Origin of the sequence: Variovorax sp. CF079, from assembly GCF_900101545.1 — a bacterium.
In the GTDB taxonomy this organism is placed as follows: Bacteria; Pseudomonadota; Gammaproteobacteria; order Burkholderiales; family Burkholderiaceae_C; genus Variovorax.
In genome coordinates, this window is the sequence record NZ_FMZU01000020.1 from 1 (window position 1) to 54301 (window position 54301).

General features: G+C 66.9%; 57 protein-coding genes, 1 tRNA gene, 3 pseudogenes and 1 riboswitch (1 of these 62 cut by a window edge). Of the genes and pseudogenes, 35 read left to right on the forward strand and 26 right to left on the reverse strand.

The features are described 5' to 3' along the window. Both BLS74_RS33985 and BLS74_RS24435 read left to right on the forward strand, forming a co-directional pair. Positions 1–161 (forward strand): annotated as a pseudogene (locus tag BLS74_RS33985) (integrase core domain-containing protein); the annotation flags it as partial. 388 nt (positions 162–549) lie between these two features. Next, positions 550–1689: a hypothetical protein gene (locus tag BLS74_RS24435; protein ID WP_093109751.1), complete on the forward strand. Its 1140-nt coding sequence runs from the start codon at positions 550–552 to the stop codon at positions 1687–1689. A gap of 274 nt (positions 1690–1963) precedes the next feature. Here BLS74_RS24435 and BLS74_RS24440 read toward each other — a convergent pair. The 8 genes from BLS74_RS24440 to infC all read right to left on the reverse strand — a co-directional run bounded on the left by BLS74_RS24440 (position 1964) and on the right by infC (position 7878). Beyond that, positions 1964–2040 (reverse strand) — tRNA-Pro (locus tag BLS74_RS24440). Positions 2041–2066: 26 nt separating this feature from the next. Continuing rightward, positions 2067–2528, reverse strand: coding sequence for a MerR family transcriptional regulator (locus BLS74_RS24445; protein ID WP_093109752.1), 462 nt, complete (start codon positions 2526–2528; stop codon positions 2067–2069). 63 nt (positions 2529–2591) lie between these two features. Continuing rightward, positions 2592–2963 carry an integration host factor subunit alpha gene (locus BLS74_RS24450; RefSeq protein WP_093109753.1) on the reverse strand — a complete coding sequence of 124 codons (372 nt, stop codon included), beginning with the start codon at positions 2961–2963 and terminating at the stop codon, positions 2592–2594. Next, positions 2960–5398 carry a phenylalanine--tRNA ligase subunit beta gene (pheT, locus tag BLS74_RS24455; protein WP_093109754.1) on the reverse strand — a complete coding sequence of 813 codons (2439 nt, stop codon included), beginning with the start codon at positions 5396–5398 and terminating at the stop codon, positions 2960–2962. Before pheT ends, BLS74_RS24450 begins: the two co-directional genes overlap by 4 nt. Positions 5399–5419: 21 nt before the next feature. Continuing rightward, a complete protein-coding gene (gene pheS / locus BLS74_RS24460) occupies positions 5420–6496 on the reverse strand; it encodes a phenylalanine--tRNA ligase subunit alpha (RefSeq protein WP_093109755.1) in 1077 nt (358 codons plus the stop codon). Between the two features lie 110 nt (positions 6497–6606). Beyond that, the gene (gene rplT, locus BLS74_RS24465; RefSeq protein WP_028253492.1) at positions 6607–6966 is read right to left on the reverse strand and encodes a 50S ribosomal protein L20; all 360 of its coding nucleotides are present in this window, start codon (positions 6964–6966) and stop codon (positions 6607–6609) included. A 24-nt stretch (positions 6967–6990) separates the two neighbouring features. Next, the gene (rpmI, locus tag BLS74_RS24470; RefSeq protein WP_028253491.1) at positions 6991–7194 is read right to left on the reverse strand and encodes a 50S ribosomal protein L35; all 204 of its coding nucleotides are present in this window, start codon (positions 7192–7194) and stop codon (positions 6991–6993) included. 147 nt (positions 7195–7341) lie between these two features. Further along, complete coding sequence (infC, locus tag BLS74_RS24475; protein ID WP_244503985.1) at positions 7342–7878, reverse strand: translation initiation factor IF-3; 537 nt, start codon at positions 7876–7878, stop codon at positions 7342–7344. Here infC and BLS74_RS35180 point away from each other — a divergent pair. Further along, positions 7789–7983: a hypothetical protein gene (locus BLS74_RS35180; RefSeq protein ID WP_244503993.1), complete on the forward strand. Its 195-nt coding sequence runs from the start codon at positions 7789–7791 to the stop codon at positions 7981–7983. The two genes, infC and BLS74_RS35180, sit on opposite strands and share 90 nt — an antisense overlap. A gap of 69 nt (positions 7984–8052) precedes the next feature. Here BLS74_RS35180 and thrS read toward each other — a convergent pair whose 3' ends face one another. Continuing rightward, positions 8053–9960: a threonine--tRNA ligase gene (thrS, locus tag BLS74_RS24480; protein ID WP_093109757.1), complete on the reverse strand. Its 1908-nt coding sequence runs from the start codon at positions 9958–9960 to the stop codon at positions 8053–8055. A 221-nt stretch (positions 9961–10181) separates the two neighbouring features. After that, a complete protein-coding gene (locus BLS74_RS24485) occupies positions 10182–10493 on the reverse strand; it encodes a putative quinol monooxygenase (protein ID WP_093109758.1) in 312 nt (103 codons plus the stop codon). Positions 10494–10607: 114 nt separating this feature from the next. Between BLS74_RS24485 and BLS74_RS24490 the strand changes: the two genes are divergently transcribed. After that, positions 10608–11570: a GlxA family transcriptional regulator gene (locus BLS74_RS24490; RefSeq protein WP_093109759.1), complete on the forward strand. Its 963-nt coding sequence runs from the start codon at positions 10608–10610 to the stop codon at positions 11568–11570. A 64-nt stretch (positions 11571–11634) separates the two neighbouring features. Here the strand turns inward: BLS74_RS24490 and aceA are convergent, their stop codons facing one another. Both aceA and BLS74_RS24500 read right to left on the reverse strand, forming a co-directional pair. Then, positions 11635–12954 carry an isocitrate lyase gene (gene aceA / locus BLS74_RS24495; RefSeq protein ID WP_093109760.1) on the reverse strand — a complete coding sequence of 440 codons (1320 nt, stop codon included), beginning with the start codon at positions 12952–12954 and terminating at the stop codon, positions 11635–11637. A 216-nt stretch (positions 12955–13170) separates the two neighbouring features. Next, positions 13171–13587: a gamma-glutamylcyclotransferase family protein gene (locus BLS74_RS24500; RefSeq protein ID WP_093109899.1), complete on the reverse strand. Its 417-nt coding sequence runs from the start codon at positions 13585–13587 to the stop codon at positions 13171–13173. Positions 13588–13622: 35 nt separating this feature from the next. On the opposite strand from BLS74_RS24500, the gene BLS74_RS24505 reads away from it, so the two are divergent. Next, positions 13623–14549 carry a DMT family transporter gene (locus BLS74_RS24505; RefSeq protein WP_093109761.1) on the forward strand — a complete coding sequence of 309 codons (927 nt, stop codon included), beginning with the start codon at positions 13623–13625 and terminating at the stop codon, positions 14547–14549. 183 nt (positions 14550–14732) lie between these two features. Next, complete coding sequence (locus BLS74_RS24510; RefSeq protein WP_093109762.1) at positions 14733–15149, forward strand: SWIB/MDM2 domain-containing protein; 417 nt, start codon at positions 14733–14735, stop codon at positions 15147–15149. Positions 15150–15210: 61 nt separating this feature from the next. On the opposite strand, the gene BLS74_RS24515 is transcribed toward BLS74_RS24510, so the two are convergent. Further along, the gene (locus tag BLS74_RS24515; protein ID WP_093109763.1) at positions 15211–16935 is read right to left on the reverse strand and encodes a thiamine pyrophosphate-binding protein; all 1725 of its coding nucleotides are present in this window, start codon (positions 16933–16935) and stop codon (positions 15211–15213) included. A 93-nt stretch (positions 16936–17028) separates the two neighbouring features. Here BLS74_RS24515 and BLS74_RS24520 point away from each other — a divergent pair, with 93 nt between their 5' ends. The 16 genes and pseudogenes from BLS74_RS24520 to BLS74_RS24595 form a co-directional block, all read left to right on the forward strand. Next, positions 17029–17676, forward strand: a complete 648-nt coding sequence (locus BLS74_RS24520; protein WP_093109764.1) for a TetR/AcrR family transcriptional regulator — start codon at positions 17029–17031, stop codon at positions 17674–17676. Positions 17677–17774: 98 nt separating this feature from the next. Further along, positions 17775–18752: a tripartite tricarboxylate transporter substrate binding protein gene (locus BLS74_RS24525; protein WP_093109765.1), complete on the forward strand. Its 978-nt coding sequence runs from the start codon at positions 17775–17777 to the stop codon at positions 18750–18752. Between the two features lie 24 nt (positions 18753–18776). Continuing rightward, positions 18777–19940 carry a Gfo/Idh/MocA family protein gene (locus BLS74_RS24530; RefSeq protein WP_093109766.1) on the forward strand — a complete coding sequence of 388 codons (1164 nt, stop codon included), beginning with the start codon at positions 18777–18779 and terminating at the stop codon, positions 19938–19940. Positions 19941–19948: 8 nt separating this feature from the next. Continuing rightward, entirely contained in the window at positions 19949–21136 is a 1188-nt protein-coding gene (locus tag BLS74_RS24535; RefSeq protein WP_093109767.1) for a dihydrodipicolinate synthase family protein, read from the forward strand. Positions 21137–21162: 26 nt separating this feature from the next. Continuing rightward, on the forward strand, positions 21163–22185 hold the full coding sequence (locus BLS74_RS24540; protein ID WP_093109768.1) for an NAD-dependent epimerase/dehydratase family protein: 1023 nt from the start codon (positions 21163–21165) through the stop codon (positions 22183–22185). 2 nt (positions 22186–22187) lie between these two features. Beyond that, positions 22188–23255 carry a dihydrodipicolinate synthase family protein gene (locus BLS74_RS24545; protein ID WP_093109769.1) on the forward strand — a complete coding sequence of 356 codons (1068 nt, stop codon included), beginning with the start codon at positions 22188–22190 and terminating at the stop codon, positions 23253–23255. Between the two features lie 67 nt (positions 23256–23322). Next, complete coding sequence (locus BLS74_RS24550) at positions 23323–24333, forward strand: Bug family tripartite tricarboxylate transporter substrate binding protein (protein ID WP_093109770.1); 1011 nt, start codon at positions 23323–23325, stop codon at positions 24331–24333. Then, complete coding sequence (locus BLS74_RS24555) at positions 24330–24902, forward strand: tripartite tricarboxylate transporter TctB family protein (RefSeq protein WP_093109771.1); 573 nt, start codon at positions 24330–24332, stop codon at positions 24900–24902. Before BLS74_RS24550 ends, BLS74_RS24555 begins: the two co-directional genes overlap by 4 nt. 21 nt (positions 24903–24923) lie before the next feature. Beyond that, on the forward strand, positions 24924–26450 hold the full coding sequence (locus BLS74_RS24560) for a tripartite tricarboxylate transporter permease (RefSeq protein ID WP_093109772.1): 1527 nt from the start codon (positions 24924–24926) through the stop codon (positions 26448–26450). 16 nt (positions 26451–26466) lie between these two features. Then, positions 26467–27321 carry a sugar phosphate isomerase/epimerase family protein gene (locus BLS74_RS24565; protein WP_093109773.1) on the forward strand — a complete coding sequence of 285 codons (855 nt, stop codon included), beginning with the start codon at positions 26467–26469 and terminating at the stop codon, positions 27319–27321. Continuing rightward, positions 27314–28738, forward strand: coding sequence for an enolase C-terminal domain-like protein (locus tag BLS74_RS24570; protein WP_093109774.1), 1425 nt, complete (start codon positions 27314–27316; stop codon positions 28736–28738). Before BLS74_RS24565 ends, BLS74_RS24570 begins: the two co-directional genes overlap by 8 nt. A 34-nt stretch (positions 28739–28772) precedes the next feature. Then, entirely contained in the window at positions 28773–29651 is an 879-nt protein-coding gene (locus BLS74_RS24575) for a sugar phosphate isomerase/epimerase family protein (RefSeq protein WP_093109775.1), read from the forward strand. A gap of 42 nt (positions 29652–29693) precedes the next feature. After that, positions 29694–29943: pseudogene (locus BLS74_RS24580) on the forward strand (crosslink repair DNA glycosylase YcaQ family protein); the annotation flags it as partial. Between the two features lie 211 nt (positions 29944–30154). After that, positions 30155–30760 (forward strand): type IV toxin-antitoxin system AbiEi family antitoxin domain-containing protein, encoded by a 606-nt coding sequence (locus tag BLS74_RS24585; protein WP_093109776.1) that lies wholly within the window; start codon positions 30155–30157, stop codon positions 30758–30760. Next, positions 30757–31665, forward strand: coding sequence for a nucleotidyl transferase AbiEii/AbiGii toxin family protein (locus tag BLS74_RS24590; protein ID WP_093109777.1), 909 nt, complete (start codon positions 30757–30759; stop codon positions 31663–31665). Before BLS74_RS24585 ends, BLS74_RS24590 begins: the two co-directional genes overlap by 4 nt. Before the next feature lie 220 nt (positions 31666–31885). After that, positions 31886–32125 (forward strand): annotated as a pseudogene (locus BLS74_RS24595) (hypothetical protein); the annotation flags it as partial. On the opposite strand, the gene BLS74_RS24600 reads toward BLS74_RS24595, so the two are convergent. Beyond that, positions 32094–32450, reverse strand: coding sequence for an ArsR/SmtB family transcription factor (locus BLS74_RS24600; protein ID WP_093109778.1), 357 nt, complete (start codon positions 32448–32450; stop codon positions 32094–32096). The pseudogene BLS74_RS24595 and the gene BLS74_RS24600 overlap by 32 nt on opposite strands. Then, on the reverse strand, positions 32434–32895 hold the full coding sequence (locus tag BLS74_RS24605) for an SRPBCC family protein (protein WP_093109779.1): 462 nt from the start codon (positions 32893–32895) through the stop codon (positions 32434–32436). The genes BLS74_RS24600 and BLS74_RS24605 overlap by 17 nt, the downstream gene beginning before the upstream one ends. Positions 32896–33061: 166 nt before the next feature. After that, a riboswitch (FMN riboswitch) is annotated at positions 33062–33218 on the forward strand. An 89-nt stretch (positions 33219–33307) separates the two neighbouring features. Here BLS74_RS24605 and BLS74_RS24610 point away from each other — a divergent pair. The 3 genes from BLS74_RS24610 to BLS74_RS24620 all read left to right on the forward strand — a co-directional run bounded on the left by BLS74_RS24610 (position 33308) and on the right by BLS74_RS24620 (position 35080). Continuing rightward, a complete protein-coding gene (locus tag BLS74_RS24610; RefSeq protein WP_093109780.1) occupies positions 33308–33820 on the forward strand; it encodes a 6,7-dimethyl-8-ribityllumazine synthase in 513 nt (170 codons plus the stop codon). Between the two features lie 16 nt (positions 33821–33836). After that, entirely contained in the window at positions 33837–34511 is a 675-nt protein-coding gene (locus BLS74_RS24615; protein WP_093109781.1) for a glutathione S-transferase family protein, read from the forward strand. A 110-nt stretch (positions 34512–34621) separates the two neighbouring features. Beyond that, on the forward strand, positions 34622–35080 hold the full coding sequence (locus BLS74_RS24620; RefSeq protein WP_093109782.1) for a hypothetical protein: 459 nt from the start codon (positions 34622–34624) through the stop codon (positions 35078–35080). Between the two features lie 21 nt (positions 35081–35101). On the opposite strand, the gene BLS74_RS24625 is transcribed toward BLS74_RS24620, so the two are convergent. Both BLS74_RS24625 and BLS74_RS24630 read right to left on the reverse strand, forming a co-directional pair. Beyond that, entirely contained in the window at positions 35102–35854 is a 753-nt protein-coding gene (locus tag BLS74_RS24625; protein ID WP_244503986.1) for a sulfite exporter TauE/SafE family protein, read from the reverse strand. An 88-nt stretch (positions 35855–35942) separates the two neighbouring features. After that, positions 35943–37184, reverse strand: coding sequence for an MFS transporter (locus BLS74_RS24630; protein ID WP_093109784.1), 1242 nt, complete (start codon positions 37182–37184; stop codon positions 35943–35945). Between the two features lie 89 nt (positions 37185–37273). On the opposite strand from BLS74_RS24630, the gene BLS74_RS24635 reads away from it, so the two are divergent. The 3 genes from BLS74_RS24635 to BLS74_RS24645 all read left to right on the forward strand — a co-directional run bounded on the left by BLS74_RS24635 (position 37274) and on the right by BLS74_RS24645 (position 40640). Further along, positions 37274–38095 (forward strand): AraC family transcriptional regulator, encoded by an 822-nt coding sequence (locus tag BLS74_RS24635; protein WP_093109900.1) that lies wholly within the window; start codon positions 37274–37276, stop codon positions 38093–38095. 74 nt (positions 38096–38169) lie between these two features. Further along, the gene (locus tag BLS74_RS24640; RefSeq protein WP_093109785.1) at positions 38170–39861 is read left to right on the forward strand and encodes a SulP family inorganic anion transporter; all 1692 of its coding nucleotides are present in this window, start codon (positions 38170–38172) and stop codon (positions 39859–39861) included. Further along, complete coding sequence (locus BLS74_RS24645; RefSeq protein WP_093109786.1) at positions 39858–40640, forward strand: metallophosphoesterase; 783 nt, start codon at positions 39858–39860, stop codon at positions 40638–40640. The genes BLS74_RS24640 and BLS74_RS24645 overlap by 4 nt, the downstream gene beginning before the upstream one ends. A 7-nt stretch (positions 40641–40647) precedes the next feature. On the opposite strand, the gene BLS74_RS24650 is transcribed toward BLS74_RS24645, so the two are convergent. Genes BLS74_RS24650 through BLS74_RS24675 form a run of 6 tightly spaced genes read right to left on the reverse strand, consistent with a single transcriptional unit; the run spans position 40648 to position 46217 of the window. Beyond that, entirely contained in the window at positions 40648–40911 is a 264-nt protein-coding gene (locus tag BLS74_RS24650; RefSeq protein WP_093109787.1) for an FmdB family zinc ribbon protein, read from the reverse strand. A 6-nt stretch (positions 40912–40917) separates the two neighbouring features. Continuing rightward, positions 40918–42330: a dihydropyrimidinase gene (gene hydA / locus BLS74_RS24655; protein ID WP_093109788.1), complete on the reverse strand. Its 1413-nt coding sequence runs from the start codon at positions 42328–42330 to the stop codon at positions 40918–40920. A 26-nt stretch (positions 42331–42356) separates the two neighbouring features. After that, a complete protein-coding gene (locus BLS74_RS24660) occupies positions 42357–43292 on the reverse strand; it encodes a dihydrodipicolinate synthase family protein (RefSeq protein ID WP_093109789.1) in 936 nt (311 codons plus the stop codon). A 12-nt stretch (positions 43293–43304) separates the two neighbouring features. Continuing rightward, the gene (locus BLS74_RS24665) at positions 43305–44453 is read right to left on the reverse strand and encodes an NAD(P)/FAD-dependent oxidoreductase (RefSeq protein ID WP_093109790.1); all 1149 of its coding nucleotides are present in this window, start codon (positions 44451–44453) and stop codon (positions 43305–43307) included. After that, a complete protein-coding gene (locus BLS74_RS24670; protein WP_093109791.1) occupies positions 44450–45898 on the reverse strand; it encodes an FAD/NAD(P)-dependent oxidoreductase in 1449 nt (482 codons plus the stop codon). Before BLS74_RS24670 ends, BLS74_RS24665 begins: the two co-directional genes overlap by 4 nt. Further along, positions 45891–46217 (reverse strand): (2Fe-2S)-binding protein, encoded by a 327-nt coding sequence (locus tag BLS74_RS24675; RefSeq protein WP_093109901.1) that lies wholly within the window; start codon positions 46215–46217, stop codon positions 45891–45893. The genes BLS74_RS24670 and BLS74_RS24675 overlap by 8 nt, the downstream gene beginning before the upstream one ends. A gap of 204 nt (positions 46218–46421) precedes the next feature. Here BLS74_RS24675 and BLS74_RS24680 point away from each other — a divergent pair, with 204 nt between their 5' ends. From BLS74_RS24680 to BLS74_RS24695, 4 genes are all read left to right on the forward strand, one after another. After that, a complete protein-coding gene (locus tag BLS74_RS24680; RefSeq protein WP_093109792.1) occupies positions 46422–47255 on the forward strand; it encodes a transporter substrate-binding domain-containing protein in 834 nt (277 codons plus the stop codon). A gap of 71 nt (positions 47256–47326) precedes the next feature. After that, the gene (locus BLS74_RS24685; RefSeq protein ID WP_093109793.1) at positions 47327–47995 is read left to right on the forward strand and encodes an amino acid ABC transporter permease; all 669 of its coding nucleotides are present in this window, start codon (positions 47327–47329) and stop codon (positions 47993–47995) included. Beyond that, positions 47995–48684 carry an amino acid ABC transporter permease gene (locus BLS74_RS24690; protein WP_093109794.1) on the forward strand — a complete coding sequence of 230 codons (690 nt, stop codon included), beginning with the start codon at positions 47995–47997 and terminating at the stop codon, positions 48682–48684. The genes BLS74_RS24685 and BLS74_RS24690 overlap by 1 nt, the downstream gene beginning before the upstream one ends. After that, positions 48662–49399: an amino acid ABC transporter ATP-binding protein gene (locus tag BLS74_RS24695; RefSeq protein WP_093109795.1), complete on the forward strand. Its 738-nt coding sequence runs from the start codon at positions 48662–48664 to the stop codon at positions 49397–49399. The genes BLS74_RS24690 and BLS74_RS24695 overlap by 23 nt, the downstream gene beginning before the upstream one ends. A 15-nt stretch (positions 49400–49414) precedes the next feature. On the opposite strand, the gene BLS74_RS24700 is transcribed toward BLS74_RS24695, so the two are convergent. Next, a complete protein-coding gene (locus BLS74_RS24700) occupies positions 49415–50209 on the reverse strand; it encodes a GntR family transcriptional regulator (RefSeq protein WP_244503987.1) in 795 nt (264 codons plus the stop codon). 79 nt (positions 50210–50288) lie between these two features. After that, positions 50289–50702, reverse strand: a complete 414-nt coding sequence (gene arfB / locus BLS74_RS24705) for an alternative ribosome rescue aminoacyl-tRNA hydrolase ArfB (protein ID WP_093109796.1) — start codon at positions 50700–50702, stop codon at positions 50289–50291. A gap of 93 nt (positions 50703–50795) precedes the next feature. Here arfB and amrB point away from each other — a divergent pair, with 93 nt between their 5' ends. From amrB to BLS74_RS24720, 3 genes are read left to right on the forward strand one after another with little or no spacing between them, the layout of a single operon-like run. Further along, entirely contained in the window at positions 50796–51602 is an 807-nt protein-coding gene (gene amrB / locus BLS74_RS24710; RefSeq protein WP_093109797.1) for an AmmeMemoRadiSam system protein B, read from the forward strand. After that, the gene (gene amrS / locus BLS74_RS24715) at positions 51599–52684 is read left to right on the forward strand and encodes an AmmeMemoRadiSam system radical SAM enzyme (protein WP_093109798.1); all 1086 of its coding nucleotides are present in this window, start codon (positions 51599–51601) and stop codon (positions 52682–52684) included. Before amrB ends, amrS begins: the two co-directional genes overlap by 4 nt. A gap of 11 nt (positions 52685–52695) precedes the next feature. Beyond that, positions 52696–53172, forward strand: coding sequence for a YbhB/YbcL family Raf kinase inhibitor-like protein (locus BLS74_RS24720; RefSeq protein ID WP_093109799.1), 477 nt, complete (start codon positions 52696–52698; stop codon positions 53170–53172). A gap of 3 nt (positions 53173–53175) precedes the next feature. Here the strand turns inward: BLS74_RS24720 and BLS74_RS24725 are convergent, their stop codons facing one another. Further along, on the reverse strand, positions 53176–54301 hold the 3' portion of the coding sequence (locus tag BLS74_RS24725; RefSeq protein WP_093109800.1) for an amidase. It continues 212 nt past the right edge of the window; 1126 of the gene's 1338 nt are visible here — the last part of the coding sequence; its start codon lies off the right edge, out of view — the gene reads right to left on this strand; it ends in the stop codon at positions 53176–53178.

Below are 54301 nucleotides of genomic sequence, written 5' to 3' on the forward strand. Positions count from 1 at the left end.
CTGCTGGGACAACGCCTGCAGCGAGACCCTGTTCGGGTCATTGAAGGTGGAGCGGCTGCACGGACAACGCTTCAAGACCAAGCGCGAGGCCAAGGGATGAAGCCGTCGCGTGGCTGCTCTGGTACAACCGTGCTCGACTGCACTCGACGCTGGCCTACGTCGGACGCCCTTGGTGTGAAACCGATCTAAAGATTGCCTGGAGCCCGCATGAATACGGCCTTCAGCAAATTCGAGAAGACTTTTGTACCCCCTTTTGTACCCCCTCCCTGAGCTCCTCTTATTAGTTGCTTTCTCGCATCATTTTGGGGCCGCCTCGACTGAGACGCGGGACTTGTGGATTAACTCGCCGGCAGTTGGCTAGCCGACAAAAGGGTTTGGCACCAGGTCGGTCGAGTCGATGACTCTGTACCCCTTTCGGCATCGTACGTGGGCGCCCTGTCGCAAACGGAGGGGGTCGGACATCTAGTCCAGCAGAGCTGGCCGATAACACGGCCATGGTTGACAACGCGGCCATGTTAAGTAAAATGGCCATGTTAGATGAGCCTACCCATGCCCGCCCCTCTGTCACCAAACAAGCGTATAGCGCCTGCTGAGCAGTACGTTGCCGACTTCTTCCGGTCCAACAATTGGACCGTGGAGGTACCGCCCGGGGCACCGGTCAGCGCAGACTTGATCATCCAACGTGGAGCGCACCGCTTCATTGTCGAGATCAAATCGCTCTCCGAAAGCCGCCCGGACCGCGTGCTACCGATGCTCTCGATGGCGATTCTTCAAGCCCAAGCCGCGGCCGAACAGTCCGGCAATGCCCTCCCCCTCGCGATCATCTATGTACCAGATGCATCCCCGTCTTTGGCGAGACATGTGGACTCATTTGCCCAGAGATTCGCCAAGGATGTACCCGTCGGCCTCATCTCGGGACGCGGCGAACAATATTTCAGTGATGCAGCGTTCCAAGAGCTGAACCGATTGCCGGAAGAACTCAGGCGCTCTGCCGCCACTCATCCGCCGCAGGCCATCAATCTGTTTTCGGACCTCAATCAGTGGATGCTGAAGCTCCTCTTGGCGTGGGAACTGCCCGGAGGCTTTCTGAACGCCCCGCGGAAGAAATTTCGAAACGGCTCCGACCTGGCCGAAGCTGCACAGGTATCCGCCATGAGCGCATCTCGATTTCTGCAGCAACTGCGCAGCGAGGGATATCTGAGCGATTCAGCCCCCCATCTGAAACTCGTCCGTCGCGAAGAACTGTTTCGCCGCTGGGGCGCTGCCGCGATGCGTTCATGTCCGGAGATGCCATGCCGCTTTCTTCTACGGGCCCCTGTCCCTCAGCAAATCCGAGGGCTACTGGGTAAGCATCCGGAAGACGCTTGTCTGGGGCTTTTTGCTGCCGCCGATGAACTGGACATCGGGCACGTCAGTGGCGTGCCTCCGTATGTCTATGTCCACAAACTGCCTAAGGTGAGTTCATCGGACTGGCCAGAGCTGATGGCCTATCCAACTGAGCGACCGGATCTGATCTTGCGACAAGCACCTTTTCCACAGTCGACGTTCAGAGGAGCCATCGATCAAAACGGGCTCATGGTGACTGACGTCATCCAGATATGGCTGGACGTCCTGCACCACCCGGCACGGGGCGCTGAACAAGCCACCCTGATCTACGAGAAATTTCTCTTGCCGATTGTCGGCACCTAAAACAGATGAACGACCTAGAAGCTTTCGCGAGGCTGATCCAGGCACTGGCTCCCTGGCGCCAGCAACTAATCTTCATCGGAGGGTGGGGCCATCGTCTCCACAGACTGGACCCGAGGGCCAATCGGCCGGCTCTCTCGCGGTCCTCCATCAGTCGTGCCAACCTATCCTTGGCCGCCCTCGAACCGCTCCGGACGGCTGCGGCCAAAGAAAAAGCCCTTAAGCGTTGATTCTTAAGGGCTTTTTGGCTGTTACCGGACGGATCCGGATACTAAATTGGTCGGTGTGAAAGGATTCGAACCTTCGACCCCTTGCACCCCATGCAAGTGCGCTACCAGGCTGCGCCACACACCGAAGCTCTCGATTATAGCGGTGCGTTTTCAGTGACCTGGTGTCAGCAGTTCGCGAATTTCGTACAGTTCGCGCCGCAGGTGGAGCAGCTGCGACGGATCGATGGTCCGGTCTGCGCCTTGCGGCATATCCGTGCCTTCCTTGAGTGCGGCTTCGAACTCTTCCTGATCGATCTCGACCGCCTCCATGCCTTCGAGCGGCACTTCGCCAGCCTTGCGGCGGTCGCGCTCCGACTGGACCATTTCCTGCAGCTTGTTGCGCGCCCCGCTGATGGTGAAGCCCTGGTCGTAGAGCAGGTCGCGGATGCGGCGGATCATCAGCACCTCGTGGTGCTGGTAGTAGCGTCGATTGCCGCGCCGCTTCATCGGGCGCAACTGCGTGAACTCCTGCTCCCAGTAGCGCAGCACGTGCGGCTTGACGCCGCACAACTCGCCGACCTCACCGATCGTGAAGTAGCGTTTGACGGGAATCGGTGGGAGCGTTTTCTCCATTGAAATCAAGACGGTGCGAGGGAAACCTTAGAGATTACTCCACGCACCGCGCGCGACCAAGCACTATTCGGCGCCGAGACTCCACTCCACCTCTTGCGGCCCCTCTTCGCCGATGCTGCCGTGAATTTGTTCCTTCAGCTTGGCACTGGCGTGAAAGGTGGCGACGCGGCGCTCGCCGATCGGAATGGCCTCGCCGGTACGCGGATTGCGGCCGGGCCGTGGCGCCTTGACGCGGATCTGGAAATTGCCGAAGCCCGAGATCTTGACGTCCGTGCCTTCGATCAGGCTGGCCGCGATCAGGTCGAAGAAGGCTTCGACCATGTCCTTGGATTCGCGCTTGTTGAGGCCGATCTGCTCGAACAGCAGGTCGGCCAGGTGCGCCTTGGTGAGCGCGGGCGTTTCGAGGACTTCGAGCGTGAATTCCATGGCGTTCATACCCGCAGATGCGCGCCAAGCCGCGCGCTGAGTTGCTCGAGGATCGTGGCCACCGCCGCTTCGACCTGCTCGTCGGTCAGAGTGGCGCTGTCGCTATTGAAGCTCAGGCGCACGGCCATGCTCTTCTCGCCCTGCGCCAGGCCCCCAGGGGCGACAGCGCCGTCGCGCGCCACGGGCGGCCGGTAGATGTCGAACAGCACGGCGTCGCGCAGCAAGCTGGGATCGGCGGCCGCGCGGATGGTGCGCATCAGCGCATCGTGCGTGATCGCTTCGGCCACCACGACGGCGATGTCGCGTTCCACCGCCTGGTGCTTGGGCACCAGTTGGGCTTCGGGCAGCGGCCGCGCGATGACGGCATCGAGTTCGAGCTCGAACAGCACGGGCGCCTGGGCGAACTCCCATGTCTGGCGCCAGCGCGGGTGAAGTTCGCCCACCACGCCGATCGCACGGCCGTCGAGCAGCACGCGGGCCGCGCGGCCCGGATGCAGCGCGGGATGCTCGGTCGCCTCGAAGCTCGGCACAAGGGGCGCGAGCAGCGCTTCGACGTCGCCCTTGATGTCGTAGAAGTCGACGCGCTGCGCCTTGCCGTCCCAGCGCGCGGCCTCGGCATCGCCCCAGGCCAGGCCTGCCACGCGCATGGGCTGGTGGATGCCCTTCACGGTGCTGTCGGTGGTGACGACCGCGTCGTCGCGCAGGAACACGCGGCCCAGCTCGAACACGCGCACGCGCGGCGCCCGGCGATCGAGGTTGAACTTCAGCGCCTGGAGCAGCGAGCCGATCAGCGACGAGCGCATCACGCTCATCTGGCTCGCGATCGGGTTCAGCAGCTTGATCGGGTTGGCGTTGCCGGCGAGCTCCTGCTCCCAGTGCGCCTCGACGAAGCTGAAGTTGATGGTTTCCTGGTAGCCGAGCGCGGCCAGGCGATGGCGCACGGCGAAGCGGCTGCGCTGGACCTCGGGCCGCACGCGCGCGGTGATCGGTGCCAGCGGGGCCATGGTCGGCAGGTTGTTGTAGCCGACCAGGCGGGCAACCTCTTCGATCAGGTCTTCTTCGATCTGCAGGTCGAAGCGGTGCGGCGGCGGCGTGACGACCAGCGTGCCTTCGCCCTCTTCCATGGGCAGGCCGAGCCGGCGCAGCGCGTCGCCGCACTGGGCCTGGGTGAGCGGCATGCCGATCACGCGCGCAGCACGCGCCACGCGCAGCGTGACGGGCTTGGCTTCCGGCAGGCGCAGTGTCTGGTCGTCGATGGCGCCGGCCTGGCCGCCGCAGATGTCGACGATCAGCTGCGTGATGCGCTCGATGATCTGCACCGTGCGGCTCGGGTCGACGCCCCGTTCGAAGCGGTGCCCCGCGTCGGTGTTGAAATTGAAGCGGCGCGAACGGCCCTGGATGGACTCGGGCCACCAGAAGGCCGCCTCGACATAGATGTTACGGGTGTCGTCGGACACCGCCGTCGCATCGCCGCCCATGATGCCGGCCAGCGATTCGACCTCGCCGCGCTCGTCGGCGATCACGCCGACCTTCTCGTCGACCATGACCGTGTTGCCGTTGAGCAGCTTGAGCTGTTCGCCCGGCTTGCCCCAGCGCACCGTGAGGCCGCCGTGGATCTTGTCGAGGTCGAAGATATGGGACGGCTGCCCGTACTCGAACATCACGTAGTTCGAGATGTCGACCAGCGGCGACACGCTGCGCTGACCGCAGCGCGCAAGTTGATCGACCATCCACGCCGGCGTGGCGGCCTTCGTATCGACGCCGCGGACGATGCGGCCCGAGAAGCGGCCGCACAGATCGGGGGCTGCGACCTGGACCGGCAGCTTGTCCTTCAATGCCACCGCCACCGGGGCGATGGCAGGTGTCTTGAGCGGTGCACCGGTCAACGCCGCGAGCTCACGCGCGATGCCGTAGACGCTCAGTCCGTGCGCCAGGTTGGGCGTGAGCTTGAGCGTCAGCAGCGAATCGTCGAGCTTCAGCACCTCGCGCACGTCGGCGCCTACGGTCGCATCGGCCGGAAGTTCGAGCAGGCCGCCGTGGTCTTCGCTGAGTTTGAGCTCGCGCGCCGAGCACAGCATGCCCTGGCTTTCGACGCCGCGCAGCTTGCCCAGCTTGATCAGGAAAGGTTGGCCGTCATCGCCCGGCGGCAGCTCCGCGCCGACCAGCGCCAGCGGCACCTTGATGCCGGCGCGCGCGTTGGGCGCACCGCACACAATGTTGAGCAAGCTGCCCTGCCCCGCGTCGACCTGGCACACGCGCAGCCGGTCGGCGTTGGGGTGCGGACCCGCTTCCTTGATCTCGCCGACCACGATCTTGGTGAAGGGCGGCGCCACCGGCCGGCGCTCCTCGACCTCGAGCCCGCCCATCGTGAGCGTCTCCGCCAGTTCTGCGCTGGAAAGCGGCGGGTTGCAGAACTCGCGCAACCAGGACTCTGGAAATTGCATCTCGTCGTTCTCGTTCTCTGTTTACTGGAATTGGCTCAGGAAGCGCAGGTCGCCATCGAAGAACAGGCGCAGATCGTTGACGCCGTAGCGCAGCATCGTGAGCCGGTCCGGGCCCATGCCGAAGGCGAAACCGATGTAGCGTTCGGGGTCCAGGCCCATGTTGCGCACCACGTTCGGATGCACCTGGCCCGCGCCCGAGACCTCGAGCCAGCGGCCGGCCAGGGGGCCGGTCTGGAACTGGATGTCGATCTCCGCGCTCGGTTCGGTGAACGGGAAGAAGCTCGGACGAAAGCGCAGCACCAGGTCGTCGGTCTCGAAGAAGGTGCGGCAGAAGTCGGTGAACACGACCTTGAGGTCCTTGAAGCTCACGTTCTCGCCGAGCCAGAGGCCCTCGCACTGGTGGAACATCGGCGAGTGCGTAGCGTCGCTGTCGACGCGGTAGGTACGGCCCGGCGCGATCACGCGGATCTCGGGCGCCTTGACCGTGCCGGTGGTGTCGGCCGCCGCGGCTTCGAACTCGGCCGCGTACTTCTTGACGTGCTGATGCGCATAGCGCACCTGCATCGGGCTGGTGTGGGGGCGCAGGTTGTACGGGATGCCGTCTTCGCCGTTGATGTCGACGTAGAAAGTGTCCTGCATGGAGCGCGCGGGATGGTTCGGCGGGTTGTTGAGCGAGGTGAAACTGTGCCAGTCGCTCTCGATCTCGGGACCGTCCGCGACATCGAAGCCCATGCTCGAGAAGATCGCCTCGATGCGCTCCATCGTACGGCTCACCGGATGCAGGCCGCCGGGCGCACGCTGGCGGCCGGGCAATGTGACATCGAGCGCCTCGGCACGCAATTGGACGGCGAGTTCCTCGTCGGCCAGCTGCTGGCGGCGCTCGGTGAGCGCGGCCTCGATGGCCTGCTTGGCAACGTTGATCGCCGCGCCGCGCGACTTCTTCTCGTCGACGGAGAGCGCGGCCATGCCCTTCATCAACTCGGTGATGCGGCCGGCCTTGCCGAGGAACTGCGCCTTGGCGTTCTCGAGTTCGGCCGGGGCCTTCGTCTTCGCGAAGGCAGCACGTGCGGTGTCGACCAGGGAGTCCAACTCGTTCATGGGGAATACTTCGAGGTGAAAGAAAAAAGGGCTGGAGCCCTTTCAAGCGCCAGCCCTTGTGCCGTGGGCGCAGGCCGCTGTCCCGGAAGACGGCAACCCGCTGTGCAGGATCAAGCAGCCAGCTTGGCCTTGACCTGCTCCACGATGCCGGCAAAAGCGGCCTTGTCGTGCACGGCGATATCGGCCAGGACCTTGCGGTCGATCTCGATACCGGCCTTGCGGATGCCGTTGGCGAACTGGCTGTAGGTCAGGCCCAGTTCGCGCGAAGCGGCATTGATACGGGCAATCCACAGTTGGCGGAACACGCGCTTCTTGGTGCGGCGATCACGGTAGGCGTATTGGCCTGCCTTCATCACCGCCTGCTTGGCGATGCGGAAGACATTGCCGCGGCGACCGCGGAAACCCTTGGCGAGTGCGAGAACCTTCTTGTGGCGGGCGCGAGCCGTTACACCACGTTTGACGCGAGGCATGTGTGTACTCCTTGTTCGTCTGGATTAAATGCCGCTGCCGGGCAACATGGCGGCCATCGAAACCATGTTGGTCTCGTGCACTGCCGTTGCACCACGCAGGTGACGCTTGTTCTTGGTGGTCTTCTTGGTCAGGATGTGACGCTTGAAGGCTTGACCGCGCTTGACGGTGCCACCGGGACGAACGCGGAAACGCTTTTTCGCGCTGCTCTTGGTCTTCATTTTGGGCATGTGAATGCTCCTTTAGTTTGTGCTCGTGAGGCGCCGCGGATATTCCACGGGCTTGTTGGCCCCGAGACACTTCTTTATCCCGCCCTTGCCTGCACCTTGGAGTGCTGACAAGGGCGAAATCCCTTCGAATCCTTCTATCTCTTCAGCTCAGGCCGCGGCGGGTGCGGTTGTCGACTCAGCCGCCGGTTTTGCCGCGCCACCCGCCTTCTTGCGGCCCGGCGCGATCATCATGATCATCTGCCGGCCCTCGAGCTTCGGAAACTGCTCGACCACGATCGCGTCGCCGAGATCCTCACGAATGCGCTGCAACAGCGCCAGACCGAGTTCCTGGTGCGTGATCTCGCGCCCCCGGAAGCGCAGCGTGATCTTGCACTTGTCGCCCTCGTCAAGAAAACGCCGGATGTTGCGCATCTTGATGTTGTAGTCGCCTTCGTCGGTACCCGGCCGGAACTTGATTTCCTTGACCTCGATGACCTTCTGCTTCGATTTCGCTTCGGCAGCCTTCTTCTGCTCGTGGTACTTGAACTTGCCGTACTCGATCAGGCGGCAGACCGGCGGATTGGCCGCCGCGACGACTTCCACCAGATCCACGTCTTGCTCACCAGCCAGGCGCAATGCCTCGGCAAGACTCACGACACCCAATTGCTCGTTATCGGGCCCGATCAGGCGGACTTCCGGGGCCATGATTTCCCGGTTCAGGCGGTGTTGGCGTTCCTCGCGGTGGCGGCGGTCGCGAAATGCAGTAGCGATGGTCAGAATCCTTCAATCAATCTGCTACAAAAATTGTAGCGAACGCCGTAGAGTCCACGCCCACAAGCAGCCTGATTGCTCAAAATCAGCCTTTGAACCGGTTCAAATTCAAAGCTTGTGTTGGATGTCGGCGGCGATCTTTTGGGAGAACGCCTCCACCGACATGGCACCGAGATCAAGATTGCCCCGGGCGCGCACTGCGACGGCACCTGCTTCCTTCTCCTTGTCGCCCACGACGAGGATGTAGGGAAGCTTTTGCAACGAATGCTTCCGTATTTTATACGTAATCTTCTCGTTGTGCAGATCGAGCAAAACTCTAAGCCCTTGATTTTGCAGCGATTTCGCAACTTGAGATGCGTAATCCGCCTGTCCTTCGCTGATATTGAGCACCGCGACCTGCACCGGCGCCAGCCAAGCGGGCAGTGCGCCGGCGTGATGTTCGATCAACATGCCGATGAATCGCTCGAGGCTGCCGACGATCGCGCGGTGCAGCATGACCGGATGTGCGCGGCCGCTGGACTCGGTGACGTACTCTGCGTCCAGGCGCTCGGCCATGTTGAAGTCCACCTGCATCGTGCCGCACTGCCACTGGCGGCCGATGGCGTCTCGCAGCGTGTATTCGATCTTCGGCCCGTAGAAGGCGCCTTCGCCGGGCGAGATGACGAATTCCACACCCGATCGGCGCAGTGCCTCCATCAGCGCATGCTCGGCCTTGTCCCAGAGTTCGTCGGCGCCGATGCGGTTATCGGGCCGTGTTGCCACCTTGTAGAGGATCTCGGTGAAGCCGAAATCGGCATAGACCTTGAGCAATTGCCCCGTGTAGGCCACGCATTCCTCGAGGATCTGGTCTTCGGTGCAGAAGATGTGGCCGTCGTCCTGCGTGAATCCGCGCACCCGCATGATCCCGTGCAAGCCGCCCGAGGGCTCGTTGCGGTGGCACTGGCCGAATTCGCCGTAGCGCAACGGCAGGTCGCGGTAGCTGCGCAGATCGGACTTGAAGATCAGCACATGGCCCGGGCAGTTCATCGGCTTGAGTGCGTAGTCGCGCTTTTCCGACTCCGTCGTGAACATGTTTTCGCGGTAGTTCTGCCAGTGGCCCGTTTTTTCCCACAGGCTCTTGTCGAGGATCTGCGGGCCTTTGACTTCCTGGTAGCCCGTGTCGCGGTAAACACGGCGCATGTACTGCTCGACCTGCTGCCAGATCGCCCAGCCCTTGGGATGCCAGAACACCACGCCGGGCGCCACCTCGTCGATGTGGAACAGATCGAGCTCCTTGCCCAGCCGGCGATGGTCGCGCTTCTCGGCCTCCTCGATGCGCTGGACGTACTGGTCCAACTGCTTCTTGTCGGCCCAGGCCGTGCCGTAGATGCGCTGCAGCTGCTCGTTCTTCGCATCACCGCGCCAGTAGGCGCCGGCCAGCTTCGTGAGCTTGAAGACCTTGAGGAAGCGAGTGTTCGGCACGTGCGGGCCGCGGCACATGTCGACGTACTCCTGGTGGTAGTACAGGCCCATCGCCTTTTCGTCGGGCATGTCTTCCACCAGCCGCAGCTTGTAGTCCTCGCCGCGGGACTTGAACACCTCGATGACCTCGTCGCGCGGCGTCATCTTCTTGACCACGTCGTAGTCCCGCGCGATCAGCTCGCGCATGCGCGCCTCGATCGCCTCCATGTCCTCGGGCGTGAAAGGGCGCTCGTAGGCGATGTCGTAGTAGAAGCCCTCCTCGATCACCGGACCGATCACCATCTTCGCCGTCGGGTAGAGCTGCTTCACTGCATGGCCGACCAGGTGGGCCGTCGAGTGGCGGATGATCTCCAGGCCCTCGTCGTCCTTGGGCGTGATGATCTGCAGCTTCGCGTCATGCTCGATCAGGTCGCTGGCATCGACCAGCTGGCCGTCGACCTTGCCGGCCACGGTCATTTTCGCGAGGCCGGGGCCGATGGACTTGGCAACGTCGGCCACCGAAACCGGGCCGGGAAACTCGCGGCGCGAGTTGTCGGGGAGAGTGATCTGGATCATGGGAAGAAAACCTCGGCGAGAAAACAAAAAAGCGCGGTCTGGGACCGCGCTTGGCTGTGGTTTGAGTGCTGGATGCTTCCAGCGTGCGCGGACTACCGGCCTCTTCCTTCAAGGAAAAGACCGCTCATTGCTTGCGGTGTAGTTCGCGGTGTCATAACCAGGGTGCCTTTCTCGCTCTTGTTGCTGCTGAGACGGAGCTGCCGATTCTATCCGCAGCCCGCTCAGGACGCGGGCGCTGCATTCTTGAGACCCAGCACCTCGATCGGCTCGATGGCCGGCGGTTTGGCGAACAGCTCTGGCGCCTTGGCCATCAAGGCCTGGGCGATCGGGCCGTTCAGATGCGCCTGGCGACCGGCCTCGTCCTCGAACGCGTCGAAGACACCGAAGGTGGTGGGCGAAATGCGCAGGGCGAACCAAATCGGCGTGGTCTTCTCGTCGCGCGCCATGGAAAGCCCCGCTTCGAGAAACTGCTGGACCTCGGCTTCCTTGCCCGGCTTGGCTTCGAGGCGGGCGAACAATGCGAACTTGATCATGAAGGTCTCCGGTGGACACGGAAGCGCGGGATTGCGCGTCCATGGTGGTGACTCTAGGCATGCCGCGGCATAGGACCTATTGGCATTTTTGACATCTTTGATATGGTTGTTGCCATGAAGGTCAACATCCTCGCACTCGACGGCGTGTTCGACACCGGCCTGGCCACGGTACTGGACGTGTTCACCACAGCCAACGAACTGGCCGGCATGCTCAGTCTGGATGTCACGCCTTTCGAGGCAAAGCTCACCGGCGTGAGAAAGAGGGTCCGCACCTCGCAAGGCCTGAGCGTGCCCGTGGCCTCATCGCCCGATGCCGGCAAGCCGGACTGGATCGTCGTGCCCGCGATCGGCGAGAAGATGCCCGACGGCCTCCAGTTCGCGCTGCAGCGGCGCGACGTCGCAGAGGCTGCGGCCTGCCTGCGCGCGCAATCCGGACGAGGTGTCCGCATCGCCGCAGCCTGCATCGGCACCTTCGTGCTGGCCGAGTCGGGGCTGCTCGACCACCAGCACGCCACGACCACCTGGTGGCTGGCCTCGCTGTTTCGCCAACGCTATCCCTGCGTGAAGCTCGACGAATCGCGCATGCTGGTGAGCTCCGGCGCCTTCGTCACGGCAGGCGCCGCGCTGAGCCACATCGACATGGCGCTGCTGCTGGTGCGCCAGGCCAGCCCCGAACTCGCGGCGCTGGTGGCGAAATACCTGATCGTCGACTCGCGGCCTTCACAGTCCGCCTACGTGATCACCGATCACCTGAGCCACTCGGACCCGACCGTGGAGCGCTTCGAACGCTGGGCTCGCGGCAGGCTGGCAGACGGGTTTTCGCTCGACGAGGCAGCCGCGGCGGCGGGCACCAGCAAACGCACCCTGGCGCGCCGCATGCAGCAGGTGCTCGGCAAGACGCCGCTGTCCTACTTCCAGGACCTGCGCGTGGAACGCGCCGTGCATCTGCTCAAGACCAGCGACAAGAGCCTGGAACAGATCGCGACGCTGGTGGGCTACGCCGAGGGCGTGACGCTGCGCGCACTGCTGCGCCAGCGCCTGGGCCGTGGCGTGCGCGAGCTGCGCATGGTCGACTGAGGCGAGACGAAAAAAATCCCCGCGGATTGCTCGCGCGGGGACAAAACTCAAGCGCCGATGAAGATCAGTGGAACTGCTCTTCCTCGGTCGAACCGGTGAGCGCCGTCACGCTCGACTTGCCGCCCTGGATCACGGTGGTCACTTCATCGAAATAGCCGGTGCCGACTTCCTGCTGGTGCGACACGAAGGTGTAGCCGCGGTCGCGCGCCGCGAACTCGGGCTCCTGCACCTTCTCGACGTATGCCGACATGCCGCGCTTCACGTAGTCCTGCGCCAGGTCGAACATGTTGAACCACATCGAGTGGATGCCGGCCAGCGTGATGAACTGGTACTTGTAGCCCATGGCCCCCAGCTCCTTCTGGAACTTCGCGATGGTCGCGTCGTCGAGGTTCTTCTTCCAGTTGAACGAAGGCGAGCAGTTGTACGCCAGCATCTTGCCGGGATGCACCTTGTGCACGGCTTCGGCGAACTTGCGTGCGAACTCGAGGTCGGGCGTGCCGGTTTCGCACCACACCAGGTCGGCGTAGTGGGCGTAGGCGACGGCGCGCGAGATGGCCTGGTCGATGCCCTTCTTGGTCTTGTAGAAGCCTTCGGCGGTGCGCTCGCCCGTGAGGAAGGGCTTGTCGTTCTCGTCGTAGTCGCTGGTCAGCAGGTCGGCCGCTTCGGCATCGGTGCGGGCGATCACGAGCGTCGGCGTGCCGCAGACGTCGGCAGCCATGCGCGCGGCAATCAGCTTCTGCACCGCTTCGGTGGTCGGGACCAGCACCTTGCCGCCCATGTGGCCGCACTTCTTGACCGAAGCGAGCTGGTCTTCGAAGTGCACGCCGCCGGCGCCGGCCTTGATCATCGCCTTCATCAATTCGAAGCCGTTGAGCACGCCGCCGAAGCCTGCTTCGGCATCGGCCACGATCGGCGCGAAGTAGTCGACATAGTCCTTGTCGCCGGGGTTGCCGCCCTTGGACCACTGGATCTCGTCGGCGCGGCGGAAGGTGTTGTTGATGCGCTCGACCACCGTCGGCACCGAGTCCACCGGATAGAGCGACTGGTCGGGGTACATCGATGCGTAGCTGTTGTTGTCGGCGGCGACCTGCCAGCCGGACAGATAGATCGCCTTCACGCCCGCCTTGACCTGCTGCATGGCCTGGCCACCGGTGAGCGCGCCGAGGCAGTTGACGTAGGGCTCGTTGTTCACGAGATCCCAGAGCTTCTCGGCGCCGCGGCGTGCGAGGGTGTATTCGATCGGGAAGGAACCGCGCAGGCGCACCACGTCGGCTGCGCTGTAGCCGCGCTTGATGCCTTTCCAGCGCGGGTTGGTCGCCCAGTCTTTTTCGAGGGCGGCGATTTGCTGTTCGCGGCTCAGTTGTTCAGTGATGGTTTGGGGCATGGTCACTCCGAGGGTTGATTGAGAGGTGGCGCTGCGGCCGTGGACTTACTGTACGACAAGGCCACACTCTTATGTCTTATAGAAGACATATTTTTCACCGTTTAAAATCAACCACTTACGCGATGTTTTCTCAATGCGGAATAAATTTTCTTGTATTGAGAAAAAATATTGCGTCGCAGCATGCGCGGATTTCGCGATGCGCAATGAACTCTTCGCTCATGAAATCGGGGGCATGTGTGCCAGCCAGTCGCCGCTCGCGATCACCGGCCTGCCCACGATGCGCTTCGGATGAATCTCGTAGACCAGACACACGAGTTCCTTCGCGCCGGCTTGCACCTTCACTTCGCGCTTGACGTATTCGCCGCTGTCATCGGGCTTCACTTCTTCGAGCAGATCGAGCTGCGCTTCGAGCGCCGATGCGATCGCGTAGATCTCTCCGACCACCCGCGCAGTCCCGCCGAGCACGGCGCCCGGATAGCTCCCCAGGTCGTACAGCGTGCCGGCGATGGAGGCATCGGCCACATGCGCGGGCGCCGGCACAAAGCGTGCGATGTCGTTGCGCCCGCCACGGCGCAAGGTGCCGTAGACGAACACATGGCGGGCCGGGTCTGCAGGCGCTGCGGATTGGGGCATCATCGAATCACTCCTCGCACAACGCGCCCAGTCTATTGAACACCGCCCTCCCCGCGCCCGGCCGCTTCGTGGCTTACGGTTGCCTGGCCCTGAGCATGTCGCTCGTCGGCAGCTACGTCGCGCTCTCCAAACCCTTGGTGATCGCCTTCCCTGTGCTGCTGCTCGCCTGGCTGCGCTTCGGCATTGCCGCCTTGGCGATGCCGCACTGGCTGCGCCGCCCGAGCGACGAACCCGCGATGACGGCGCGCACGCGCGGCCTGGTCTTTCTCGAGTCCTTCCTCGGCAACTTCATGTTCTCGATCTGCATGCTGTTCGGCGTGAGCCTGACCAGCGCGGTGTCGGCCGGCGTGATCATGGCGTCGATCCCCGCTGTCGTCGCGCTCACAAGCTGGCTGTTTCTGCGCGAGCGCATCACGCTGCGCATCTGGATCGCGATCGCTTGCGCGGCGCTGGGCATCGGGCTGCTCGCGTTCGCGCCGGCGCCTGCGCAAACCCATCCGGGCAGCGACGCCTCCGCACCGCTGCCCTGGCTCGGCAACCTACTGGTCTTCTGCGCGGTGCTCTGCGAGTCCGCGTACGCGGTGATCGGCAAGTCGCTCACCGGGCGGCTCGGACCCAAGCGCATCTCTTCGCTGATCAACCTCTGGGGCTTCGTGCTCTCGACGCCGCTGGGCATCTGGTTCGCGCTTCGCTTCGACTTCGGCGCGGTGTCACTCGGCCTCTGGGGCCTCCTGATCGTCTATGCGCTGGCCGCGAGCATCTGGACGGTGTGGCTCTGGATGACCGGTTTGAAGGGCGTGCCGGCCTCGCAGGCCGGCGTGTTCACCGTGATGCTGCCGGTCAGCGCGGCCGTCGTCGGCGTGCTTGTTCTCGGCGAGAGTTTGTCGATGCTGCAGGTCTGCGCATTCGCGCTCGCGCTGCTCGGCGTGGTGCTCGCCACGTGGCCTTCGCGCCGCTCCTGAGACAGCTTGCGCGCCGCTCAGAGGGAAAACGAGCGCTTCTCTCCTCTGAAAAAACAACAGCTCCCAATGAAAAAACCGCTTTTTCCCTTGGAAACGCGTTTTTTCTCCTTTAGCATCCGCAATGCCAGTGGAGACACCGCTTTTCATTGGTGAAAGTGTCCAATCCAAAAAAGGAAATCAACCATGGCAACTGCAAAGAAGGCTCCGGCCAAGAAAGCTCCTGCGAAGAAGGCCGCTCCGGCCAAGAAGGCGGCTCCTGCCAAGAAGGCTCCGGCGAAGAAGGCAGCACCCGCAAAGAAGGCCGCTCCCGCCAAGAAGGCTCCTGCGAAGAAGGCAGCTCCCGCCAAGAAGCGCACCCCCAACGCTGCGTTCATGAAGGCACTGACCCCCAGCCCGGCACTCGCTGCCGTGGTCGGCTCGACGCCTCTGCCGCGCACCGCTGTCGTGAGCAAGCTGTGGGACTACATCAAGAAGAACAACCTCCAAGACAAGGCCAACAAGCGCAACATCAACGCCGATGCCAAGCTGAAGGAAATCTTCGGCAAGCCGCAAGTGTCGATGTTCGAGCTCGCCTCGCTGATCGGCAAGCACGTCAAGTGAGCCTCGGGCGCCATCGGTGCCCGAATGAAGAAAGCCGGCGCGAGCCGGCTTTTTTTTTGCCCTACGCGATCGGTCGCGCCTGCGCGGCCTTGGTGATCGACGACAGCGTGCCGCGCGTGGTGATCACCTCGGGGTCCAGCGGGATCTCGATCAGCGTCCCCGTATCGGCCGCCAGCGCCCGCAGCAGTGCCGCTTCGAACTGGGCAGTCTCGGTCACACGTTCGGCCGCATAGCCGTAGGCGCGGGCCAGCGCGCAGAAGTCCGGATTGCGCAAGGCCGTGCCGCTCACCTTCGCCGGGTACTCGCGTTCCTGGTGCATGCGGATGGTGCCGAACATGCCGTTGTTGAGCAGCACGATGATGCTCTTGCCACCATGCTGCGAAGCGGTGGCGAGTTCCTGGCCGTTCATCAGGAAGTCGCCGTCGCCGGCGATGGTGAAGGCGATGCGCCCGGTCGCGATGTTGGCTGCAATGCCGGCGGGAACGCCATAGCCCATGGCGCCGCTGGTCGGCGCGAGCTGCGTCTTGTGGCCCTTCACGAGACCGTGGTAGCGGAAGTAGCGATGCACCCAGCTCGCGAAGTTGCCCGCGCCGTTGGTGATGGCCGCATCCTGCGGCAGGTGCTTCTGCAGCAGGCGGACCACCGCCGCCATGTCGACCGCGCCGCGCGGCGTCTCCACCGGCAAGCCGGCGAGAGCCTGAGGCTCGAGGTTCGCCAGGTAGTCCGCGTTGGCCTGCGCGGTCCACGCCTCCCATGGCAACTCGGCCGGCGCACTCAGCACCTCGAGGCTGCGTGCGGCCGCGCTCATGCCGGCATTGATGGCCAGGTCGGCCTGGTAGACGCGGTTGAGCTCTTCGGCGCTCGCATGGATGTGCACCAGCGTCTGCTTTGCCTTCGGCGCTTCGAGCAGCGTATAGCCGCCGGTGGTCATCTCACCCAAGCGCGGGCCGATCGCGAGGATCAGGTCGCTTTGCTTCACGCGTTCGGCCAGCTTCGGATTGATCGCGATGCCGACGTCGCCGGCATAGAGTGGGTGGTGGTTGTCGAAGGTGTCCTGGAAGCGGAAGGCATTGGCGACCGGCAGTCTCCAGTTCTCGGCGAAGCGCTGCAGCGCCTGCGCCGCCTGGACGGTCCAGCCGCCGCCGCCGGCGATCACCAGCGGGCGTTGGGCCTTCATCAGCAGCTCGCGCAGCGTGCGCAGCGCGCCGGGGTCGCTCCAGGGTTGCACGGCCTCCACGCGGGCCAGCGGTCGCGCCGAGGTCATGGTGCGCAGCATGTCCTCTGGCAGCACGAGCACCACCGGACCCGGACGGCCGTTCATCGCCGTGGCGAAGGCGCGCGCGATGTACTCGGGAATGCGGTTCGCATCGTCGATGCGCTCCACGCGCTTGGCAAAACCCTTGGTGCTGGGGCCGAAGAAGCTGCCGTAGTCGACTTCCTGGAAGGCCTCGCGATCGCGGAAGTCGCTGCCGACATCGCCCACGAAAAGCACCATCGGCGTCGAATCCTGGAATGCGTTGTGCACGCCGATCGAAGCGTTGGTGGCGCCCGGGCCGCGGGTGACGAAGCAGATGCCCGGCCGGCCCGTGAGCTTGCCGTGCGCCTCGGCCATGAAGGCGGCCCCGCCCTCCTGGCGATTGACGATGAAGCGGATGCGCTCGCCGTAGGCATGGAAGCCGTCGAGCGCCGCCAGAAAACTCTCGCCCGGGACGCCGAAAGCCAGCTCCACGCCTTGCTCGACCAGGCACTCGACGATCAAATGGCCTGCGGGTTGCGATGAACTCATGGACGTGATGCCTCTGTTGCAATATCGGTGCGCGGATTATCTGCGCGCCCCGAAACCTCTTGCCTTAATTCACCAATTGGTTAAATTCCGCCCATGAAAGCCCCATCCCCTGCGCCCGCCGAACCGCGCTCGCGCGATGCCGATCGCTCGCAGCTCGCGATCCTCGCCTCGGCGCGGGACGAGTTCGCGCAGCGTGGCCTCGCCGGCGCGCGCATGGACAGCATCGCGGCGCGCGCCGGGCTCAACAAGCGCCTGATCTACTACTACTTCGGCAGCAAGGACGACCTGTTCCTGGCCGTGCTCGAACGCACCTATGCCGACATCCGCGAGGCCGAGCAAAGGCTGCACCTCGACGAGATCGAGCCTGTCGAAGCAGTCCGCCGGTTGATCTCCTTCACCTGGCACTACTACCTCGAGCATCCCGAGTTCATCACGCTGCTCAACAGCGAAAACCTGCACCGCGCGGCGCATCTCAAGCGCTCGGACCGCATCCAGGACATGAACTCGCCACTGGTCCAGCTGCTCGACACCGTGCTCGAGCGCGGCCGGCGCGACAACCTCTTCCGCGCCGGCGTCGACCCGGTGCAGCTCTACATCTCCATCGCCTCGCTCTGCTACTTCTACCTCTCGAACAACGACACGCTGTCAGCCGTCTTCGGCCGCGACCTGCGCGCGCCCAAGGCCATGGCGCAGCGTCTGTCGCACATGACCGACCTGGTGCTGGGCTACGTGCTGCGCTGATACGGGTATCTCCCAGGGTCCGGCCGTTGACGAGCCGGCGAGTGGGTTCCTAGAATCGCTAATTCACTTTTTGGTGAATTGCACACAAGGAGACTCCCATGCGACCCACCACCCGACGTACCGCCCTCATTGCCGCGCTCGCGCTCTGCACCTCGTTCGGCGCCGCGGCGCAGGGCGTCTACCCCAACAAGCCGATCCGCGTGATCGTGCCTTTCGCCGCCGGCAGCACCACCGACATCATTGCGCGCGCCATCGCCGACAAGATGGGGGCCAGCATGGGCCAGACGCTGGTGATCGACAACCGCGGCGGCGCCAGCGGCACCATCGGCCAACAGGCCGTGGCCACAGCCGCGCCGGACGGCTACACGATCATGATCCACTCGTCCTCGCACACGGTCAGCCCCTCCACCTTCGCCAAGCTGCCCTTCGACACGGTGGGCGACTTCGCCGGCGTCACGCCGATCTCCTCGCTGCCCAACGCGCTGGTGATCTCGCCTTCCAAGAACATCAAGACGCTGAAGGAGCTGATCGCCGCCGCCAAGGCCAAGCCCGGCAGCATCAACTTCGCATCCGCGGGCCAGGGCAGCGCCACGCACCTGAACGCCGAGAAGTTCAAGCTGGCGGCCAACATAGATGCCACCAACATCCCGTTCAAGGGCTCGGCCGAGGCCGTGACCGAAGTGCTGGCCGGCCGCGTCGACTACTACTTCTCGCCGATCGCGCCGGTCATCGGCCAGATCAAGGACGGCCAGCTGCTCGCGCTGGCCGTGGGCTCGCCCAAGCGCGCGGCCGCGTTGCCCGATGTGCCGACCACGGCCGAGGCCGGGGTGCCGGGCTCCGAATTCAACTTCTGGATCGGAATGATGGCGCCGGCCAAGACGCCGCGCGAGATCGTGAACCGGCTGCACGACGAAGTCGCGAAGGCGCTCGCCAGCCCGGAAGTCAAGGAACGCTTCCTGAAGCTCGGCGCCGACGCCTGGACGCTCAAGCCCGAGCAGTTCGATGCATACATCAAGGAAGAAATCGCCAGCAACGCCAAGCTCGTGAAGGCCGCTGGCCTCACGCCGACGCAGTAAGAACCCAGGGAAGGAAACACATACATGGCACAGCAACGACTCGGACTCATCATGCACGGCGTCACCGGACGCATGGGCATGAACCAGCACCTGATCCGCTCGATCGTCGCGATCCGCGCGCAGGGCGGCGTCCCGCTCTCCAACGGCGACAAGGTCATGCCCGATCCGATCCTCATCGGCCGCAACGCCGAGAAGATCGAGGCGCTGGCCAAGGCGCACGGCATCGAGCGCTGGGGCACCGACCTCGACCGCGCGCTCGAGAACAAAGACGACACGATCTTCTTCGACGCCGGCACCACGCAGATGCGCCCCACCCTGCTGGCCAAGGCGATCCGTGCCGGCAAGCATGTCTACTGCGAGAAGCCGATCGCCACCAACCTCAACGAAGCCGTCGAGATCGCGCGTCTGGCAGAGGGCTCGGGCCTCAAGCATGGCGCAGTGCAGGACAAGCTCTTCCTGCCCGGCCTGCGCAAGCTCGACATGCTGCGCCGCGCCGGCTTCTTCGGCCGCATGCTCTCGGTGCGCCTGGAGTTCGGCTATTGGGTGTTCGAGGGCGACCTGCAGCCGATCCAGCGCCCCTCGTGGAACTACCGCAAGGAAGACGGCGGCGGCATGATCCTGGACATGATGTGCCACTGGCGCTATGTACTGGACAACCTGTTCGGCGAGGTGCAGTCGGTCTCCTGCCTGGGCGCCACGCACATCCCCAAGCGCTGGGACGAGGACGGCAAGCCCTACGAAGCCACCGCCGACGACGCCGCCTACGCCACCTGCGAGCTCAAAGGCCACAACGGCGAGCCGGTGATCGCGCAGCTCAACATGAGCTGGGCCACGCGCGTGCGCCGCGACGACCTCGTGACCTTCCACGTCGACGGCACGGACGGCTCGGCCGTGGCCGGGCTCTCGTCGTGCCGAGCGCAGTCGCGCGTCGCCACGCCGCGCCCGGTGTGGAACCCGGACGAGAAGCAGAGCATGAACTTCTTCGACCAGTGGCAGGAGATCCCCGATTCGCAGGCCTACGACAACGGCTTCAAGATCCAGTGGGAGCACTTCATTCGCCACGTGGTGGAGAACGCGCCCTACAAGTGGACCTTGCCCGAAGGCGCCAAGGGCGTGCAGCTGGTGGAGGCCGCGCTCGAATCGTGGAAGAACCGGCGCTGGATCGACGTGCCGGCGCTGAAGATCTGAGGATTGCGATGCCCCTCTCGCTCACGCTTCCCACCACCGGCGGCAAGCTCGCGCCCTACACGCTGCGCGGCACGACACCGGTCAAGCCGCCGCCGGGCGTCCGCTTCAACCGCATCGCCTACTCGGCCGCACATGTGGTGGCCGATCCGCTGGCCGCGATCGATCCGTGGCTGGAATGTGCGGTCGACTGGGACGCCACCATCGCCTACCGCCGCCATCTCTGGTCGCTGGGCCTGGGCGTCGCCGAGGCCATGGACACCGCGCAGCGCGGCATGGGCCTGGACTGGCCGACCTCGCTGGAGCTGATCCGCCGTTCGCTCGACGCGGCCAAGGACGTGCCGGGCGCACTGGTCGCCTCCGGCTGCGGCACCGACCATCTGAACCTGATCGACGTGAAGAACGTCGATGACGTGATCCGCGCCTACGAAGAGCAGATGGAAGCCATCGAGGCGCTCGGCGGCAAGCTGATCGTGATGGCCAGCCGCGCGCTGGCCCATGTCGCGAAGAGCCCGGCCGACTACGAGCGCGTGTACGACCGCATCCTCTCGCAGGCGAGGCAGCCGGTGGTGCTGCACTGGCTGGGCGACATGTTCGACCCGGCGCTCGCCGGCTACTGGGGTACGAAGAATGTCGACGCGGCGACGGACACCGCGCTCAGCATCATCGCCGCCCATCCGCAGAAGGTCGACGGCATCAAGATCTCGCTGCTCGACAAGGACAAGGAGATCGCGATGCGCCGCCGCCTGCCGGCGGATGTGCGCATGTACACGGGAGACGACTTCAACTATGCCGAGCTGATCGCGGGGGACGGCTTCGGCAGCGCGCCCACGCATGGAAAGAGCGATGCACTCCTGGGCATTTTCGACGCCATCGCGCCGGCCGCGAGCGCTGCGCTCGGCGAACTGGCGCAGGGCCACACCGAGAAGTTCCACGCGATCCTGGGCCCCACGGTGGCGCTGTCGCGCCACATCTTCGCGGCGCCCACGCGCTTCTACAAGACCGGCGTGGTCTTCATGGCCTGGCTCAATGGCCACCAGAAGCATTTCGCGATGGTCGCAGGCCAGCAGAGCACGCGTTCGCTGCCGCATTTCGCCGAGCTGTTCCGACTGGCCGATGCGGCCAATCTGCTGGAGCAGCCGGAGTTGGCTGTATCGCGCATGAAAACGCTGCTCGCGATGCACGGCGTGGACAGCTGATTGCACACCACCCGGGAGTCGCCATCATGCCGTTGCCCGACCGCTTCGAAGACCTCGAGCAGCTCGAGGACCTGATGTCGCAGCCTTCCGCGGCGCTCGTGCAGACGCTGCAGAAGATCGAGGGCGACATCCTGGTGCTGGGCGTGGGCGGCAAGATGGGCCCCACGCTGGCCCGCATGGCCAAGCGCGCGACGCCGGGCCGGCGCGTGATCGGTGTCGCGCGTTTCTCCGAACCCGGCCTGCGCGAACGGCTCGACGGCTACGGCGTCGACTGCATCGAAGCCGACCTGCTCTCGCGCGAGGCGCTGGCCACCCTGCCCGATGCACCGAACGTGGTCTTCATGGCCGGGCGCAAGTTCGGCTCGTCCGGCAGCGAATGGCTGACCTGGGCGATGAATGCCCATGTGCCGGCACTGGTGGCGGAGCGTTGGCGCAGCTCCCGCATCGTGGCCTTCTCGACCGCCTGCGTGTACCCGTTCGCCGATGTGCACGGGCCGGGCGCACGCGAAGAGGTGCCGCCCACGCCGCCGGCCGGCGAATACGCGAACTCCTGCGTCGCGCGCGAGCGCATGTTCCAGCACTTCTCGCACCGGCACGGCACCGCGGGGCGGCTGATCCGACTCTCGTACGCGATCGACATGCGCTACGGCGTGCTGCACGACCTGGCGCAGAAGCTCATCGCGCGCGCGCCGATCGACTTGGCCATGGGCCATGCCAACATCATCTGGCAGGGCGAGGCCAACGATTGGACGCTGCGCGCCCTGGCCCACTGCGACACGCCGACCTCGCCACTCAACCTGAGCGGGCCGGCCATTTCCATCCGCGAGGCCGCGGAAGGACTCGCGCAGCGCCTCGGCGTCGAAGCGGTCTTCATCGGCCGCGAGGCCGACACCGCCTGGCTGATCGACTGCAGCCGCGCTTTCGAACTCTTCGGCCCGCAGCAGGTCACGCTCGCGCGCATGCTGGACTGGACGGCCGACTGGACGCGTCGCGGCATGGCCAGCCTCGGCAAGCCCACGCACTTCGAGGCGCGCGACGGCAAGTACTGACCATGCACTACTCCGAAATCCCGCCCGCCTCGCTCGCGCTGCTCAAGCGCGGCGCAGTGATTCCGGCGCACCTGCTGGCACTCGATGCCGATCGCAAGCTCGACGAGCGCCGCCAGCGCGCGATGAGCCGCTACTACCTCGACGCCGGCGCCGGCGGCCTGGCCGTGGGCGTGCACTCGACGCAGTTCGCAATCCGCGAGGCGGGCCTCTACAAGCCGGTGCTCGAACTCGCGATGCAGGAAGCGCTCACCTGGGAAACGCTGGACGGCAGGCGCCCGCTCTTCATGGTCGCCGGCCTGGCCGGCTCGACCGCGCAAGCCGGCGCCGAAGCGATCACCGCACGCGGGCTGGGCTACCACGCCGGCCTGCTGAGCCTGGCCGCGCTGAAGGGCGCGAGCGAAGACGCGCTCATCGACCACTGCCGCGCCATCGCCGAGCTCATGCCGCTGGTGGGCTTCTACCTGCAGCCCGCGGTCGGTGGCATCCACCTGCCCACGAGCTTCTGGCGCCGCTTCGCCGCGATCGACAACGTGGTGGCCATCAAGATGGCGCCCTTCAACCGCTACCGCACGCTGGACGTGCTGCGCGGCGTGGTCGAGGCCGGCGCCGAGGCGCGCGTCACGCTCTACACCGGCAACGACGATCACATCGTGCTGGACCTGCTCACGCCCTACCGCTTCGTGCGCGACGGCAAGGAAGTGACGGTGCGCATCAAGGGTGGGCTGCTCGGCCACTGGAGCGTGTGGACGCGCCGCGCCGTGCAGCTGCTGGCGCGCATCCACGACATGGTTCCGTCCGGCGCCGTGCCCGCCGACATGCTCGCGCTCGACGCGCAAGTGACCGACTGCAACGCCGCCCTGTTCGACGTCGCCAACGATTTCCGCGGCTGCATCGCCGGCTGCCACGAGGTGCTCAGGCGCCAGGGCCTGCTGGCCGGCACCTGGTGCCTCGATCCGCAGGAAGGCCTGAGCCCGGGCCAGGACAGCGAACTCACGCGCGTGCACGACGCCTACCCCGATCTGCACGACGACGGCTTCGTTGCCGAACACCTGAAGCGCTGGCTGAGCTGAGCGCCGCTTCACTTTTCAAAGGTTCCCGCATCCCGTTTCCCCAGTCCAACTCACCCCAGGAGACACCATGCAGAAGCGCACCTTGATCCGAAGCATCGCCTTCGCCGCGGCACTCGCCACGCTGGGCGGGCCCGTCCTGGCCCAGCAGTGGAAGCCCGAGCGGCCCATCACCATCATCGTGCCCTGGGCCGCCGGCGGCTCCACCGACCAGGTGACGCGCGTCACGGCGGCGGAGATCGAAAAGACGCTGGGCCAGAAGGTGGTGATCGTCAACCAGCCCGGCGCCTCGGGCTCGATCGGCAGCAAGAGCGCGCTCGACGCGCCCAAGGACGGCTACACCTGGACGGCGGGCGCAGCGCAGGACCTGGGCTCCTACGAGACGCTGGGCATGCTCAAGACCAAGATCGCCGACTGGCACCTGTTCCTCAATGTCGCCAACGTCCAGGTCATCGGCGTGAATGCGGCCGCGCCGTACAAGAACGCCAAGGATCTGCTGGACGCGATGAAGGCCAAGCCCGGCCAGATCAGCGTGGCCACCGCGGGCGTGACCTCGGCCGGCCACAACGCGATGGAACTCATCGCCAAGACCACGGGCGTCAAGTACCGCCACGTCACCTACGACGGCGGCAACCCGGCGGTGGTGGCAACGGTGGCCGGCGAGACCGAGGTCACGACGCAGCTCGCGGTCGAGCAGGCCGACATGATCCGCGGCAAGCGCATCCGGCCGCTGGCCACGGTGAGCGACAAGGCGCTGGAACTCGAAGGCTTCGGCTCCATCGAGCCGCTCGCCAAGACGCTGCCCGGCTTCAAGGCGCCGGTCAACTATTTCGGCATCTTCATTCCCAAGGGCGTGCCCGACGAGGTGGTCAAGACGGTCGAGAAGATCTGGGTCGACAACGTCCCCAAGAGCGAGGTGCTGAAGAAGTACGCCACCAGCCGCGGCGCCCTCTTCGCGCCGCTCCACGGCGCCGAGGCGCAGACCGCGGTCACGCCGGCCATCCAGGCCAATGCCTGGCTGCTCTTCGACAGCGGCAAGGCCAAGGTCTCGCCCGAGACGCTCGGCATCGCGCGGCCGTGACGACCGACACCGCCCACAGCGCCGAACGCGCCGCGGCGGAGGCCGAGGCCGCGGCGCACGAGCGCAAGACCTCGCCGCGCGCGGACCTCTGGCAGTCGCTGGGCTGGATCGCGCTCGGCATCGCGACCACCATCGGCTCGCTGCGCATGGACCGGCTCGAGCGGCAGGACATCAACCCCTACACCGTGCCGGGCCTGCTGCCGGGCTTGCTCGGCGCGGCGATCGTGTTCTTCGGCCTCTTGATGCTCTACCGCTCGTGGCGCCGGTTGGCCAAGGCGCCGCACGTGCCGCACGCGCGCACCGAGGCCGACCACGCCGAGATGCGCCGCATGTGGACCGTGCTGGCGCTGTGCATCGGCTTCGCGGCTGGCCTGGTGGGCCATGGCCTGCCCTTCTGGCTCGCGGCCGCGATCTTCGTCACCGTCACTATCAGCCTGCTGCAGTACGCGGAGCGGACGGCGAAGAACCAGCGCCTCCGCGGCCTGGCCTTCGCGCTGGCCGTGGGCCTGGGTGCCGGCGTCATCGTCACGCTCGTGTTCCAGGAGTTCTTCCTGGTGCGCCTGCCCTGACGCGCAGACCAAGGAGACGGCATGTTCGAAGGCTTGCAGATGCTGGGGCACTCCTATCTCAGCTTCCTGAACTTCTGGTCCATCACCTACGGGCTTGGCGGGGCACTGCTGGGAATCCTGGTGGGCTGCATGCCGGGCCTGTCGGCCACGCTGTGCATCGCGCTCCTGACCACGCTCACCATCAAGATGGCGCCCAACGACGCCATCCTGATCCTGATCTGCGCCTACGTCGGCACGCTCTACGGCGGCAGCCGCAGCGCCATTCTTCTCAACATTCCCGGCACCGCGGCCAACGCAGCGTCGTGCGCCGACGGCTATGCGCTCGCGCGCAAGGGCGAGGCCGGCCGCGCCATCGGCATCGCGACCTCGGGGGCCTTCACCGGCACCTTGTTCGGCGTGCTGTGCCTGGCGATGTTCACGCCCGCGCTGGCCGAGATCGCGCTGTCCTTCGGCGCCTTCGAGTTCTTCTGGCTCGCGCTCTTCGGCGTGGCGATGTCGGGCAGCATCGTCGGCGAAGACCCGATCAAGGGCTGGCTCATGGGCTGCCTGGGCCTCCTGGTCGCGCAGATCGGCCAGGAAGGCCTCTACGCCTACGACCGCTTCACCTTCGGCTGGGACGAGCTCTCCGGCGGCATCGCGCTCATCCCCGCCTTGATCGGCGCCTTCGGTTTCGCCGAGGTGCTGACCTCGCTGGCCGATCCCATCGAGCGCAAGATCGTCGAGATGAAGGACTCCGTGCTGCCGCGCTTCCGCGAGGTCGTGAAGTACTGGCGCACCGTGATCCGCTCCGGCGTGATCGGCGTGGTGACCGGCATCCTGCCCGGCATCGGCGAGGACTCGGGCGCGTGGATGTCCTATGCGGCCGCCAAGACGGTGAGCCCCGAGCGCGAGCAGTTCGGCAAGGGCTCGATCGACGGCCTGATGGCGGCCGAGACCGGCGACATGTCGGCCATTCCCGGCGGCATCATTCCGGCGCTGGCGCTGGGCATTCCGGGCTCGGCGCCGGCGGCGGTGCTGATGGCGGCGATGATCATCCACGGCATCCAGCCCGGCCCGATGCTCATGATCAAGACGCCGCAGTTCGTCTACGACGTGGTGGCGATGACCACGCTGGCCACCTTCAGCATCCTGATCTTCGGGCTCTTCCTGGTGCGGCCGCTGCTGCATGTGCTGCGCGTGCGCCGTTCGGTGTTGATGCCGGTGATCTTCGTGCTGTGCACCGTGGGCGCCTTCGCGATCGCCTCGCGCCTGTTCGACGTCTATTGCATGCTGGCCATCGGTGTCGGCGCCTTCTTCCTGCGCCGCCGCGGCTACGAGATGGCGCCTTTCGTGCTGGGCCTGGTGCTGGGCGAGTTGCTGGACAAGAGCCTGCGCCGCGGCCTGGTGCTGTCCGACGGCAGCATCGCGCCCTTCTTCACGCGGCCCATCTGCGCGGCGCTGGCTGCCGTCACCATCCTCACCATGCTGATGTACATCCCGGCGGTGAACGTTCGCCTGCGGCGTGCCTGGGGCGGCGCCAAACGCTTCGTGTTCCGCCGCAGTGCCTGAACAAAGACTGACGCCGATGAAGTTCTCTCTTTGCAACGAGGTTCTGAAGCAGATGCCCTTCGAGGCGCAGTGCCGCGCCGCGGCCGCCCTCGGCTACGACGCACTGGAAGTGGCGCCCTTCACGCTCGCGGTGGACCCGATGGCCATCGGCGACGCGCAGGCGCGCGCCTTCGGCCGCATGGCGCGGGACCACGGCATCGAGATCAGTGGACTGCACTGGCTGCTGGTCGCGCCCGCGGGCCTGTCGATCGTCAGCGCCGACGCCGCTTTGCGGCAACGGACCACTGCCGTCATGCAGCGCCTGGTCGAGCTCTGCGCGCTGATGGGCGGGCGCTACCTGGTGCACGGCTCGCCGAAGCAGCGCTCGGTGCCACCGGGCGATACGCAGGCGGCGGCGCTCGAACGCGCACGCGAATGCCTGGCGGCCGCCGCGCGGTCCGCGCAGCAGTGCGGCGTGGTCTATTGCATCGAGCCGCTGTCCACAACCGAGACCGACCTGCTGAACACCGTGGCCCAGGCGGTCGAGCTGGTGCAAGCCATCGCCTCGCCCGCCTTCAAGACCATGATCGATTGCAGTGCTGCAGGCCAGGTCGAGGCCGAAGACGTGCCCGCACTGATGCGCCGCTGGATACCCACCGGCCACATTGCCCACGTGCAGGTGAACGACCCCAACCGCCGCGGGCCGGGGCAAGGCGAGATGCGCTTCGCGCCCATCCTGGCGACCGTGCGCGAGATGCAGGACAGCGGCCACTACGAGGGCATCGTCGCGGTCGAGCCTTTCGACTACGTGCCCGACGGCATGGGCTCGGCCGCGCGGGCCATCGGCTATTTGCGCGGGCTCGAGGAAGCCGCAGGAGCTCGCCATGGTTGAGGCACCGCGCTTCGTGATCCGCGAGATCGCACTGTACGAGCGCCCGGTGGTGCTGCGCCTGCCCTTCCGCTTCGGCGTGGTGACGCTGACCGAATGTCCCCAGGTCTTCGCGCACGTTCGCATCGTGTTCGCCGACGGGCAAAGCGCCTGGGGCGCCGCCGCCGAGCTGATGGCGCCCAAGTGGTTCGACAAGAACCTCGCGCTCAGCAACGAGGACAACTTCGACCAGCTGCGCCGCGTCACCGCCCTCGCGCGCGAGGCCTACCTGAGCGACGCCACGCCCGGGAGCGCCTTCGGCCACTTCGCGCGGCACCACGATGCGCACCGTCTGGCGGCCGGGCGGCTCGGCTTCAATCCTCTCCTGGCCAGCTACGGACCGGCGCTGCTCGACCGCGCGGTGCTCGATGCGCTGTGCCGCGCGCTGCAGATGTCCTTCTACGCAGCGGTGCGCAGCAACGCGGCCGGCATCGGGTCGGCGCGGCCCGAGTTCGACGGGTTGGGAATGGACGCTTTCCTCGCCGGTCTCGCGCCCGCCGCGCACATCGAGGCACGCCACACCGTCGGCATGGTCGACGCCATCACTGCGACCGAGCTGAAGGAGCCCGTGGCCGACGGCCTGCCGGAAACGCTCGAGGACGTGGTGCGCGTCTACGGCCACCGCTATTTCAAGCTCAAGGTGGGCGGCGACATCGATGCCGACCTCGCGCGCCTCGGCGCGATCGAAGCCGTGCTGGACCGCACCGCCGAACCCTACTTCGTCTCGCTCGACGGCAACGAGCAATACACCGACGCGGCCGGCATCGCCGAGCTGATGGCGCGCATGCGCGAAACGCCCGCGCTTGCGCGCCTCTACGCCTCGATCCTTTTCGTCGAGCAGCCGATCGCGCGCAAGCTCGCGCTCGAGCGCGACCTTCGCGACCTGCGCAGCGCGAGCATCGGCAAGCCGGTGATCATCGACGAGTCCGACGGCGAGCTCGACAGCTTCGTCCAGGCCCGGGCGCGCGGCTATGCCGGCGTGTCCTCGAAAACCTGCAAGGGCTTCTACAAGTCGCTGCTCAATGCGGCGCGCTGCGCGGCATGGAACGCCGAGCCCTCGCAGATCCGCTACTTCATGTCGGCCGAGGACCTGACGACGCAGGCCGGCCTGGCCGTGCAGCAGGACCTGGCGCTGGTCAACCTGCTGGGCATCACGCACGTGGAGCGCAACGGCCACCATTACGTCGACGGCATGGCCGCGCTGCCGGTCGAAGAGCAGCGAGCTTTTCTCGATGCGCACGGCGATCTCTACGAGCGCTCGCACGGCGCGGTGCGCCTGCGTATCGCGAACGGCCGCATCGCCCTCGCCTCACTGGACTGCCCTGGTTTCGCGAGCGCCGCGATGCCCGACTTCGACGCCATGACGGCGCTCGCCATCTGATTCTTCACCACCCCTTCGCTTCGAATTTTTCCCCATGCGCGATTTCTCTCAAAACCACGAGTGGCTCTCCATCAACACCGCCACCGTGCGCAAGCAACGCGGCGCCGAAGTGGCGCTCGACCGCATCATCGACCAGTGCGCCGCGCGCGGCATCCGCGCCATCAGCCCCTGGCGCGACCAGGTCGCCGCCGCCGGCATCGACAGGATCGCGAAGCAGCTCAAGGCGCACGGCATCGGCCTGTCGGGTTACTGCCGCGGCGGCTTCTTTCCGGCGCCCGATGCGGCCGGCCTCGCGGCCTCGCTGGACGACAACCGCCGCGCCATCGACGAAGCCAAGCTGCTGGGTGCGCCCTGTCTCGTGCTGGTGGTCGGCTCCCTGCCCGGCGCGCTCGAAGGCAATGCGGCCTACAAGGATCTGTCTCGCGCGCGCAGCGAAGTGCACGACGGCATCGCCGCCTCGCTCGACTACGCGCGCGGGGTCGGCATGCCGCTCGCCATCGAGCCCCTGCATCCCATGCAGGCGGCCGACCGCGCCTGCATCAACACGCTCGAGCACGCGCTGGACCTGTGCGACGAACTCGATCCGCAGCGCTCGGGCATGCTCGGCGTCGCGCTCGACATTTACCACGTATGGTGGGACCCGAAGCTGCAGCAGCAGATCGCGCGCGCCGGCAAGCAACGCCTGCTCGCCTACCACGTCTGCGACTGGCTCACACCCACGCGCGACCTGCTGAGCGACCGCGGGATGATGGGCGACGGCGTGGTCGAGCTGAAGAAGATCCGCGGCTGGGTCGAGGCCGCCGGCTTCGACGGCTTCAGCGAAGTCGAGATCTTCTCGGCGCTCGACTGGTGGCAGCGCCCCGGCGAGGAAGTGCTCGACACCTGCATCGAGCGCCATTGCAGCGCGGTCTGAGCCGCGCTGCACGCGGCAGGCGGTTGTGCCGCAATCCGCCGCATGGCTGAACCGACCCTCGACGACCTGCGCCGCTATGCCCGTGGCGCGCACCCTCTTCAAGGCCACGACCCTCCCGCGCGCGATCCGGCGCCTCGGCTTCGTGCAGGCCGATCCGATCCGCGCGCCGGCGCGCGCGCAGGACCTGACGCTGCGCCACCGCGTCGAGGACTACCGTGCGGGCGATCTCGAAAGCCGACACGCCAGGTTGGCGATCGACGAGGGCTGCCTCGTCAACTACGGCTTCCTGCCGCGCGAGGCGCGCTCACAGTCGGTCGGCCGCACGCCGCCCTACGACCTGTGGAATCGCAACTGTGAGCACTACGCCACCTGGCTGATGGGCGAGAAGCCACAGAGCCCACAAGTGAACGGTGCCGTCGTTCTCGGGCTGCTCGGTACGGTCCTCTGGTTGGCGAAATGACGCATGACTTGCTGACAAGTGATGCGTACATTAAACTTCCCAGGTGCCACTTACCCAGACCGCACGCATACTCGAACTCGCCCGCCGCCAGCGACTGCTGAGCGCGGCTGATCTGCGCTCGCACGGCTGGTCGCCGCAACTTCTCCTCAAGCTCCACCGGACCGGTCAGCTCCAACGCGTCACCCGCGGCCTCTACAGCCTGCCAGACAGCGAGATGACCGAGCACCAATCGCTTGTCGAGGTCTGCCGGCGTGTGCCCAAGGCCGTCATCTGCCTGCTCTCCGCGCTGCAGTTTCACGAGATCGGCACGCAGCTCCCCCATGAGGTCTGGATAGCGCTGCCCGAGGCGACGCAGACGCCCGCCATCGACTATCCATCGCTGCGCATCGCGCGCCTGCGCGGCATGGCCTACAGCGAAGGCATCGAGACCATCGTCGAGCATGGCTCGACGATCCGCGTCTACAGCCTGTCCAAGACCATCACTGACTGCTTCAAGTTCCGCCACAAGGTCGGGCTCGACGTGGCTCTTGAAGCGCTCAAGGAGGCCTGGCGCCAGCGCAAGCTGAACATCGATGAAGTGACACGCTACGCCAAGATCAATCGCGTGGCCCAGGTCATGCAGCCCTACCTGGAAACCGTCGTCGCATGACGGCAAACCTCGGGGCCTCGGTGCTTGCCCGCCTGTTGAACCTGGCGAAGCAGCGCGGCGACGACTACAACCTGCTGCTGAACCGCTTCGCGCTGGAACGACTGCTGTGCCGCGTCGCTGCGTCCGCGCACGCGGACCGCTTCCTGCTCAAAGGTGCCCTGCTCTTCTCGCTCTGGTACGACCAGCCCCACCGTCCGACGCGTGACGCCGACCTGCTGGGCTTTGGCCCCGACGACGCCGAGACACTGATCGCGACCTTCCGCGATATCGCCGCCATCGACCTCCACGACGGCATCGCCTTCGATCCCCAGTCTGTTCGCGCCGATGTGATCCGCGAGGACAACCGCTACGGCGGACTGCGCGTGCGCCTCACCGGCCGCATCGGCAACGTGCGCTGCGCTCTGCAGATTGACGTCGGGTTCGGCGACGCAGTCACACCCGAGCCCCAGACCATCGTGTTCCCGGTGCTTCTCGATGACTTGGCCGCGCCCACGCTCAAGGTCTACCCAATCTATACCGTCATCGCCGAGAAGTTCCACGCGATGACAGTGCTCGGCTTGGCCAACACCCGCATGAAGGACTTCTTCGACATCGCCTTCATCGCGCAGCGGACCGATCTCGACGGCGCCACGTTGGCGCGCGCCATTGCGGCCACCTTTGCGCGCCGCGGCACCGCCCTGCCCACCCAGGCTCCGACTGCGCTGACCCCGGCATTCGGCGATGACGACGTCAAGCGTCGCCAATGGCAGGCTTTCCTGAACAAGAGCCGCATCGCTGTCGCAGCCGGCACCCTGCCGGAGACCGTCACTCTGCTCCATACCCTGCTGTGGCCGGCGACCCAGGTCGCCGGCAGCGGCAGCAACGCCACCGCTGCATGGAAAGCTCCGGAGAAGCAGTGGCGCTGATAGGTCTGACAGTGATGTCAGACCGCTTTCGCTCTTAGCGTGCAGGCGCTGGTGTAGGCGCACGCGGCAGGAATCGGCCAGACTCCAAGAGCACGGCCGCGAGCTTGTAGAGCATCGTCTTCTGTGCAACCCCATGCCCGGTCGTGACGATCACCGCTGAGGCGTTCGGCGTGGCCAAGATCACGTCCCCGCGAAGATAAAACGTCCACGCCGGCTCGCGCCTGCGAAACGCCAGTTCGGCTACTACGCGCTGCCCCTGTTGTGGCACGACCGCGTGATCGGCTGGGCCAACGTCACAGCGCGCGAAGGCCGGCTGCAACCGGCCTTCGGCTATGCCGGCGCGAAGCCGCGCGACGCGGCCTTTCGCGCGGCGCTCGACGACGAGCTGCAGCGCGTGAGCGAGTTCATGGCCAGGCGGCCACCGGCGCTCAATCCTCTACGGCCACCTTCAGCCGCATGAGCGCCTGATCCCACTGCTGGGCGATGGCGTCGAGCGAACGCCGGCCTTCTTCCAGCCGCGCCCGCTCGAGCTCCCAGAGCCGTTCGCGCCCGACCTTCAGGTCATGCACCAGGCCCGCGCCGGCCAGCACCTGCAGGTGCTTGGTGACGGCTTGCCGCGTGATCTCGGTGCCGGATGTGAGCTGCGCGATCGACATCGCGCCGCCAGCGCACAGCACGGTGACCAGGCGCAGGCGCGTCTCGTCGCCCAGCGCCGCGAAGATCGACGCCGAGTTCTTCAGGGCCAGCTTCTTCAGCTTCACCGGCGCGCTAGGGCGTGGCGACATGCTTCTCGATGTTCTTCATCTGCTCGTCCCAGCCGCCGCTGTTCATGCGGAAGGCCTCCAGCCGGCGTTCCGGCGGGATCTTGTCGAAGCCGGATTCGACCAGCGTGAGCAAGGTGCCGCCCTCGACTTCGGTAAGCTCGAACTCGACCAGCGTGGTCGGCTCCTTCGAATAGTCGACAGCGGCATCGATCGCGGCCGGATGCCAGCGCAGGGCCAGCAGGCGCTCCGGTTCGATGCGCTCGACCAGCACATCGAAGACCAGATGTTCGTAACCCGGATAGGTGATGTGTCCCCGTGCGCGCTGGCCGGCGACGAAGGCCTGCCCCTTCAGCGACACGCGAAACCATTCGCCGAACTCCTCGGCGTTCGACAGCGCGCGCCAGACCCGCGAGCGCGCGGCCTTGAGCAGGATCTTTCTTTCGATGCGGTCCGTGGATGCATTCATATGCAACCTCCTGGCTGCATATTAGGCAGTGCGAACGTAAAACGCAACCATTTCATTGCATTTCCAGCGAAAGCCCCGCGCCACGCGAGGTCTGCCGCACGCGCGACAACCGGCTCGCCGCCCGGCTCCTAGAATCGCCGGGCCGCCGCACGAAAGCGCAGCGGCAAAGCGTTCTCAGGGCGGGGTGGAATTCCCCACCGGCGGTGATGGCGACACGTTCGCACGAGCCCGCGAGCGCCTGCGGCGTGCAATGCGCCGCAGGGTCAGCAGACCTGGTGAGATCCCGGGGCCGACGGTCACAGTCCGGATGAAAGAGAGCGCGATCCCGTTGCCGGGCAGGCGCGTTCGCGCGCGTGCCGGGCCTCGGGTTCGTGCGCCCTGATTCAGGAAACCCTTCTTCAAAAGGCAAACCATGAGTCAGATCAACGACCTTCCCCTCTCCGCCGTCGCGTCGACGGAAGCACCGCGCGGCCGGCGCATCGCCTTCGTGCAGGCGCAATGGCATTCGGATATCGTCCACCAGGCGCGCGACGCCTTCCTCGAGGAAATGCAGCGCCAAGGCGTGCCGCAGGACAGCATCGACATCTTCGACGTGCCCGGCGCCTTTGAGATCCCGCTGCATGCCAAGCGGCTCGCCAACTCGGGGCGCTATGCCGGCATCGTCGGCTGCGCGCTGGTGGTCGACGGCGGAATCTACCGCCACGAGTTCGTCGCCAGCACGGTGGTCCAGTCGTTGATGCAGGTGCAGCTCGAGACCGACGTGCCGGTCTTCTCGGCCGTGCTCACGCCACACCACTTCCACGAACACATCGAGCACCGCAAGTACTTCCACCGCCATTTCGCGGTCAAGGGCACGGAAGTGGCCGAGGCCTGCGTGAAGACCCTGGAGGGATTGCGGCGCGTCGATGCGCTGCTCGCCGCCTGAGCTCTAGGCTTTCGCGATGAACACCATCGCCAAGCCCTACACCCTCTACGGCGCGCCCGGTTCCGGCGCGACGCCGGCGCATGCCGCGCTCACGCTCATCGGTGCCCCCTGCACCATCGTCGACGTCGCGCCCTGGGAGAGCGAAGCCGAGCGCGACCGCCTGCTGCCGGTCAACGCGATGCGGCAGGTGCCGGTACTGGTGCTGCCTTCGGGCGAGCTCATGACCGAGAGCGCCGCGATCCTGGTCTGGCTCGGCGACCGCCATCCGGAGGCGGGTCTCGCCCCCGCCATCGACGATCCGCAGCGCGCGCAGCACCTGCGCTGGATGAGCTTCGTCTCCGCCGCGATCTATTCGCTATTCTGGGCGCGCGATATGCCGTCGCGGCTGGCGGCCGATGCGGCGGCCGAGAAGGTGATCCTCGAGCGCACGGAAGAACGCATCGCCGAATGCTGGCGCCTCATGGATGCGCAGATGCCGCGCGGCACACCCTATCTGCTGGGCGACACCATCGGCATGCTCGACCTCTACGTGACGGTGGTCTCGCGCTGGACGCCGCGACGGCTGCGCTTCTACCGCGAGGCGCCGCGCATGGCCGAGGTGGTGCGACGCGTCGACGCGGAGCCGCGCCTGGCCCAGTTCTGGGCCGCGCGCTATCCCTTCACGCCCGGCTGGGAGGCCGCGGAGCCCTGAGCCTCCGTGAGGCCATCCAAGGGTTTGCGCTGACAAGATGGGGGTCAAACCCTGTTCCCGAGTCCCGTAAGAATTGCGTAAGATTCGCGCCCACGCCAACCAGGATCCCCATGCTCGACATCGATTTGCCCGTGCCTGCTGCGGCGGTTCGCAGCCTTCTTGCCAACCACGGGATCGTCCCGGCGCTGGCCCTGCTCAACGACCGGACGCTCTATCGGTTCACGGCGATCTACAAACTGAGCGGCGAGGTGATGCATGCGGCGCACGCTTTCGACCGCATTTCCGAATACCGCAGCTGGCTGAAGGTGGTGCCGCTCGGCAGGAGCTTCTGCCAATATGCGATCGAGCATGGCGAGTTCGTGACCAGCGATGCCTCCAAGGACCAGCGCCTGACGAACCGCCCCTACGCCGGCTTCGTCGAGTCCTACTACGGCCAGCTGCTGACGCGCGCCGACGGCACGCCCTATGGCACCTTCATCCATTTCGATCTGGAGCCGCGCAGCATTCCGGCGGAGGAAATCGCCTTCCTGCGCGAGGTGATCCCGGAGTTCATCGACTACCTGGAATGAACTAGGGCCCGTTAACAGGCCCTAGCCGGTCCGCGCCAGCAGCACCGGCACCGAGGACACCAGCAGCGCCACGCCCGACAGCGTCAGGAGCCCCAGTACGACCTGGCGGAAGCGCGCCTCGCTGATGCCGATGTAGAGCCGCGCGCCGAGCAGCACCGGTACCAGCACCGCGATTGCGACGATGCCGAGCAGCGGCAGCGTCTCGGTAGCGACGAAGCCCGCGCCGAGGTAGAACGAGAAGGCCACCACCAGCATCGAGAGATTGAAGTTCTGGATCACCGAGCGCTGCACGTCCTTCTCGAGGCCGCGCAGCGTGCACCAGAGCGTCGGGATCGCGCCGGTGAAGCCGCCCAAGCCGCCGCAGACGCCGCCTATCAGGCCGATCACCGCGTCGGCCGCCCGGCCGCCCGCGCTCACGCGCGGCAGATTGCGCGCCATCAGCATGGCCGGGCACCAGAGCACCAGCAGGCCGCCGAGGCAGGCCTTGAACAGCGGCACATCGAGCCGCGGCAGCAGCCAGACGCCGAACGGCACGCCGACGAGGCCGCCGAGGATGAAGGGCAGCAGCAGCGCCCAGTTGAAACCGCGGCGCACCGTGACGGCCGCGATCACCTGGCCGGCGAGCGCGCCGAAGGTCGCGAGCACCGCGGCCAGCTTCGGATCCACCGTCCAGGCCCAGAAGGACATCGCGACCAGCCCGAAGGCGAAGCCCGACAGGCCCTGTACGAAGCCGGCCACGACCGCGCCGAGCGCGACGATCAGGTAGAGAGACAAGGGAATCGGCCGACGCAGGGCCGCCCCAAGGCGGCTGCGGCCCCCTCGGGGGGCAGCGAGGACACGCAGTGCCGAGCGTGGGGGCTCGTCATGCCGAGGCAGGAACCAAGGCCTCGCGCCGCACGCGCCGCACATTGAACGCGCTGGCGATCAGCACCGCCTGCACCACCGCCAGCCCGACGATCACGCTCGCGTACTGGCCATGGTCCATCAGCCGGCCGAAGATCAGCGGCGCCACCGCCTGGCCGATATCCAGGCCCGCGTAGACCACGCCATAGACGCGGCCGGATGCATTGGCCGGCGTCGAACGCTTGACCAGCAGGTCGCGCGAAGGCCCTGCGATGCCCGAGGCGAAGCCCATCGCGCCGAACATCACCGGCACCACGATGGGCGGGAAGTCGGCCAGCGCGAGCACCAGCGCCAGCACCGCGGCCACACCGAAGGCGGCACCCACGATGCGCTCGCACCGCGAGGGGTCGGACGCCAGGAAGCCGCCCACCACCATGCCGGCGGCGCTGGCCACCATGTAGATCGTGAGGCACACCGCGATCAGCGCCACCGGCACCGCGTGCAGATGGCCGGCCGCGGCCGGAGCGAAGGTCTGCACCACGCTCAGCGCCATCGCATAGAAGAGGAAAAAGCCGAAGCACATCCAGACCGCCGGGATCTTGAGGAAGGCGAATTCGCTGCCCGCGGCCGCGTCCGATCCGGTCGCCTTGTGCACTGCCTTCGCATCGAGCGCCAACACGCTGCGGTTCCACCACAGCACCGCCAGCACCACCAAGGCCACCGCGCCCGCCGAGGCCAGCGCCACGCGCCACGAGAAAGCGATGGCCAGCGGCACCACGAAAGCCGGCGCCACCGCCCAGCCCAGGCTGCCGGTGATGCCGTGCACGCTGTAGGCATGGCCCAGGCGCGTGGGTGCCACCTTGCGATTGAACAGCGTGTAGTCGACCGGATGGAACACGCCGTTGCCGACGCCCGCAACCACCGCGCTCGCGAGCAGCATCCAGTAGCTCTGCGCCAGCGCATAACCCACGGCGGCCAGGGCCAGCAGACCGAGCCCCACGAACAGTACCGGCCGCGGACCCAGCTTGTCGACCACGAAGCCCGAGGCCGCCTGCACCACGCAAGAGACCACGAAGAACACGGTGAGCACCGCGCCGAGCTCGGTGTAGCTCACCTCGAACGCGTCCTTGAGCCACGGAAACAGCGGCGGCAGCACGAGCTGGGCGAAATGGCTGATGGCATGCGCCAGGCCGACCAGGCCGATCAGCTTGGCGTCGGAGCGCAGGGTGGGCGTGGCGGCGGAAGCGTGGGATGAAGACATGAATTGCAACAAGAAACTGGACCGGGCACCGATCGTATTCCCGGATGCCGCGGCAGAATGCCGATACAGAGACAACATTTGTCGAAATCATGCCGCCCCTTGCCGCCACGCCGATCTACAGCGTCGCCTCGCTCACGCCCCATCTCTATGCGCCAGACGCGCTGCGCCCACTGCGGGCCAAGGAACACTTTCTCAAGGCCGACACCCTCGTCGAGCTGCACTCCCATCCCTGGCCGCAGCTGACCTTCTCGACGCGCGGCGTGATCCGCCTGAGCACCGAGGACGGCAGCTACATCGTGCCGCCCTCGCGCGCGCTCTGGGTGCCAGCCGACATGCCGCACAGCGTCACGCTGATCGAGGACGCCGAGCTGCGCACCGTCTACCTGCACAGCTGGCTCGGGCCGGCCTGGGAGAAATGCGAGGTGCTCGAGATCAGCCCCTTGCTGCGCGCCCTGATGCTCGCGCTCGACACCACACCCGACGGCCTGCCGCCGTCCGACCCGCATGCGGCGCAGCGCGAGCGCTGGATCGCGCCGCTGCTGGTCGACGAGCTCGAGCGCGCGACGCAGATCCGCATCGATGTGCCGCTGCCGGCCGACAAGCGCCTGCGCCAGTTGTGCGAGACGCTGCTGCGCAACCCGGCCAGCCGCGCCACGCTGGCCGAACGCGCCGAGGCCATCGGCGCCAGCGAGCGCACCGTGGCGCGGCTGTTCCGCGACCAGCTCGGCATGAGCTGGCAGCAATGGCGCCAGCAGGCCGTGCTCGCGCATGCGCTGCCCCTGCTCGCGCGCGGCATGGCCGTGAGCCAGGTGGCGTCGGCCAGCGGCTATGCGACCGACAGCGCCTTCTGCGCGATGTTCAAGGCCGCGACGGGGAAATCGCCGACGGCGTTCCAGCACAAGAAGAAGTAGCTGCCGCGGCGCCTCGCAAGCGCTTTCGTATCATCGGCCGGTGCACCCCGAACAACATCCCGCGCGCTGAAGGCATGGCCCTCCACCGCGACCAGCTCGTGCGCTGGCTTCCCTTCCTCGGCTGGCCCCGCCCGAGTCGCGCGCTTCTCGCCGGCGAGGCGCTGGCCGGCGTCACCGTGGCGCTGATGATGATCCCGCAGGGCGTGGCCTATGCGGCGCTGGCCGGGATGCCGCTGGTCACCGGCATCTACGCCTCGCTGCTGCCGGCGCTGATCGGCGTGCTGTTCAGTGCATCGACGAGGCTCTCGGTCGGGCCGACCGCCTTGTCCAGCCTGCTGGTCGCGGCCTCGCTCGGGCCGCTGGCCATTCCGGGCAGCGCCGAGTGGGTGGCGCTCGCGGTGTGGCTCTGTCTCATGTCCGGCGCAATCCAGCTGGTGCTCGGACTCGGCGGTTTCGGCTGGGTGCTGCGGCTGGTCAATTCGCCGGTGCTGATCGGCTTCACGCAGGCGGCCTCGGTGCTGATCATCCTGTCGCAGCTGCCGGCGCTCTTCGGCTTCACGGGCCGTAGCATCGGCCAGCTGCTGCATGGCGCGCCGCCCGACTTCCTGGCCATTGCCTTCGGGCTCGGCAGCATCGCCGCGCTGTGGCTCGCCAAGGAGCGCTGGCCGCGCTTTCCGGCCGCGATGATCGTGGTCGGCGCCTGCGCGGCCATCAGCGCCGCCATCGGCTATGCGCTGCGCGGCGGCGCCGTGATCGGCACCCTGCCCTCGGGCCTGCCGGCCTTCTACTGGCCCGGCCCGCTCCCGCTCGGCAGCTTCGGCACGCTGCTGCTGCCGGCCCTGATGATCACGCTGGTGAGCTTTCTCGAAACCGCATCGAGCGCCAAGGTCGACAACGCGCGCGCCGGCAGGCTCTGGAACGAAAACCAGGACCTGATCGGCCAGGGCCTGGCCAAGATCGCCTCCGGCCTTTCGGGCGCCTTCCCCACCAGTTCCTCGTTTTCGCGCTCGGCCATCAATCTCTACGCTGGTGCGCAGACCGGCTGGGCCACCGTGTTCTGCGTGCTGCTGATCGGCGCCGCGCTGCTGTGGGCGATGCCGCTGCTCTACCACGTGCCGCAGGCGGTGCTCGCGGCGATCGTGGTCATCGCCATGCTGGGGCTGGTGCGCCCGGGGCAGTTCGTATCGCTCTGGCGCATCTCGCGCGTCGAAGCGGTCACGGCGCTGGTCACCTTCGTGCTCACGATCGCGACCGCGCCCTCGATCTACTGGGGCGTGCTGGCTGGCCTCTTGATGAGCCTGAGCCACTACATGTACCGGCACCTGCATCCACGCATCATCGAGGTGGGCCTGCATCCCGACGGCAGCCTGCGCGACCGCCACCTGTGGAACCTGCCGCCGCTGGCGCCGCAGCTGCACGCGATGCGCATGGACGCCGAACTCGACTTCGCCACCGCGAGCACGCTGGAGCGCGCCATCACCGTCACGCTGGCGATGCGGCCCGAGCTCACCGACATCTGCCTGTTCGCGCAGCCGATCAACCGCATCGACGTGACCGGCGCGGAGGTCTTCGGTGCCATCCGCCGGCTGGTGGAATCCAAGGGCGTGCGGCTGCACCTGAGCGGGCTCAAGCTGCCGGCGCAGCAGGTGCTGGAACGCGCCGGGCTGCTGGCGCCGGGGCCGATGCTCTTCGTCTACCGGACCGACAGCGACGCGCTGGCCGCGCTGGCCGATGCGTCGGTCCTGCAGCAGGAGAGCGTCGCATGAAACTCCACATCCTCTCGGACCTGCACCTGAGCCGCGGCGTGATGCCGCATCCGCAAACCGATGCCCATCTGGTCATCCTGGCCGGCGACATCGCGCGCCCGGCCGAAGCGATGGCCTGGGCCGCGGGCTTCGACAAGCCGGTGCTCTATGTGGCTGGCAATCACGAGTTTTACGGCGCCAGCATCGACGGCACGATGCGCGAACTCAAGGCAGGCGCGGCCGGAACGCGCATCCGCGTGCTCGACGACGAGGAGGTCGTTGTCGACGGCGTGCGTTTTCTCGGCAGCACGCTGTGGACCGACTACCTGCTGTTCGGCGCCGGTGAGGCGCGCACGTCGGCGACGGCCCTGGCCGCCCAGTTCATGCGCGACTTCAGCCGCATCCGGCTGAACGAGGATTCGCCGGCCCTCTTCACGCCGGCGGACGCGGCCGCGCTGTTCCGGCGCCACGCGGCCTGGCTGGCCGACCGGCTGGCCGAGCCGCATGCAGGGCCGACCGTGGTCATCACGCACCACGCACCTTCGCCGAAGAGCATTCATCCGCGCTTTGCCGGCTCGCCGATCAACGCCTCCTTCGTGTCCGACCTGGAAACGTTGATGCCCGGCGGCGGGCCCGAGCTCTGGATCCACGGCCACACACACGACAGCTTCGACTACCGCGTGAACGACACGCGCGTGCTGTGCAACCCGCGCGGCTATGCGCGCGACGGGGTCAACGAGAACGCGCTCTTCGACCCGCTGCTCGTGGTCGAGGTCGGCACGCGGAACACCGGCCGCTGACGCGGCCTCAGGCGCGGGTCCGCAGCGCCGGCGGGCAACAGCCGCAAGCGCCGCCATGCCGCAGGCGCTGGTAGCCCGAACCGGCGCCCTGCTCCGACCGCAGTCCGGATCTTGGCTCCCGGCTGCCCATGCCCAGCGAAACCGGAACACTCAGCGCGCGGCCGGACTCGGCGCCGCATGCAGGGCACGGGGCGGGCTGGTCGAACAGCGCCAGGGGCCGCCGCGCGGTGAAGGGACCGCAGCGTGCACAAGCGTAGTCGTAGGTGGGCACAGGCGTTTACCAGCCGCCCGATTCGCCGCGCGGCACGTAGCGGCCGCTGCCGGTCTTGCCGAGCCAGTGCTCGCCATCGACGATGAGCTCGCCGCGCAGCAGCACCTTGCTCACCCGGCCCGTCACGCTGCGGCCTTCGAAGAGCGTGAAGTCGCAGTTGCCGTGCTGCGTGTTCGCCGAAATGACATGCTGGGCGCCGGGATCGAAGAGCACCAGATCGGCGTCGCTGCCGACCGCGATGGTGCCCTTGCGCGGAAACAGGCCGAAGAGCTTCGACGGCGCCGTCGAGGTCAGCTCGACGAAGCGGTTGAGCGAGATGCGGCCGGAGCGGACGCCGCCGTCGTAGAGGGTCGCCATGCGTGTTTCGACGCCCGGCACGCCGTTCGGGATCTTCGAGAAATCATCGCGGCCGTACGGCTTCTGGTTGACGCGGCCCAGATGCCCTTCCTTCATGCAGAAGGGGCAGTGGTCGGTCGACACGAGCTGCAGATCGTCGGTGCGCAGTGCGGTCCACAACGCCTGCTGCGACTCCTTGGAGCGCAGCGGCGGACTCATGACGTAGCGCGCCAGGTCGAAGTCCTCGCTGTCGTAGGCGCTTTCGTCGAAGAACAGGTAATGCGGGCAGGTTTCGGCGAACACCGGCACGCCCATGTCGCGCGCCTCGATCACATGCTTGAGCGCTTCCTTGGCCGAGAGATGCACGAAGTACACCGGCGCATCGGCGAGTTCGGCGAGCTTGATGCCGCGGTGCGTCGCTTCCCCCTCCATAAGGGCCGGCCGCGTGAGCGCGTGGTACTTGGGCGCGGTGTGGCCCTGCGCCAGCGCTTCCTGGATGAGAAGCTCGATGATGGTGCCGTTCTCGGCATGCAGCGCGATCATGCCGCCGTGCTGGCCGACCATGCGCATGGCCCGGAAGATGGCCGCGTCGTCGACCATGACCGAGCCCGGATAGGCCATGAACATCTTGAAGCTCGAGACGCCTTCGTGCCGGATCGCGTGCTGCATGTCGGCCAGGGCCTGGTCGTCGACCGCGGTCACGATGACGTGAAAGCCGTAGTCGATGCAGGCGCCCTCCACGCCCTTGGCCTGGGCGCGTGCTATCGCCTCGAGCACGCTCACCTCCTTGCGCTGGAACGCGAAGTCCACGATCGTCGTCGTGCCGCCGAAGGCGGCCGAACGCGTGCCGGACTCGAAACTGTCGCAGGTGGTGGAGTCTCCGAAGGTGTTGTCCATGTGCGTGTGGCAGTCCACGCCGCCCGGCAGCACAAGAAGACCGGTGGCGTCGATGACCGCGGCGTCGGGGCCCGCGTCGAGCGCGCGGCCGATGGCGACGATCCGGCCGTCATCGACCAGCAGGTCTGCGGTGTAGTCGTCCACGGCCGTGACGATGCGGCCGTTGCGAATGATTTTGCGGGACATGGGTGTTGACTCCTGAAAAATCCGAGCTACGCGCTGACGCCGGCTTCGGCCAGCGCACGCTCCAGGGCGGCGACTTCCTCGGCCGGCAGCGGCCCCATCGGCAGCCGCATGGCATCGCTCGGAAAACGTCCGAGCAGCTTCAGGCAGGTCTTGAGCCGTGCCGTCGCGTAGCCGCCCGGCGCCGTGCCGTAGATTGCCTTGGCCAGCGGATAGATGCGCTCGTTGAGACGGCGCGCCTCGTCGAGATCCTTGCGCCGGATGGCCTGGTCGAGCGCGATCACGAGCTCCGGTACCACGACGGCCAGGCTCACCAGGCTGCCCTCGGTGCCGATGGCGAAGCAGGTGAACAGGTGTTCGTCGCCCGAAGCCATCATCGCCACCTGCGGCGCCACGCGCTTCACCAGGCGGCGGTTGGCCTCGTAGGCTGCAGCCTCCCAGCTGCCCTCCTTGACGCCGACCACGTGCGGCAGCTGCGCGAGCTCGGCGAGCACCTCCGGCGGATAAGCCATCGCGCCCGCATTGACGCCGGCCTGGTAGAGCATCAAGGGCATCTGCGCGTTGGCGTTGGCCGTCTTGTGGTGCGTCACGGCCATGCGCGAATCCTGCGAAAGCGCCCAGGAGAACGGCGGGAAGACCAGCACCGCGTCGGCACCGGCGGCCTTGGCATCGTCGACATGGTGCCGGGCCTCGAGGCTGTCCTCGGCGTTGATGCCGCAAACCAGAATGGCGCGCTGGCCGCAGACCTCGAAGGCGATCTCGGTCACGCGGCGCTTCTCTTCGCGCGAGAGCAGGAAATTCTCGCCGGCGTGTCCGTTGATCAGCAGGCCCGTCATGCCGGGCACGGAGGCGTTGGCCTCCAGGTGGGACGCCAGCGTGGTCTCGTCGATGCGGCCATCGCCCTGCAGCGGGCACAGCGTGGCGGCATAGATGCCGTGAAAAGGGTCAGGTCGTTGAGGAATCATGGAGGGGACATTTCAAGCGCCGGGCATCGGCATGCCCAGCAGGCGGGCGGGATCGAAAAGAGGCAGGTCGGGCTCCTGGCCGAGGATGTGCTGGGCCATGATCCGGCCCATGAACGGGCCGCTGGTGTAGCCCGAGTGCGCGCTGCCGATCACATAGGCCTGCGGCACGCCGGGCACGTCGCCGATGATGGGCATCGCATCCGCGGTCTCGGCCTCGAGGCCGAGCCAGATGCGCGCGATGCGGGCTTCGGCCAGCGCCGGTACCGCGTAGGCCGCGAGGCGCACGTTGCCCACCAGGTTCTGCGGGCGGGCCTCGACGCCGCCGCGCTCTCGGTCGCCATCGCCCTGCCAGCCGCCGCCGATCAGCACGGTGCCGTTGGCGAACTGCTTGAGCGAGAGCAGACCGCTCGCGACGCTGAGCACGGTGCGCATCACGGGGCGGATGCGCTCGGTGATGATGAGTTGGTTGATCAACACCTTGATCGGAATCTGCACGCCGAGCCAGGCCAGCATGTTCTGGATCCACACGCCGCCGGCCAGCACCACCCGCTTCGCGTGCAGCGGTGCGCGGCCGGCGGCAGCGTCGAGACGAATCACGTGGCCCGCATCGCCCGAATCGATGGCCGCAACCGGCGCGTTTTCGAGCACCTCGACGCCGGCGTGCGTGAGCGCATGGCGGAACGCCCGGCCCGTGAGGTAGGCGCTTGCGAAACCATCAATCTCGCAGTAACCCGCCTTCAGCAGGCCGGAATGCAGGCCGGGCTCGATCTCCCGCGCACGCTCGGGCGTGATCACCTCGATCGGCGCGCCATACGCGCGGCGGGCCTTGGCGCGCAATTCGACCAGTTCGCACTCCGCCTCGGTGAAGGCCAGCGTGAGCCCGGGCACGTGGGTCGCGAGCACCCCCATGCCGAGCCACCTCTCCGCATCCATCCACATCTGCCACGCGCGCATGGCATAGGGCACGAGCGCGGCGCGCGTCATGTGCAGCGTGAGCGTGCCGGCGTTGACGCCCGAGGCTTCGCGGCACAGCGGTCCGCGATCGACCACCGCCACCCGCATGCCGCCCTCGGCCAGATGCAGGGCGGTGGCGCAGCCCATGACCCCGCCGCCGATCACGACCGCGTCGTAGGCCGCCGCATGGCGCGTGGCCTCGCTCACAGCGGGGCCGCCTTCGGAATGGGGATGTCGGCGTAGGTGTAGTCGCCCGCCACCTCGGCGAGCGAGACCGGACGCAGCGGCGCGCGGCCCGTGAAGCAGCCCACTGCCTCGCGACTGCCGACATGCGCTGCGAGCAGTGCCCCGGCCACATCGCCGCAGCTTCGGCCCTGGCACGGTCCCATGCCGCAGCGGGTCCAGGCCTTGAGCTGGTTCATGTCGCGTGCACCGTCGCGCGCTGCCGCATCGATCTCGGCGCGGGTCACGTCTTCGCAGCGGCACACGATGGTGTCCGCGGCAATGCCGGCAACCGTGCCTTCGCGCAGTGCCATCAGGCCCGCCATCGCACGCCCGAATCGTGCAGGCTTGTGCCATTGCGCCAGCAGGCGGGCGCGTTCGCTTGCATGGACCTCTGCCACCAGCCGGCCGAGGTCGTGCGCACAGGCCAAGGCTGCCAGTTCGCCATGGGCGCCGGCCGCGGCGGCGCCGGCAATGCCCGCGCCGTCCCCTGCGACGTAAAGGCCCGCGACCGAGCTGCGGCCGTCGGCGTCGGTGTCGGCGATCCAGCCGCCGCGTTCCGCGGCATAGCGATGGCGGGCGCGCAGCAGCCGGGTCACGTCGGTGCCCGGTACCAGGCCGTGCCCGACCGTCACGCCGTCGGCCACGAACACGGCTGACGGGACATCGGCAATCGGCTTGCCGGCCGCATCGACACGCAGCGCACGTACCTGAAACCCATTGCCCACCGCCTGGACGGAATGGATGCCGTGCCGGTGGAACACCGGCACACCGGCGATGCGCAGGCTGGCGTACCACTGCGCCCCTCGCCACAGCAGATCGGGGCGGCCAGTGAGCGACGGCAGCGCACGCAGCCAGTCGGCCTGCCCGGCCAGGTCGAGCACCGCGGCCACCTCGCCGCCTGCCTTGAGGATGCCGTTCGCCACCGCCAGCAGCAGCGGCCCGCTGCCTGCCACCACCGTACGGCGTCCCGGCAGCATGTTCTGCGACTTGAGCAGGATCGTCGCGGCGGCCAGGCCCATGACGCCCGGCAGGGTCCAGCCGGGAAAGGGCACGACGCGCTCGGTCGCTCCTGTCGCCACCAGCAGCGCACGCGGCTGCCAGCTGACGGTGCCATCCGGACCGATCAGGTCGGTGCGCAGACTCGTACCGACGTTCCACACCTTGTGGCCGAAGAGGCAGCGCACGCCGGCCCGGCGCAGTTCTTCGCGCAGGGCATCGCCCTGCCTCGCCTCGGTCGACAGCGCGGCGCCGCTTGCACGTGTGAATCCTGCGGGAAGCGGCCGCCACACCTGCCCGCCCGCGTCGTGGTTCTCGTCGACCAGCAGTACGCTGAGGCCGCAGCCCTGCGCGCGCAGCGCCGCCCGCGCGCCGGCCGGACCGGCACCGATCACGAGCAGATCGACGGACTGGAGCGCTGCCTCAGCCATGACGCTCTTCCCTGAAGGGGAGCGTTTCGACCTCCAGCCCGCCGGCCACCGGCACCTGGCAGGCGAGCAGCTTGCGCGCACCGACCCACACCAGGCATTCCTGGCAGGAGCCCATGAGGCAGAACAGGCCGCGGGGCGCCCCGTTGCGCGGACTGCACCGCAGCTCGCGCCGGCCCGCCGCGAACAGCGCCGCGGCGACGCTTTCGCCCCCGAATGCCCGGACGGTGCAACCATCGACTAGGAATTGCACCGCCGGCCCCCGCTGCACCGCCTGATCGGCACGCAGTGCCGCAGGCGCGGAATAGGAAGACTTCGTCATGAAGAAAAAGCGTCGGATGAGCGATTGAAACAAGCCGGGCAAGTCCAGGCTGGACCCGCTGGATTTTATTGTATACATTTCATATATCGATGTTATTTCTTTTGCAGACATCGATCGAACTGGCATTCGTCTTGCGTTCGTTCCCGCTCTGCGAACCGCGATCGGCGGTTCGATCCAACCATCCATCTCTAGGAGTTCTTCTCGATGAAGCAAATCAGGAACGCAGTCCGCCGCGCCTTGCTGGCGGCCGGATCGCTTGCACTCGGCTCGACCCTGCTGGGGCTGCCGGCGTCCGCGTCGGCGCGAACGCTCGACGAGATCGTTGCCAGCAAGAAGATCGTCATCGGCGTCAATCCCACGCTGCCGCCGCTGGGCATCTTCAACGACAAGAATGAGATCGATGGTTTCGACGTCGAAATCGCACGCAAGCTCGGCGAGCTGCTGGGCGTGAAGACCGAAATCGTGCAGGTCGGCTCGCCCGATCGCATTCCCTTCGTGAGCAGCGGCAAGATCGATGCCGTGCTCGGCGCCATGACGATCACGGCCGAACGCCAGAAAGTCATCGACTTCACCGTGCCGCTGCACACCGAGGTGTTGGGCGTCCTGACGACCAAGGCCAAGCCGTACAAGGACTGGATGGAGCTCAACGACCCCTCGGTCAAGCTGGTCGAGGTGCGCGGCGCCACCCCCGTGAAACTGGTGCAGGAGAAGCTGCCCAAGGCCCAGTTGCTGCTGCTGGACAACTACCCCGACGCGGTGCGTGCGATCGCCCAGGGCCGCGCCGACGCGATGATCGACGTGATGGACTTCATGACCGAGCACACCGCCAAGCACAAGATCGACTGGCGCATCGTGGACGCGCCCATCGACGTCTATTTCTGTGCCATCGGCGTGCAGAAGGGCAACGACGCGCTGCGCGAGAAGCTGAGCGGCGCGATCAAGGAACTGCACCGCAACGGTTATGTGGACGAGCGCTGGAAAAAATGGTTCGGCGGCCCCATGCTGCATGACCCGCGCACCGCGCCGAGCTACAAGTAGGCGTCGCGCCGAATGATCCCGCGCCGCGCGCAGCCTGCCTGCGCGCGGCGCGCATGCACGACCGAGATCCCATGCAATTCGACTACACCCCGGTCCTCGAACGTCTGCCCTACCTCATCGGCGGTGCGTGGCTGAGCCTGCAGATCGCCTTTCTCGCTTTCGCTTTCGGCATGCTGATCGGCCTGGGCGGCGCGTCGGTGCGCGCCTACGGCCCGCGCTGGGCGCGCCGCATCGTCGGCGCCTACGTGGTGTTCTTCACCAACACGCCGCAGCTGGTGCAGATCTTCTTCATCTTCTTCGCACTGCCTGACGCGGGCATCCTCCTGTCGCCCTACCAGGCGGTGCTGATCGGTATGACGCTCAATGCCGGTGCCTACCTCACCGAGATCCAGCGCGCGGGCTTCGAATCGGTGCGCCTGCCCGAGCTCGAGGCGGCGGAGACGCTGGGCTTTTCGCGCCTCCAGACCATCCGCCACGTGATCGTGCCGCACATCGTGCGCGTGCTGTTCCCGCCGCTTTCGAACCAGTACATCCTGATGACGCTCGGCACCTCGATGGCCGCTGTGTTCGGGGTCGAGGAACTCACCGGCCGGGCCTTCAACATCAACTCCGAAACCTTCCGCTCGATCGAGGTGTTCTCGGTCGCCGCGGTGCTCTACATCGTGATCACGCTGATCGCGACGCTGTCGCTCGCCTTCGTCGGCAAGCGCTTCTTCCGCGCCAAGATGAGGTGGTTCTGATGTGGGACCAGATCATCGAAGAGCTGCCGCGCTTCTTCGGCTACTACAACCTGATCTTCTTCGCCAAGGCACTGGGCGCGACCTTCGCGCTGTCGGCCATCGGCTGCATCGTGGGCTTCTCGCTCGGCTTCGTGTTCGCGGCCGTGCGCCTGAGCACGCGGCCTGCGGCGAGGCCGCTGCGCGTGGTGGTGACGATCTTCACCGAGCTGTTCCGGCGCATCCCCTTCCTCGTGACGCTGATGCTGGTGTTCTTCATCTTCCAGGGGATGCATGCGGACCTCAGCATGTTCGCGGTGGCGCTGATCAGCGTGTGCCTGATCGCCACGGCCTTCATCGCCGAGATCGTGCGCAGCGGGCTCGAATCCGTGCACCGCAACCAATGGGACGCCGCCATCACGCTGAACTTCAGCTACCTGCAGACGCTGCGCCTGGTGATCGTTCCGCAAGCCTGGAAGATCATCCTGCCTCCGGTGTTCGGCTTCTTCGTGCTGTTCATCAAGGACACGGCGCTCGCGTCGCAGATCGGCGTGGTCGAACTGGCCTTCGCCGGCAAGACGATGAACAACAAGGGCTTCTCGGCCACGCTCGTCTACGGCACGGTGCTCGCCCTCTATTTCATGCTGTCCTATCCGCTGGCGCGTTTCGGCAAATACCTGGAGAGAAAGCTTGCCCCAACTCGAAATCGTTGACCTCAAGGCCAACTATGGCGCGCACACCGTGCTCGAGCGCATCAACCTGTCGGTCGAGAAGGGCGAGATCGTCAGCCTGATCGGACCCTCGGGCTCCGGCAAGAGCACGCTGCTGCGCGTGCTGATGGGTTTGCTGCCGCCGATTTCCGGCCAGGTGCGCATCGACGGCCAGGCGCTCGACTACAACGACCGCGGGCAGCTGCGCCGCATCCGCTCGCAGATGGCGATCGTGTTCCAGCAGTACAACCTGTTCCAGAACATGACGGTGCTCGACAACGTGACCGTCGCCCCCATCAAGGTGAAGGGGCGGCCGCGCAAGCAGGTGGAAGCCTATGCGACGCAACTGCTCGAAAAAGTCGGCATGGGCAGCAAGCTGCAGTCCTACCCCGACCAGCTGTCGGGCGGCCAGCAGCAGCGCGTGGCCATCGCACGTGCGCTCGCGCTGCACCCCGGCATCGTGCTGCTCGACGAGGTGACGGCTGCGCTCGACCCGGAGCTCGTCAACGAGGTGCTGGACACGGTGCGATTGCTGGCAGCCGACGGCATGACCATGTTCATCGTCTCGCACGAGATGGGGTTCGTGCGCGAAGTGTCGAGCAAGGTCGTGTTCATGGACGGCGGGCAGGTGGTCGAGGTCGGCGACCCGAAGCAGATCTTCGATCAGCCCCGCGAAGCGCGCACGCGCGAGTTCGTCGGGAAGATCCTGCGGCACTGACCGCGTTCGCCCGGGCTATGGCGAGAACTCGCTCACCAGCCCGTTGCTGAGCCGCGAGAGCGTGTAGCGCGCGAGATTTCGCAGGTGCGCCACCACGGCCTCCTCGGCCGCCTTTTCGTTGCCCGCGATGTACGCGTCCAGGATGGCCAGATGCTCCTTGCGGTCGTCCTCGATGCGCTTGAAGGGATCGACCACCTCGAACAGGCGGCACAGCACGCGCAGATGGGCGATGGTGTCGGCCAGCATCGCATTGCCGGAGGCGCGCGCGAACAACCCGTGGATCTCGTCATCGGCCTGCCAGTGGCTGGAGCCCTGCTGGCTCGAGTCCAGCGACAGGATGCTGGCGCGCAGGTTCCGCACCTCTTCGGCCGGCACGCGCCCCATGGCAAGCGACACCGCCTGCGACTCCAGGCGTTCGCGTACCTGCAGGCACTGGAAGTAATGCGACGCCGCGATGCGCCGCACCGCATAGGATCGCGCATTGGCGCGCACCAGCAAACCCTCGCCTTCGAGCCGCAGCAGGGCCTCGCGCAGCGGCGTGCGCGACATCTGGAGTCGCTCGGCCAAGCGCCCTTCGACCAGCACTTCCCCACCCGACAGCTCCCGCTGGAGGATGAGCCGCCGCACGACGGCGTAGGCCCGGTCGGTCAGGTTCGTCGACAACTCGGCCGGCGCCTCGGGCGCCGCGGCCTTGCGCGACGGCTTTGCAGGCGTGGCATCGGCAGCCGCGCGAGCGGCGGATTTCTTCGGCCGACCGGGCTTCCTGGCCTCCTCATGCACCGGCGCCTTGGCCGTGACTTTGGATTTCATATGCTTTGTCTACAAATTGTGTGCAATCGAGCGATGCCACAGCATACGGTGTTCTCGCGACCGGCGCCAAGCGCCTGCCTCAATCCTTCACCGGCCCGCGCAGGCTCTTGATCTCCGAACGCTGGCTCTTGCCCTCGAGCCGCCGCTGCTTCGCGCCATAGCTGGGCTTGGTCGGCCGGCGCACGCGCGGCGGCGTGGCGACGCTGTCGACCAGCTCCTGCAGCCGCACCAGCGCGTCGGCGCGGTTCATGTCCTGGCTGCGGTGCTTCTGCGCCTTCAGCACCAGCACGCCTTCCTGCGTGATGCGGCTGTCGCGCAGCGCGAGCAGGCGTTCCTTGACGTCCTCGGGCAGCGAGCTCGCCGCGATGTCGTAGCGCAGGTGCACCGCGCTCGATACCTTGTTGACGTTCTGCCCGCCCGCGCCCTGCGCGCGGATGGCGCTGAACTCGACTTCCAGAGGGTCGATGAGGATGGGCGGACGCGGCGCGGGCATCCGCTATTTTGGCTTGCGCGGTGGTGCCTTCATGTCGAGCCGGTTGACGCTGACCCGCGGTGAGTCCATATTCATCGCAGGAGGTGTGATGCCGTGCCTGCCGTTCGTCCCGCCGCGGTCGCGGGGACCTTCTACCCCGGCGATGCGCTGCAGCTGCAGCGCGAGGTCGGCGATTGCCTCGCCGCTGCCGGCAGCGCTGTCGCCGAGTCCACGAAGCCACCGAAGCTGCTGATCGTTCCGCACGCCGGCTATGTGTATTCCGGCGCCGTCGCGGCACAAGCCTATGCCCTGCTCGCACCATGGCGCGAGCGGATCACGCGCGTCGTGCTGCTCGGTCCGGCCCATCGCTGCGCGGTGCGCGCGCTGGCGGCACCAGAAGCGGACGCCTTCGATACGCCGCTCGGTCGCATCGCACTGGAACATGCGTCCCTGGCCCTGCTCGGCAGCCCGCCGCAGGTCGTGCACGACGACTGGCCTCACGCCTTCGAGCATTCGCTGGAGGTGCAACTGCCGTTCCTGCAGACGGTGCTGAACGACTTCGCGTTGGTCCCCCTGCTCGTCGGCAACGCAAGTCCCTCCGAGGTCGCGCAGATTCTGGAACGGCTGTGGGGCGAAGACGAAACGCTGATCGTCGTCAGCTCCGACCTGTCGCACTACCTGCCGTACGCGCAGGCCCAGGCGCGCGACCGCGCGACGGTGCAGCGCATCCTCGCCTTCGACGGCGCCCTGGTTCCCGAAGAGGCTTGCGGCGCACGGGCGATCAACGGTGCGCTGCAGGCGGCACGCAGCCACCGCCTGCAGCCGCGCCTGCTGGACCTGCGCAATTCCGGCGATACCGCGGGAGACCGCCGCCGCGTGGTCGGCTACGCGGCGATCGCGTTCGAGGCGCCGGCATCATGAGCGCGAGCCATCCCGGGCGCTGGTGGCACAGGTTGGACGACGGGCGCATCCAGTGCGACCTGTGTCCGCGCGACTGCCGGCTGCACGAAGGCCAGCGCGGGATGTGCTTCGTGCGCCAGCGTGTCGGCGACGAAATGGTGCTGACGACCTACGGGCGCAGCTCGGGCTTCTGCCTCGACCCGATCGAGAAGAAGCCGCTGAACCATTTCCATCCCGGCTCCAGCGTGCTCTCCTTCGGCACCGCCGGCTGCAACCTGGCATGCAAGTTCTGCCAGAACTGGGACATCTCCAAGAGCCGCGAGATGGACCGGCTGATGGATGCCGCATCGCCGCAGCGCATCGCCGAGCTGGCGCGCCAGCGCGGCGCCCTGAGCGTGGCCTTCACCTACAACGACCCGGTGATCTTCGCCGAGTACGCGATGGACACCGCCGATGCCTGCCATGCGCTGGGCCTGTTCAGCGTCGCCGTGACCGCGGGCTACATGCACGCCGCGCCGCGGCGCGAGTTCTACGCCAGGATGGACGCGGCCAATGTCGACCTCAAGGGCTTCACCGAAGCCTTCTATTTCCAGCAGACCGGCGCCCACCTCGCGCCGGTGCTCGACACCCTGCAGTACCTGCGCCACGAGACGAGCTGCTGGTTCGAGATCACGACGCTCTTGATCCCCGGCCACAACGACAGCGATGCCGAGATCGAGGCGATGAGCCGCTGGATCGCCGAGCACCTCGGGCCGGACGTGCCGCTGCACTTCACCGCCTTCCATCCGGACTACAAGATGATGGACGTGCTGCCGACGCCGCCTGCCACGCTGACGCGCGCCCGCTCCATCGCGCTCGCCAACGGGCTGAACCATGTCTACACCGGCAATGTCCACGACGTGGAAGGCGGGACGACCTGGTGCCCGCATTGCCGCGCGCCGCTGGTGCGCCGCGACTGGTATCTCGTGCTGGGCTGCGAACTCGATGCGCGCGGCGAATGCCCGCACTGCGGCACGCCGATCGCAGGCCGCTTCGGCGCCTTCAGCCACGGCTTCGGCCGGCGGCGCATCCCGGTGCGGGCAGCGCAATCACTGCCATCATAAAGGAGACCTCCATGAGCCTGACCCTCACTTCCACCGCGTTCGCACCGGACGGCGCGATACCGCCCATCCACACCTGCGAAGGCAAGGACGTGTCGCCGCCGCTGGCGTGGAGCGGCGCACCCGCGGCGACCCTGAGCTTCGCGCTCATCGTCGACGACCCGGATGCGCCCGATCCGGCGGCGCCCAAGATGACATGGGTCCACTGGGTGCTCTACAACATCGGCGCGGAGGCCGGCGAGCTTCCCGAAGCGGTCAAGACGGCGGCATTGCCGGCGGGCACGCGCGAGGGCGTCAACGACTGGGGCCGCACGGGCTATGGCGGGCCTTGCCCGCCCATCGGCCGCCACCGCTACTTCCACAAGCTCTACGCGCTCGACGCCGTGCTGCCGGAACTCGAGCGCCCGGACAAGGCCGCGCTCGAGAAGGCGATGAAGGGACACGTGCTCGCACAGGCGGAGCTGGTGGGCACGTACGAGAAGCGTCGATAGACGCTACTTCAGCGCCGCCTCCACCGCCAGCGCCACCGCGGCCAGCCGCGCATCGTCGCCCTGCACCGAGGAGAGCATGAGTCCCACCGGCAATTCGCCCGCGCGGTGGCAAGGCAGGCTGAAGGCGCAGCCGTCCAGGTAGTTGATCGCGAAGGTGTTGCGCAGCAGCAGGCCGTTGGCCTTGAAGAAAGCCTCGTCCGAGCGCACCAGTTCGTCGATCGGCGGCGCGACGATGGGCACCGTCGGGCACAGCAGCGCATCGAAGCCTTCGAGCGCGCGCTCGGTGCGCGCGATCCAGGCGCGGCGCTTGTCCTGCATCGCGATGTAGTCTGCCGCGCTCGCCGTGGCACCGGTCGCGATGCGCGCGGCCACGCGCGGGTCGAATCGCTCGCGCGCCTGCGCCAGGCGCTCGCGATGCACCGCATGCGCCTCGACCGCCGAGAAGCCGCCGGGCGCGTTGAGCTGCGCGATCTCGGCCAGGTCCGGCAACCCGATGTCGACAATCAGAGCGCCGGCCGCAGACAGGATCTTCAGCGCACGGTCGAAGGCGCTGGCCACCGCGGGCTCGATGCCGTCGAACATCAGCGTCTGCGGCACGGCGAAGCGCATGCCCGCGAGCGGCCGTTGCCGCACGGCCAGCGGCGCATCGGCGATGACGGTGTCGACCCGCAGGCAGTCCTCCACGCTGCGCGCCATCGCGCAGACCGTGTCGAGCGTGCGCGACAGCTCCAGCGCGCCGGTGCGCGGCGTGCGCGCCTGCGTGCTCTTGAAGCCGACCAGCCCGCAGAGCGCGGCCGGAATGCGGATCGAGCCGCCGGTGTCCGAGCCCAGGCCGGCGACCGCCAGCCCCAGCGCCACCGACACGGCGGCGCCCGAGGAGGAGCCGCCCGGGATGCGCGCCACCGCGGCGTCCGCCGGATTGCGCGGCGTGCCGTGGTGCGGATTGATGCCCACGCCCGAGAAGGCGAACTCCGTCATGTTGGTCTTGCCGACGATGGCGGCGCCGTTCGCGCGCAGCCGCGCCACGGCCGGCGCGTCGGCCACAGCCGGCAGCTCGTCGCGGCAGACGATGGAGCCGGCCATGGTGGTCTCCCCGGCCACGTCGTAGAGATCCTTGACCGACACCGGC

Bases quoted from the DNA above. Each gene is read 5' to 3' on its own strand.
- BLS74_RS24630 (WP_093109784.1), bottom strand. From the start codon at position 37,184: ATGTCTTCATCCCACGCTTCCGCCGCCACGCCCACCCTGCGCTCCGAC.
- BLS74_RS24435 (WP_093109751.1), top strand. From the start codon at position 550: ATGCCCGCCCCTCTGTCACCAAACAAGCGTATAGCGCCTGCTGAGCAG.
- arfB (WP_093109796.1), bottom strand. From the start codon at position 50,702: ATGCCCGCGCCGCGTCCGCCCATCCTCATCGACCCTCTGGAAGTCGAG.
- BLS74_RS24500 (WP_093109899.1), bottom strand. From the start codon at position 13,587: ATGCCCCAATCCGCAGCGCCTGCAGACCCGGCCCGCCATGTGTTCGTC.
- BLS74_RS24515 (WP_093109763.1), bottom strand. From the start codon at position 16,935: ATGAGTTCATCGCAACCCGCAGGCCATTTGATCGTCGAGTGCCTGGTC.
- BLS74_RS24535 (WP_093109767.1), top strand. From the start codon at position 19,949: ATGCCCCTCTCGCTCACGCTTCCCACCACCGGCGGCAAGCTCGCGCCC.
- amrS (WP_093109798.1), top strand. From the start codon at position 51,599: ATGAGCGCGAGCCATCCCGGGCGCTGGTGGCACAGGTTGGACGACGGG.
- aceA (WP_093109760.1), bottom strand. From the start codon at position 12,954: ATGCCCCAAACCATCACTGAACAACTGAGCCGCGAACAGCAAATCGCC.
- BLS74_RS24635 (WP_093109900.1), top strand. From the start codon at position 37,274: ATGCCGCCCCTTGCCGCCACGCCGATCTACAGCGTCGCCTCGCTCACG.
- BLS74_RS24450 (WP_093109753.1), bottom strand. From the start codon at position 2,963: ATGAACGCCATGGAATTCACGCTCGAAGTCCTCGAAACGCCCGCGCTC.
- BLS74_RS24485 (WP_093109758.1), bottom strand. From the start codon at position 10,493: ATGATCAAGTTCGCATTGTTCGCCCGCCTCGAAGCCAAGCCGGGCAAG.
- BLS74_RS24660 (WP_093109789.1), bottom strand. From the start codon at position 43,292: ATGATTCCTCAACGACCTGACCCTTTTCACGGCATCTATGCCGCCACG.
- hydA (WP_093109788.1), bottom strand. From the start codon at position 42,330: ATGTCCCGCAAAATCATTCGCAACGGCCGCATCGTCACGGCCGTGGAC.
- BLS74_RS24550 (WP_093109770.1), top strand. From the start codon at position 23,323: ATGCAGAAGCGCACCTTGATCCGAAGCATCGCCTTCGCCGCGGCACTC.
- rpmI (WP_028253491.1), bottom strand. From the start codon at position 7,194: ATGCCCAAAATGAAGACCAAGAGCAGCGCGAAAAAGCGTTTCCGCGTT.
- BLS74_RS24490 (WP_093109759.1), top strand. From the start codon at position 10,608: ATGAAGGTCAACATCCTCGCACTCGACGGCGTGTTCGACACCGGCCTG.
- BLS74_RS24640 (WP_093109785.1), top strand. From the start codon at position 38,170: ATGGCCCTCCACCGCGACCAGCTCGTGCGCTGGCTTCCCTTCCTCGGC.
- BLS74_RS24615 (WP_093109781.1), top strand. From the start codon at position 33,837: ATGAACACCATCGCCAAGCCCTACACCCTCTACGGCGCGCCCGGTTCC.
- BLS74_RS24600 (WP_093109778.1), bottom strand. From the start codon at position 32,450: ATGTCGCCACGCCCTAGCGCGCCGGTGAAGCTGAAGAAGCTGGCCCTG.
- BLS74_RS24685 (WP_093109793.1), top strand. From the start codon at position 47,327: ATGCAATTCGACTACACCCCGGTCCTCGAACGTCTGCCCTACCTCATC.
- BLS74_RS24680 (WP_093109792.1), top strand. From the start codon at position 46,422: ATGAAGCAAATCAGGAACGCAGTCCGCCGCGCCTTGCTGGCGGCCGGA.
- BLS74_RS24560 (WP_093109772.1), top strand. From the start codon at position 24,924: ATGTTCGAAGGCTTGCAGATGCTGGGGCACTCCTATCTCAGCTTCCTG.
- BLS74_RS24590 (WP_093109777.1), top strand. From the start codon at position 30,757: ATGACGGCAAACCTCGGGGCCTCGGTGCTTGCCCGCCTGTTGAACCTG.
- BLS74_RS24445 (WP_093109752.1), bottom strand. From the start codon at position 2,528: ATGGAGAAAACGCTCCCACCGATTCCCGTCAAACGCTACTTCACGATC.
- BLS74_RS24700 (WP_244503987.1), bottom strand. From the start codon at position 50,209: ATGAAATCCAAAGTCACGGCCAAGGCGCCGGTGCATGAGGAGGCCAGG.
- BLS74_RS24605 (WP_093109779.1), bottom strand. From the start codon at position 32,895: ATGAATGCATCCACGGACCGCATCGAAAGAAAGATCCTGCTCAAGGCC.
- BLS74_RS24575 (WP_093109775.1), top strand. From the start codon at position 28,773: ATGCGCGATTTCTCTCAAAACCACGAGTGGCTCTCCATCAACACCGCC.
- BLS74_RS24690 (WP_093109794.1), top strand. From the start codon at position 47,995: ATGTGGGACCAGATCATCGAAGAGCTGCCGCGCTTCTTCGGCTACTAC.
- BLS74_RS24525 (WP_093109765.1), top strand. From the start codon at position 17,775: ATGCGACCCACCACCCGACGTACCGCCCTCATTGCCGCGCTCGCGCTC.
- BLS74_RS24645 (WP_093109786.1), top strand. From the start codon at position 39,858: ATGAAACTCCACATCCTCTCGGACCTGCACCTGAGCCGCGGCGTGATG.
- BLS74_RS24610 (WP_093109780.1), top strand. From the start codon at position 33,308: ATGAGTCAGATCAACGACCTTCCCCTCTCCGCCGTCGCGTCGACGGAA.
- BLS74_RS24620 (WP_093109782.1), top strand. From the start codon at position 34,622: ATGCTCGACATCGATTTGCCCGTGCCTGCTGCGGCGGTTCGCAGCCTT.
- BLS74_RS24540 (WP_093109768.1), top strand. From the start codon at position 21,163: ATGCCGTTGCCCGACCGCTTCGAAGACCTCGAGCAGCTCGAGGACCTG.
- BLS74_RS24670 (WP_093109791.1), bottom strand. From the start codon at position 45,898: ATGGCTGAGGCAGCGCTCCAGTCCGTCGATCTGCTCGTGATCGGTGCC.
- BLS74_RS24720 (WP_093109799.1), top strand. From the start codon at position 52,696: ATGAGCCTGACCCTCACTTCCACCGCGTTCGCACCGGACGGCGCGATA.
- BLS74_RS24530 (WP_093109766.1), top strand. From the start codon at position 18,777: ATGGCACAGCAACGACTCGGACTCATCATGCACGGCGTCACCGGACGC.
- BLS74_RS24570 (WP_093109774.1), top strand. From the start codon at position 27,314: ATGGTTGAGGCACCGCGCTTCGTGATCCGCGAGATCGCACTGTACGAG.
- rplT (WP_028253492.1), bottom strand. From the start codon at position 6,966: ATGCCTCGCGTCAAACGTGGTGTAACGGCTCGCGCCCGCCACAAGAAG.
- pheS (WP_093109755.1), bottom strand. From the start codon at position 6,496: ATGAACGAGTTGGACTCCCTGGTCGACACCGCACGTGCTGCCTTCGCG.
- infC (WP_244503985.1), bottom strand. From the start codon at position 7,878: ATGGCCCCGGAAGTCCGCCTGATCGGGCCCGATAACGAGCAATTGGGT.
- pheT (WP_093109754.1), bottom strand. From the start codon at position 5,398: ATGCAATTTCCAGAGTCCTGGTTGCGCGAGTTCTGCAACCCGCCGCTT.
- BLS74_RS24520 (WP_093109764.1), top strand. From the start codon at position 17,029: ATGAAAGCCCCATCCCCTGCGCCCGCCGAACCGCGCTCGCGCGATGCC.
- BLS74_RS24510 (WP_093109762.1), top strand. From the start codon at position 14,733: ATGGCAACTGCAAAGAAGGCTCCGGCCAAGAAAGCTCCTGCGAAGAAG.
- thrS (WP_093109757.1), bottom strand. From the start codon at position 9,960: ATGATCCAGATCACTCTCCCCGACAACTCGCGCCGCGAGTTTCCCGGC.
- BLS74_RS24545 (WP_093109769.1), top strand. From the start codon at position 22,188: ATGCACTACTCCGAAATCCCGCCCGCCTCGCTCGCGCTGCTCAAGCGC.
- BLS74_RS24675 (WP_093109901.1), bottom strand. From the start codon at position 46,217: ATGACGAAGTCTTCCTATTCCGCGCCTGCGGCACTGCGTGCCGATCAG.
- BLS74_RS24565 (WP_093109773.1), top strand. From the start codon at position 26,467: ATGAAGTTCTCTCTTTGCAACGAGGTTCTGAAGCAGATGCCCTTCGAG.